This is a genomic window from Actinospica acidithermotolerans, assembly GCF_018139625.1.
Classification (GTDB): domain Bacteria; phylum Actinomycetota; class Actinomycetes; order Streptomycetales; family Catenulisporaceae; genus Actinospica; species Actinospica acidithermotolerans.
The window spans coordinates 1-42,961 of the sequence record NZ_JAGSOH010000062.1 but is presented as its reverse complement, the minus strand read 5'-3'; the positions used below and the strand labels follow the sequence as shown (position 1 = coordinate 42,961).

39 protein-coding genes and 1 tRNA gene are annotated in these 42,961 nt (G+C 70.7%); 19 read left to right on the top strand and 21 right to left on the bottom strand.

From position 1 onward, the window contains the following. The 3 genes from KDK95_RS20410 to KDK95_RS20400 all read left to right on the top strand — a co-directional run. Positions 1-952, top strand: a 952-nt coding sequence (locus tag KDK95_RS20410) for an ATP-binding protein (protein ID WP_212519817.1), incomplete at its 5' end; no start/stop codon positions are given. Positions 953-1,255: 303 nt separating this feature from the next. Next, entirely contained in the window at positions 1,256-1,522 is a 267-nt protein-coding gene (gene rpsT / locus KDK95_RS20405) for a 30S ribosomal protein S20 (RefSeq protein ID WP_212519816.1), read from the top strand. A gap of 145 nt (positions 1,523-1,667) precedes the next feature. Further along, entirely contained in the window at positions 1,668-2,591 is a 924-nt protein-coding gene (locus KDK95_RS20400; RefSeq protein WP_212519815.1) for an HNH endonuclease, read from the top strand. A 116-nt stretch (positions 2,592-2,707) separates the two neighbouring features. Here KDK95_RS20400 and holA read toward each other — a convergent pair whose 3' ends face one another. The 5 genes from holA to KDK95_RS20375 form a co-directional block, all read right to left on the bottom strand. Continuing rightward, positions 2,708-3,634 (bottom strand): DNA polymerase III subunit delta, encoded by a 927-nt coding sequence (gene holA / locus KDK95_RS20395; protein WP_307844502.1) that lies wholly within the window; start codon positions 3,632-3,634, stop codon positions 2,708-2,710. Further along, positions 3,631-5,868, bottom strand: coding sequence for a S9 family peptidase (locus KDK95_RS20390; protein ID WP_212519814.1), 2,238 nt, complete (start codon positions 5,866-5,868; stop codon positions 3,631-3,633). Before KDK95_RS20390 ends, holA begins: the two co-directional genes overlap by 4 nt. A 77-nt stretch (positions 5,869-5,945) precedes the next feature. Further along, complete coding sequence (locus KDK95_RS20385) at positions 5,946-7,133, bottom strand: ComEC/Rec2 family competence protein (RefSeq protein WP_212519813.1); 1,188 nt, start codon at positions 7,131-7,133, stop codon at positions 5,946-5,948. After that, positions 7,130-8,734, bottom strand: a complete 1,605-nt coding sequence (locus tag KDK95_RS20380; RefSeq protein WP_212519812.1) for a ComEC/Rec2 family competence protein — start codon at positions 8,732-8,734, stop codon at positions 7,130-7,132. The genes KDK95_RS20385 and KDK95_RS20380 overlap by 4 nt, the downstream gene beginning before the upstream one ends. Positions 8,735-8,749: 15 nt before the next feature. Beyond that, positions 8,750-9,625, bottom strand: a complete 876-nt coding sequence (locus KDK95_RS20375) for a ComEA family DNA-binding protein (protein ID WP_212519811.1) — start codon at positions 9,623-9,625, stop codon at positions 8,750-8,752. Positions 9,626-9,815: 190 nt separating this feature from the next. Here KDK95_RS20375 and KDK95_RS20370 point away from each other — a divergent pair, with 190 nt between their 5' ends. Then, positions 9,816-10,667, top strand: a complete 852-nt coding sequence (locus KDK95_RS20370; RefSeq protein ID WP_212519810.1) for a DegV family protein — start codon at positions 9,816-9,818, stop codon at positions 10,665-10,667. Between the two features lie 303 nt (positions 10,668-10,970). On the opposite strand, the gene KDK95_RS20365 is transcribed toward KDK95_RS20370, so the two are convergent. From KDK95_RS20365 to KDK95_RS20320, 10 genes are read right to left on the bottom strand one after another with little or no spacing between them, the layout of a single operon-like run. Then, positions 10,971-14,189, bottom strand: coding sequence for an AfsR/SARP family transcriptional regulator (locus tag KDK95_RS20365; protein ID WP_212519809.1), 3,219 nt, complete (start codon positions 14,187-14,189; stop codon positions 10,971-10,973). Positions 14,190-14,212: 23 nt separating this feature from the next. Continuing rightward, positions 14,213-14,698 (bottom strand): TadE/TadG family type IV pilus assembly protein, encoded by a 486-nt coding sequence (locus tag KDK95_RS20360; RefSeq protein ID WP_212519808.1) that lies wholly within the window; start codon positions 14,696-14,698, stop codon positions 14,213-14,215. Beyond that, a complete protein-coding gene (locus KDK95_RS20355) occupies positions 14,695-15,225 on the bottom strand; it encodes a TadE/TadG family type IV pilus assembly protein (protein WP_212519807.1) in 531 nt (176 codons plus the stop codon). Before KDK95_RS20355 ends, KDK95_RS20360 begins: the two co-directional genes overlap by 4 nt. Further along, a complete protein-coding gene (locus tag KDK95_RS20350) occupies positions 15,215-15,658 on the bottom strand; it encodes a TadE/TadG family type IV pilus assembly protein (protein WP_212519806.1) in 444 nt (147 codons plus the stop codon). The genes KDK95_RS20355 and KDK95_RS20350 overlap by 11 nt, the downstream gene beginning before the upstream one ends. 12 nt (positions 15,659-15,670) lie before the next feature. Next, positions 15,671-15,922, bottom strand: a complete 252-nt coding sequence (locus KDK95_RS20345) for a hypothetical protein (RefSeq protein ID WP_212519805.1) — start codon at positions 15,920-15,922, stop codon at positions 15,671-15,673. 15 nt (positions 15,923-15,937) lie between these two features. Then, positions 15,938-16,840 carry a type II secretion system F family protein gene (locus KDK95_RS20340; RefSeq protein WP_249161593.1) on the bottom strand — a complete coding sequence of 301 codons (903 nt, stop codon included), beginning with the start codon at positions 16,838-16,840 and terminating at the stop codon, positions 15,938-15,940. Between the two features lie 7 nt (positions 16,841-16,847). Next, entirely contained in the window at positions 16,848-17,714 is an 867-nt protein-coding gene (locus KDK95_RS20335) for a type II secretion system F family protein (protein ID WP_307844500.1), read from the bottom strand. A gap of 7 nt (positions 17,715-17,721) precedes the next feature. Beyond that, positions 17,722-19,020: a TadA family conjugal transfer-associated ATPase gene (locus KDK95_RS20330; RefSeq protein WP_212519804.1), complete on the bottom strand. Its 1,299-nt coding sequence runs from the start codon at positions 19,018-19,020 to the stop codon at positions 17,722-17,724. Position 19,021: 1 nt separating this feature from the next. After that, positions 19,022-20,110, bottom strand: a complete 1,089-nt coding sequence (locus tag KDK95_RS20325; protein ID WP_212519803.1) for a hypothetical protein — start codon at positions 20,108-20,110, stop codon at positions 19,022-19,024. A gap of 10 nt (positions 20,111-20,120) precedes the next feature. Next, positions 20,121-20,894 (bottom strand): hypothetical protein, encoded by a 774-nt coding sequence (locus tag KDK95_RS20320; RefSeq protein ID WP_212519802.1) that lies wholly within the window; start codon positions 20,892-20,894, stop codon positions 20,121-20,123. A 290-nt stretch (positions 20,895-21,184) separates the two neighbouring features. Between KDK95_RS20320 and KDK95_RS20315 the strand changes: the two genes are divergently transcribed. Beyond that, positions 21,185-21,844, top strand: a complete 660-nt coding sequence (locus KDK95_RS20315; protein WP_212519801.1) for a hypothetical protein — start codon at positions 21,185-21,187, stop codon at positions 21,842-21,844. Then, positions 21,841-22,947 carry a hypothetical protein gene (locus KDK95_RS20310; RefSeq protein WP_212519800.1) on the top strand — a complete coding sequence of 369 codons (1,107 nt, stop codon included), beginning with the start codon at positions 21,841-21,843 and terminating at the stop codon, positions 22,945-22,947. The genes KDK95_RS20315 and KDK95_RS20310 overlap by 4 nt, the downstream gene beginning before the upstream one ends. Positions 22,948-22,960: 13 nt before the next feature. On the opposite strand, the gene KDK95_RS20305 is transcribed toward KDK95_RS20310, so the two are convergent. Both KDK95_RS20305 and leuS read right to left on the bottom strand, forming a co-directional pair. Continuing rightward, on the bottom strand, positions 22,961-23,434 hold the full coding sequence (locus tag KDK95_RS20305) for a prepilin peptidase (RefSeq protein WP_212519799.1): 474 nt from the start codon (positions 23,432-23,434) through the stop codon (positions 22,961-22,963). A 69-nt stretch (positions 23,435-23,503) separates the two neighbouring features. Further along, positions 23,504-26,368: a leucine--tRNA ligase gene (gene leuS, locus KDK95_RS20300; protein WP_212519798.1), complete on the bottom strand. Its 2,865-nt coding sequence runs from the start codon at positions 26,366-26,368 to the stop codon at positions 23,504-23,506. Positions 26,369-26,656: 288 nt separating this feature from the next. On the opposite strand from leuS, the gene KDK95_RS20295 reads away from it, so the two are divergent. The 9 genes from KDK95_RS20295 to KDK95_RS20255 all read left to right on the top strand — a co-directional run bounded on the left by KDK95_RS20295 (position 26,657) and on the right by KDK95_RS20255 (position 35,180). Then, the gene (locus tag KDK95_RS20295) at positions 26,657-27,676 is read left to right on the top strand and encodes a peptidoglycan-binding protein (protein WP_212519797.1); all 1,020 of its coding nucleotides are present in this window, start codon (positions 26,657-26,659) and stop codon (positions 27,674-27,676) included. Positions 27,677-27,748: 72 nt separating this feature from the next. Then, entirely contained in the window at positions 27,749-28,492 is a 744-nt protein-coding gene (locus tag KDK95_RS20290) for a M50 family metallopeptidase (protein WP_212519796.1), read from the top strand. A gap of 166 nt (positions 28,493-28,658) precedes the next feature. Further along, the gene (locus KDK95_RS20285; RefSeq protein WP_212519795.1) at positions 28,659-30,071 is read left to right on the top strand and encodes a DUF6421 family protein; all 1,413 of its coding nucleotides are present in this window, start codon (positions 28,659-28,661) and stop codon (positions 30,069-30,071) included. Between the two features lie 35 nt (positions 30,072-30,106). Beyond that, positions 30,107-31,165 carry a threonine aldolase family protein gene (locus tag KDK95_RS20280; protein WP_212519794.1) on the top strand — a complete coding sequence of 353 codons (1,059 nt, stop codon included), beginning with the start codon at positions 30,107-30,109 and terminating at the stop codon, positions 31,163-31,165. An 83-nt stretch (positions 31,166-31,248) separates the two neighbouring features. Next, positions 31,249-31,324, top strand: a tRNA-Lys gene (locus KDK95_RS20275). Positions 31,325-31,448: 124 nt separating this feature from the next. Beyond that, positions 31,449-32,294, top strand: coding sequence for an MIP/aquaporin family protein (locus tag KDK95_RS20270; RefSeq protein ID WP_212519793.1), 846 nt, complete (start codon positions 31,449-31,451; stop codon positions 32,292-32,294). A 228-nt stretch (positions 32,295-32,522) separates the two neighbouring features. Beyond that, positions 32,523-33,137, top strand: coding sequence for an HdeD family acid-resistance protein (locus KDK95_RS20265; RefSeq protein ID WP_212519792.1), 615 nt, complete (start codon positions 32,523-32,525; stop codon positions 33,135-33,137). Between the two features lie 185 nt (positions 33,138-33,322). Next, positions 33,323-33,763 (top strand): hypothetical protein, encoded by a 441-nt coding sequence (locus KDK95_RS20260; RefSeq protein ID WP_212519791.1) that lies wholly within the window; start codon positions 33,323-33,325, stop codon positions 33,761-33,763. 34 nt (positions 33,764-33,797) lie between these two features. Next, positions 33,798-35,180 (top strand): diacylglycerol kinase family protein, encoded by a 1,383-nt coding sequence (locus KDK95_RS20255; protein ID WP_307844498.1) that lies wholly within the window; start codon positions 33,798-33,800, stop codon positions 35,178-35,180. Here the strand turns inward: KDK95_RS20255 and KDK95_RS20250 are convergent. After that, positions 35,128-35,625 carry a hypothetical protein gene (locus KDK95_RS20250; RefSeq protein ID WP_212519790.1) on the bottom strand — a complete coding sequence of 166 codons (498 nt, stop codon included), beginning with the start codon at positions 35,623-35,625 and terminating at the stop codon, positions 35,128-35,130. The two genes, KDK95_RS20255 and KDK95_RS20250, sit on opposite strands and share 53 nt — an antisense overlap. A gap of 93 nt (positions 35,626-35,718) precedes the next feature. Beyond that, complete coding sequence (locus tag KDK95_RS20245; RefSeq protein WP_212519789.1) at positions 35,719-36,870, bottom strand: LamG domain-containing protein; 1,152 nt, start codon at positions 36,868-36,870, stop codon at positions 35,719-35,721. A 2-nt stretch (positions 36,871-36,872) separates the two neighbouring features. Here KDK95_RS20245 and KDK95_RS20240 point away from each other — a divergent pair, with 2 nt between their 5' ends. After that, positions 36,873-37,397 (top strand): tetratricopeptide repeat protein, encoded by a 525-nt coding sequence (locus KDK95_RS20240; protein WP_212519818.1) that lies wholly within the window; start codon positions 36,873-36,875, stop codon positions 37,395-37,397. A 21-nt stretch (positions 37,398-37,418) separates the two neighbouring features. Here the strand turns inward: KDK95_RS20240 and KDK95_RS20235 are convergent, their stop codons facing one another. After that, positions 37,419-39,023 carry an MFS transporter gene (locus KDK95_RS20235; protein WP_212519788.1) on the bottom strand — a complete coding sequence of 535 codons (1,605 nt, stop codon included), beginning with the start codon at positions 39,021-39,023 and terminating at the stop codon, positions 37,419-37,421. 123 nt (positions 39,024-39,146) lie between these two features. On the opposite strand from KDK95_RS20235, the gene KDK95_RS20230 reads away from it, so the two are divergent. Beyond that, positions 39,147-39,815 carry a TetR/AcrR family transcriptional regulator gene (locus KDK95_RS20230; RefSeq protein ID WP_212519787.1) on the top strand — a complete coding sequence of 223 codons (669 nt, stop codon included), beginning with the start codon at positions 39,147-39,149 and terminating at the stop codon, positions 39,813-39,815. Between the two features lie 82 nt (positions 39,816-39,897). After that, positions 39,898-41,079 carry a GGDEF domain-containing protein gene (locus tag KDK95_RS37440; protein ID WP_212519786.1) on the top strand — a complete coding sequence of 394 codons (1,182 nt, stop codon included), beginning with the start codon at positions 39,898-39,900 and terminating at the stop codon, positions 41,077-41,079. Positions 41,080-41,259: 180 nt separating this feature from the next. On the opposite strand, the gene KDK95_RS20220 is transcribed toward KDK95_RS37440, so the two are convergent. Further along, positions 41,260-42,300 carry an NAD(P)-dependent alcohol dehydrogenase gene (locus tag KDK95_RS20220; protein ID WP_212519785.1) on the bottom strand — a complete coding sequence of 347 codons (1,041 nt, stop codon included), beginning with the start codon at positions 42,298-42,300 and terminating at the stop codon, positions 41,260-41,262. A 133-nt stretch (positions 42,301-42,433) separates the two neighbouring features. Between KDK95_RS20220 and KDK95_RS20215 the strand changes: the two genes are divergently transcribed. Then, positions 42,434-42,961 (top strand): MmyB family transcriptional regulator (locus KDK95_RS20215; protein ID WP_212519784.1); only part of this gene is annotated, 528 nt, incomplete at its 3' end.

The window sequence follows — 42,961 nt, the reverse complement described above, 5'->3', positions numbered from 1 at the left end:
CGCTGACTCCGAGCCCACAGCCGACGTCACCGCCGCACTGACACGCGCACTGGCCGCCGACCAGTCCGCCCGCGCCGCCCTCGAAGTCGCCGAAGACCGCCTCCTCGCCGCCGACAAGGACGCCGGCCGGCTCGCAACCCGCGTCAGCACACTCCGCGCCTCGCTGAGCGCCGCGGCCCGCGCCGTGCAGGACGCGTCCGACGAGCTGGAACTCGCCCGCAAGCGCCTGAGCGACCTGGGCACCCCGCTCCTGGCCTCCGAGCTGGACCGCGCCCGCGCCGAACGCGACGCCGCCGCCGAGCGCGTGGCCCGGCTGGACCCGCAGCACCTGACCGCCCAGCTCAACAACCAGCGTCGCCTGCTCCCCGACCTGGAACGCGCGCAGAACGACCGCCGCACGAACCTCGAAGTGCTGGCCGACCGCCTCACCCGCCACGGCCGCTCCGCCCCCGAGGAGCAGGTGGCCCTGGCCGAGACCGAGCAGAAGCGCGCCCAACGGGCGTACGACGCCCTGGAGCGCCGCGCCCAGGCCGCAAAGCTGCTGTTCGAGACCCTCACCGCCCACCGCGACGCGGCCCGCGACCGCCACACCACCCCGTTCCGCCAGCGCGTGGAACGCTACGCCCAGCGCCTGTTCAGCCCCGGCGTGCACGTGGAGATCGGCCCCGACCTGACGATCCTCTCCAAGACAGTCGCCGGAGTGACCGTCCCCTTCGACTCCCTCTCCGCAGGTGCCCGCGAGCAACTGAGCCTGCTGGCCCGCATCGCCTGCGCCGACCTCGTAGGCTCCGTCCCGCTGATCCTGGACGACGTCCTAGGCCACTCCGACCGCGACCGCCTCGGCGACATCGCCGTGATCCTCGGCCAGGTAGCCGACCGAACCCAGATCATCCTGCTCAGCCACGAGCCCAGCCGCTTCCCCATCGCCGGCCTCCACCGCGTAGAGCTCTAAGCCCCCGGGGCGAGGCGGTCAGCATGGCAGGGGGACGGTCAGGGGCGAGGCGGTGAGGGCGAGGCGGCCAGCGAGGCGGTCGGGAACGACGCGGTGAGGACGACGCAGCCAGCAGGGCGGTCGGGGGGCGAGGCGGTCAGGACCGCCCTCCCCCGCTGGTAGACTGGTCGATCGCGTGGCCTCGTAGTGCGGTGTTGCCAGCCTGAACTCAGCAGTGGTGACCAAGACACCGCACGGTCGGCCCCAGGGCCAGACTCGCCGCGCTAACCACGAAGATATGACCTAGAAGAGGCTGTTTCCTACATGGCGAACATCAAGTCGCAGATCAAGCGCATCAAGACCAACGAGAAGGCCCGCCTGCGCAACAAGGCCTACAAGTCGGAGCTGAAGACGGCCATCCGCCGCACCCGCGAGGCCATCGCCGCCGGCGACGCCGCCAAGGCCCAGGAGGCCGCCGCCTACGCCTCCCGCAAGCTGGACAAGGCCGTCTCGAAGGGCGTCATCCACGCCAACCAGGCCGCCAACAAGAAGTCCGCCCTGGCCAAGGCCGTCAACACCCTGAACGCCTGATCTTCTCCGCGCTCACCGCGCAAGCAGGGTCCCACATCACCGAAACGTGACGCGGGGCCCTGCTGCCGTTACTAAGCCTCTTGTTTACGGCTAGCAGCAAGGGACGCCCTAGCGGCGCGCCGGCGACATCGTGTATTGATGTACTATGCGTAGTGCGCTTGAGGACGAAATCGACCGCCGTCTGCGCGCCGAGGCGATGGCCTGGCTCGACGACAAGACCAGCAATGGGGCCGCCTCCGTCACGCGCACCGAATTGTCGAACTTCATGTTCGACGGCGAGCGCCTTCCCCTCATTGATCCTCAACAGGGTATTCGAAAGCCACGGCAACTGAGCGCAGCGCTGTCGATTCTCACCACTTTCACGCGACCCGGTCGCTCAGCGCCGTACAACGACGTGCCCGGTGAAGACGGAATGATGCGCTATAAGTGGCGAGGCGAGGACCCCAACCACTCCGACAATCGCGCGCTTCGCGAAGTTTGTGCGCGTGGCCTGCCGCTGATCTGGTTTGTGGGCGCCGCCCCCGGAGTCTTCCACGCGATCTATCCGGTGATCCTGGTCGCCGAGGAGCCTGAGCAGCACCAGTTTGTCGTGAGTCTGGAACAGGGATCATCGGGCGAGCCGACGACGTTCCACGCCCCTCCAAGAAGCGCGCCCGAACGCGCATACGCAGATCGCATGACCAGGCAGCGTCTTCACCAACCAGTGTTCCGGGCACGAGTTCTCGAGGCATACCGGACAAGTTGCGCTATCTGCCACCTGCGCCACTCTGAACTGCTCGACGCCGCGCACATCACCGCCGATGCACAAGGCGGCATTCCCCAAGTGTCCAATGGTCTGGCTCTGTGCAAGATTCATCATGCCGCGTACGACGCCAACATCCTCGGCATCCGCCCCGATCTGGTAGTCGAGATTCGCAGAGACATCCTTCACGAGAAGGACGGCCCGATGCTTCTGCACGGGCTCCAGGAGATGGCCGGCGTAACGCTGAGGGTCCCCAGCGCTCGAGTGGATCGACCGCATCCCGAAGCACTGGAAGATCGCTACGCGCAGTTTGTAGCCGCCGCATAGGTGCACGCAGGACGCCGACGATTCGGGGGCACGCTAACCGCCGGGCGGGGCGGGCGGCTGTGATCTCACGAGGGCCAGCGCTACGGACCGCAGCGACGGCTTCTTAGAGCGCGTTATTAGAGCGAGAGGACCAGCTTCTCCAGGGCGTAGTAGGGGTCGGCGGCGGCGCCCTTGACGGCGGCGTCGGCGTCGGCGACGGCGCGAAGGGCAGCGGCTAGGCGGGGTGGGGACCAGGAGCGGGATTGCTTGCGGAGCTTGTCCAGTTGCCAGGGGGGTAGGCCGAGGTCCTTGGCGGTGCCGCCGCCGGAGGCGGCTACCTTGCCTAGGCGGCGTAGGCCGGTGGCCAGGGCGCTGACGATGAGGACGGGTGCTACGCCGGTGTCCAGGGCGAAGCGGAGCTGTTCCAGGGCCTCGAAGCGCCTGCCTTCGATGGCCAGGTCGGCGATGGTGAAACCGGAGACTTCGGCTCTGCCCTGGTAGTACTTGGCGACGGTGGTCTCGTCTACGGTGCCTTCGGTGTCGTCGACCAGTTGGCTGACGGCGGCGGCTAGTTCGCGGAGGTCGGAGCCTACGGCGTCGGAGAGGGCTCTGGCGGCGTCGTCGGTGATGGCGCGCTTGGCGCGCCTGACCTCGGACTTGATGAAGCCGATGCGGTCGCCGGGCTTGCTGAGTTTGGGGCAGTCGACGAGGTTGGGCTTGCGCTTCTTGACGGCGTCTAGGAAGGCCTTGCCTTTTACGCCGCCGGCGTGGACGAGGACGAGGACTGTCGTGTCGGCCGGGTCGGCTAGGTAGCGGGTTACCTCGGTGGTCTGCTCCGCTGTCAGGTCTTGGACGCCGCGGACGATGACCACCTTCGCCTCGCCGAACAGGGACGGGGAGACGAGCTCGGCGAAGCCGCCTGCCGAGAGCTGGCCGGGAATGACGTCGCAGATCTCGACGGCCGGGTCCTGCTTCTTGGCGGCGGCCACCACCTCGGCCACGGCCCGGTCGGCTAGCAGCTCCTCCGGGCCGGTGACCAAGGTGAGGGGTGGGACGTCCGTCACTGCGATGCCTCGGCGGCCTCGGCCTCGCCCCCGGCAGCCGCGCCCCCGACCTCTGCCGCGCCCTCGACCTCTACTTCGGGCTTGGTGGCCTTGGCGGCGGGGGCGCTGCTCTCGGCTTCGGCGACCTTGGCTGCCGCGCAGATCCAGGCCAGGGCGAAGGCTTCCTCGTGCCACGCGTCGTAGCGGCCGGACTTGCCGCCGTGGCCGGCCGACTCGATCTCGGTCTTGAGCAGGATGTCGCTGCTCTGGCCGTTGAGGGCGGTGGCGCGCAGGCGGGCGATCCACTTGGCGGGCTCGTGGTAGCCGACCCGCGTGTCGTTGACGCTGGTGCGCGCGAGGATCGGGGGGTAGGTCACCGCGGCGACGTTCTCGTAGGGGCTGTACTCCTTCATGTACTGATACACCTCGGCGGACTCGAGCGGGTTGCCCCACTCGTCCCACTCCATGACGGTGAGCGGCAGGCTCGGGTCGAGGATGGTGTTCAGCGCGTCCACGAAGGGGACCTCGGCGAGGACGCCGGCCCACAGGTCGGGGGCGAGGTTGGCGATGGCGCCCATGAGCAGGCCGCCGGCGGAGCCGCCGCGGGCGATGATGCGGTCGGAGGCGGACCAGCCCTCGGCGATCATCGCGCGGCCGCAGGCCACGAAGTCGGTGAAGGTGTTCTTCTTGTGCAGCAGCTTGCCCTGCTCGTACCAGTACCGGCCCATCTCGCCGCCGCCGCGGACGTGCGCGATGGCGAAGACGAAGCCGCGGTCGAGGAGGCTGAGCCTTGCGACCGAGAAGTACGGGTCCATGGATGCTTCATAGGAGCCGTAGCCATAGAGGAGGCACGGGGCCGTGCCGTCGGGCTGCACGTTCTTGCGGTGGACCACGGAGATGGGGACACGGGTGCCGTCATCGGCGGTGGCCCAGACGCGGCGCTGCACGTACTGCTCGGGGTCGAAGTCGCCGAGGACGGGCTGGCGCTTGAGCAGTTCGAGGCTGCCGGTGGCGATGTCGTAGTCGTACACCGAGGACGGGGTGACCATCGAGCCGTAGCCGATGCGCACGCGGTCGGTGGTGTACTCGGGGTTGCTGCCGGTACCGACGCTGTAGATCGGCTCATCGAAGGTGATCGGCGTGCCTGTCGCGCTGGGTACGCCGTCCACGATCTTGTGGACCGCCACGCCGGTCAGGCCGTCCTTGCGGTATTCGAGCACGAAGTGGTCGGCGAAGGCCTCGGCCTCGAGGATGCGGACCGCGGGGTCGTGCGCGAGCAGCGGGGTCCAGGTGCCAGGGTCGGCGATCGGGGCCGTGGCGAGCTCGAAGTTCTCTTTGCCGTCGGCGTTGTGGACGACGAGCAGCACGTCCTTGGCCGGGTCGGTCGGGTGTGCCCAGTGGTCGACGGCGTACTCGACGCCGGTCTGCCGCTCCTTGACCGGGCGGAACTCGCCGGTCGGGTCGTCGGCGCGCAGCAGCCTGGACTCGCTGGTGATCTTCGAGCCGAGGGAGATCTCCAGGTACTTCTCGCTGCGGCTGAGGCCGACGCCGAGCCAGAAGCGCTCGTCCGGCTCCTCGTAGACCAGCACATCCTGCTCGGCGGGGGTGCCGATCGCGTGCCGGTGCACGCGGTAGGGGCGCCAAGCGTCGTCCACCGTCGTGTAGAAGATCACCGAGTTGTCGGCGGACCACGCGGTGGAGTAGTGCGTGTTCGGGATCTCGTCGGCCAGGTCCTGGCCGCTCTCCAGGTCCCGGAAGCGCATGGTGTACCGCTCGTCGCCGTCGAAGTCGGTGGAGTAGGCGAGCAGCCGGTCGTCCGGGGAGAGGTCGAAGGCGCCGAGAGAGAAGAAGTCGTGGCCCTCGGCGAGCACGTTGCCGTCCAGCAGGACCTGCTCGCCGGGCAGCGCGGAGCCGTCCTCCGGCAGTTCTGGCGGGTTCGGGCCGGTCGCGGCGAGGCGGCAGTGGATCGGGTACTGCTTGCCCTCCTCGGTGCGCGCGTAGTGCCACCAGTCGCCCTTGCGGGTGGGCACCGACAGGTCCGTCTCCTTGGTGCGCCCCTTGATCTCCTGGAAGATCCGCTCGCGGAGCGCGGCCTGGCCCTCCGTGGCCGCGGCGGTGAACGCGTTCTCGGCCTCGAGGTACGCCGTGACGTCCTTGTCGTCCTTGTCGAGGAACCAGTAGTACGGGTCCTGGACGTGGTCGCCGTGCTGGACGCGCTCGTGCGGCTGGATTTTCGCGACGGGTGGCTGCTTCATGGTCCGATCCTAAGTCCACGATCCGACACGCGGGCGGCTGACGCGGCCTTTTCGTTGGCGGGACAGGTGATGGAGAGTCACGCGGGGTCGGCGAAACTATAGGTGGCCCGGCGCGCGCTGAAGCGGGCGCTCATCAAAGAGGGAAGGCTGGAGTACCGATGACGTCGGCTGCGGCCGCCGCCGTGATGTCCGCGTGACGTCGCGCCGGAGCTCGGCGGGGCGGTGGGCACGGTGCCATCGCCGCGGTCGGCCTGCACCGGGATGGCCGCGTCGGGCGTCGCTGGGGCGCTGATCAGGACCATGCCGTCGAGGTCGGTTCGGTAGACGCGGGCGCCGTCGGCGCCGGCGAGATAGACGGTCTTGGGATTGGGGTGGCCGTACGGGTTGCCCTGGCCGACGGAGATGACGCTGAGGCTCGGCGCGACGGCGGCGAGGAAATCCGGGTCCTGCTTCGCGCTGCCGTGGTGCGGAACCTTGAGTACGTCGGCTTTGAGGTACTGCCTGCGGTCCTGCAGCAGGGACTGCTGGACCGGCGTTTCGATGTCGCCTGTCAACAGGATGTGGAAAGGCGCGCCGCGCACGTTCACGGTGACGGCCATGACGATGGAGTCGTCGTTGGGGCCGGAGTTCTCGGCGGGACCGTCCTCGGCCATGCTGCCGCCGCCGTCGCCCATTGCGGCGGAGGCCTGGAGCGGATGCTCGGCCTGCGGCCACAGGACGCGCCAGGTCAGGTCGCCGAGGGCGCGCTGCTCGTCCGGACGCACCCGGACGACGGGGATTCCGGCGGCCGCGGCGAGGCGGTTGACCTGGGCGGCTCCGGCGGGCGGGTCATCGACGGTCGTCGTCTCGATTTGGCCGACCCTGCGGCCTTGGAGCAGGCCGGATAGTCCGTCGACGTGGTCGGCATGGAAGTGGGTGAGGATCGCGAGGGGAACGTCGGTGATATCGAGTCGCCGGGCACATGTGTCCTCCTTGGCCGGGTCGGGGCCGGTGTCGACGGCGATGGCGGTGTGCGGGGAGAGATTGAGGAACATGCCGTCGCCCTGGCCGATGTCGCAGACGGCCAGGGTCCACGGCGACGACGAGGTGGCGGGCGGCCCGGTGAGCTGGCGGATCAGCGGGATCGCGGAGGCGGTTACGAGGAGCAGGCAGACGAGGATGATCACGCGGCGCCTCGTCAGGTGTTCTGTCAGGTGCTTGGCCGGGCGGCTGATCGGGCGGCTAGACGGGCCGTTGGACGGGCCGTTGGACGGACTGTTGGTCATACGGGGCTCCGGCGGTCGTGGATGCGGTGCAGCGAGCGGGTGAGCCTGCGGCCGATGACGTAGGCGCCGAGCAGCGCGGACATGCCGACCAGGCCGTTCGGCCACGGGACTTTGGCGCCGGGGACCTGCGCGACGCCGTGCGCGACCAGGCAGATCCAGCGCGTCGGCCACTGGGCGAACCAGGCGGCGGCGTGACCTGCGGGAGGCCAGATCGCGTAGCCGGCCATCGCTGCGATGCCGAGCACGGTGGCGGGCGGCGCGGCCGGGACGGCGAGCACGTTCGAGATCACTGAGTACAGCGGGAGCGAGCCGGTGAAGGTCACGAGCAGCGGTTCACAGTAGAGCTCTGCGGCCGCGGTGTACGCGGCGGTCGTGGCGATCCAACTCGGCACGCGGTGGACGACGATCAGCTTGTCCCGCCAGCCGGGGGCGCTGATCAGCAGTCCGGCGGTCGCGGCCACGGACAGGACGAAGCCGTATTGGTGAGCGAGCCACGGATCGATCAGCATCAGGATGAGGGCGGCTCCCGCGGTCGCGGTCAGGCCGCGGAATCGGCGGCCGGTCGAGAGGGCGACGCTCGCGAGCAGCGCGGTCACGGTCGCGCGGACCATCGGCGGCCCGGGTCGGGCGAGGGCGGTGAAGCCGAGGGCGAGGAGCGCGGCGAAGACCGGGAGCGCGTGGGCGCGCAGCCCGGCGTAGCGGGCTAGCGGGAGGATGGCGGCTGAGAGGAAGACCAGGTTTTCACCCGAGACCACGACGAGGTAGCTGAGGCCGGCGGTCTTCAGGTCGGCGGTCGTGTCGGCCGGAACGGCGCTGGTGTCGCCGAGCGTGAGGGCGGGCAGGACGGCGGCGGGCTCGGTCGGCAGCCCGGCGACGGCGCGGCGGAGGTCGGAGCGCAGGGCGCCGGCGATGCTCTGGATGACGCTCGGACCGCCGATGACCCGGGGCGGCTGATTGACCGTCAGGGTGGCGGCGTCGCCGTCGGCGGGGTCCTTCGGCGGGAGGAGACGGCCGGTGAGCTCGACGTGCATGGAGGGCAAAAGTGCCGACCACGCGCTGGACGCATCGGATGCACGGGATGCGGAGGACACACCAGACGCGGAGGACGTACCGGATGCACCGGACAGGCCGGATGCGGCGGAAGCACCCGCGGAGGAGGCGGCGGACCTGTCGGAGCGGGCCAGGACGGTGGCGCGCGAGTGGACGCGCAGGGCGGTGCCGTGCGCGGTGACCGTGTCGATGCTGATCGGGAGCAGGATGATGCCTTTGACCGGCTTGGGGTCGCCGGTCACGGCGGCGGTCACGGTGACGCGGGCGCGGGATGCGGCGAGTTCGGAGACGGGGCCGAGCTGGAGCGCGTAGACGTGCAGGGCGGCGGAGGTCGCGAGCGAGGCGGCGACGAGGAACGTCGCGCCGACGGGGACGAGCGGCTTGCAGCGGCCTGAGAAGCAGAGCATTGGCACGGAGACGGCGGCGGCCGCCGCGGAGAGCGCGAGCGTCGTGGCGGGCGCGTGAGTCAGGCCGAGTCGGACGGCCAGCCAGCCCGCGAGCACCGGCGGGAGCAGGCGCAGGTCGGGGACTGTGGGATGCGAACGGCCCATGGTCGCGCTCCCCGCCTACAGCGCGACCATGGGCGCGAGGTTCGCGAACCGCTGGCCGCCGAAGCCGCTGACCTGCCGGAGGTCGTCCACGCTGTGGAACGGGCCGTGCTCGGTGCGGAAGTCGACGATGCGCTGGGCGAGCGCCGGACCGACGCCGGGGAGCTGTTCGAGGTCTTCGACGCCTGCGGTGTTCAGGTGGACGGGCTGGGCTCCGCCGACGCCGGCCCGGCCGCGGGACTTCTTGCCGCGGCCGGACGGGGCGCCGGTCTCGGCCTGCGGCGGCGGGGTGACGCCGACCAGCACCTGCTGCCCGTCGACGAGGACCTGGGCCTGGTTGAGCGCGGTCAGGTCGGTGCCGGGAAGCGCGCCGCCGGCGGCGTTGAGGGCGTCGAGGACGCGCGAGCCGGTCGGCAGCGTGCGGACACCGGGCTTGGCGACCTTGCCTTCGACGTCGACGATCACCCCGGGGGAGGAAGTGGAGGTGGATGCTGGACCGACCGCGGTTCCATAGCCGGGGAGCATGCCGGAGGCGGCACCGGCGCCGTCGGTGGCCACTGGGACGCCGGGGAGTGTCGGGCCCGTCTCCATGTCGGGCGATCCGGGGGCGGCGCCCAGGGGGCGTTCGCGGGCTACGGACATCTCATGCGGCCTGGCGCGCAGCACGGCCCAGCCGCCGATCAGCAGCGCGCCGAGCAGAACACTGACGGCCAGCACGATGCCCGTCGTGCGGTCCAGCCCCCAGCGGCCGCGAAGCGTGGCGGGCAGCCGGTCGGCGACCGCGGACTTGAGGCGATCGCGCCTGGTCACCACGGGTGGCAGCAGAGATGGATCGGCGGCCGCGCCCTCGGTCTGCGGCGTGGCCCAACGCCAGTGCCTGTCGTTCTGATTCATGATCCGGACGCTAGGCGGCGCGCCGGGCGGCCGTCTCTCCCGGCGGCCGGATCTGTGGACGAAACCCCGGGTGTGGATAACCTCGGCACACATTCGGCCCAGCGATGAATCACACCATGGCGCCGAAATGGTGAGCCTCTTCGGGGCGAGGCCGCTGTCGGCTGAGCGATCTTCGGCTATCGTGCGATTTATGACTGGCCCGACGGTGGTGGTGACGGACTCGACGGCGTGCCTCTCGGCGGAGCGGGCGAACGCGGCGGGCATCGTCGTAGTGCCGCTCCAGGTGGTGATCGGCACCGAGTCGTACACCGAAGGGACGCACGAGGCGCAGGCCGCGCTGATGGCCGCGCTGCGCCGACGGCAGCCCGCGACCACCTCGCGCCCCTCCCCCGAGCAGTTCGCCGCGTGCTATCGGGAGCTCGTCGAGCAGGGTGCGGGCGGCATCGTGTCCGTCCACCTGTCCGAGCAGCTCTCCGCCACCGGCGAGGCGGCGCGGCTGGCCGCGAAGAGTGCGCAGGTGCCGGTCGAGGTGGTCGACTCGCGCAGCCTGGGGATGGGCCTCGGCTACGCCGCGCTGGCCGCCGCCGAGGCCGCGAACGCGGGGGCCGGTCCGCTGGTCTGCGCGGACATCGCCGCGAAGCGCTCGACGATGACGTCGATCCTGTTCTACGTCGACACGCTGGAGTACCTGCGGCGCGGCGGCCGGATCGGCAAGGCGCAGGCTTTCGTCGGATCGGCCCTCGCGGTCAAGCCGCTGCTGCATCTGGTGGACGGTCAGGTCGCGCCGCTGGAGAAGGTCAGGACCGCCGCCCGCGCGCTGGCCCGGATCGAGCAGGTCGCCCTGGAGCGGGCGGGCGACGGGCCGGTGGACGTGGCCGTGCACCATCTCAACTCACTGCCGCGCGCGGAGCTGCTCGCGGAGCAGCTGCGGCACCGGCTGCCCGGGCTCGGCGAGCTGACGATCAGCGAGGTCGGAGCGGTCATCGGCGCGCACGCGGGACCAGGCGTGATCGGCGTCGTGATCTCGCCCCGGCTGGACTGACTAGCTAGTCGGTGGCAAGGGTGCAAGCCGGGCGCTCCGGCGTCGGCGGGCGCCGCGCTCGATCGTCCGGATTAGTCGGCAAGGGCGCAAACCGGCCGCTCAGACACTGGCGGGCGTCGTGATCTCGCCCCGGCTGGACTTAGCTGGACTCGTCGGCGCGGTCGCGAACCGGCCGCTCAAGCGCTGGCGGGCGCCGCGCTCGACGGGGACAGCTCGTCGGCACGGCCGCGAACCGGCCGCACAGGCCTCGACGGACGCCCGCTCGACGGGACAGCTCGGCGATCAGGGCCTCGAACCGGCCGCTCAGGCCTCGACGGGCGCGGCGCTCGACGGGGACAGCTCGGCGATCAGGGCCTCGGTGAGCGGGTGCAGTTCGCGCATGCCGTGGACGCGCCACGTCCGGTCCCGCAGTGAGGCGATCGTCTGGGTCAGCCGCGGCACGTCGCCGGTCGCGAAGACGGCGCGCAGCAGGCCGCGCCACAGCTCCTCGTCCTCCGGGCTCGCCTTCAGGCCCGCCTCGACGGCCGCGATGGCCTTCTCCGCGGCGCCGTTCGCGATGCGGGCGTCGGCCAGCCGCAGCGCGGTGTCGGCGATCTGCGCCGGGATCTGCGCCTCGACGATCTCGTACGCCAGCCAGCCGTACCGGCCCTTGGTCCTGTTCGCCAGGAACCGGCCGCGGACCAGGTCGAGGGCGGCGCTCAGCAGGTTGTCGAGCGGGACCGGGGACTGCAGGCTCGCGTCGTAGAGCGCGCGGGACTGCAAGGACTCGAACATGTCCCAGTCCGACCATACCCAGGGGCCGAGGCGGAGCCGGCCGTCCGTCTCCCTGATCAGGTTCGGATTCCCGTCCGGGTCGGTGCCCAGCCACTCGCCGAGCCGCTCCACCGTCGCGCGGGCCACGTCCGCCGTCGTGCCGCGCGGCCAGAGCGCTGCGGCCAGCACGCTCGGGTGCACGCCGTCGCGGTGGTGCAGCAGGAAGACGAGCGCCTCGTTGAGCAGCGGGGCGCGCTCCGGCTCCGCGATGCCGGTGCCGGTCGTCTCCAGCTCGCCGAGTACCCGCACGAAGACCGACGGCTGCTCGTCCGGCAGCGGACCCGTGTAGCCGACCCCGGCCACCCGCGCCACGCCGCCCGCGCCGCCGCTGAGCGGCACGCCTTCGACGTCGCCGACGGCCCGGAACAGGCCGAGGATCGCCGCGTACTGATCCTCCGGGAGCAGTTGGGCGCGCACGTCGAGTCCGGCGAAATTGGACTCGCGCACCGAGCCGTCGTCGCCGACCTCGAGTCGACCGGCCGCGTCCGGCACGTCGCCCGCCACGACGAAGCCCATGCCGACGCGCGTGGTCTGCGGCGCGATCTCGATCAGCCTGCTGAGTATCGCCGGATGCGGCTCCTCGGCGACGAGCACGAAGTGCGGCGCGAGGGATCCGGCCTGGCCGGCCCGGATCCGCGAGTCGAGCACGGAGTCGAGGCCCGCGCCGGAGAGCGCCTCGGTGCGCTCGGCGGCCTCTGCCTCCAGCACCGGAATGATCTCGTCGAGCACCTTCACGTGCCGCACCCGCGCCGGGGCGAGCGGCGTGAGGTCGCCGGGGAATCCAACGAGGGTGATCGACATCCGGTCCGACCAGGCGTTCGTCGCCAGTTCGACGGCCATCGCCGAGATCAGCGCCTTCGCCTGCTCGCGCGGCCCGGACACGGCGAGCACTCCGGGGGTGTCTTCCAGGTCGACGAGGATGCGGTCCTCGCCGGCGGTGCCGATCGTGACGAGGCCGGGGTACGGCGCGAAGCGCTGGTGTGCGGCGTCCGAGTCGATCTGGCCGATGGCCGTGCGCGGGAAGTTCCAGGAGCGGCCGTCCGACGCGGTGAACCACGGCAGCGGCGCCTGCTCGGGACTCTTCGTGTTCGCGGTCTCGGTCAGCATCAGCTCGATGCCCTGCGAACGCAGCCGCAACGCGCTCGCGCGAGGCAGGACCCGGCCACGCTTGTGCAGTTCGGCGGACAGGCCGCGCAGCGCCAGGTCGAGGAACCAGACCTCGACCTCGCCCGCGCCGACCCTGATCGACTCCTCGGCCACCGCCGCGTCCCCGGTCGGCGTGGTCGGGCGACGTCCGCCGACGCGGTTCCACAGCTGGCGGCGGCGATGCCGGCCGAGCGCGAGCAGCAGGCCCGCGGCCATCAGCGGGGAGCCCGCGATGCCGTAGAGCACGCGCTCCTCGACCGGGCCGAGCTGCCGCTCGTCGGCCGACGTCGAGCCGCGATGCGAGTTGCGCGGCAGGCCGGCGCTGGTGATCACCCCGCCACCGGGCTCCGTGCTCGAGCCGTTCTGCTGCGCGTTCTCCATCGCGGCGGCGGCCCGCGCGGCCGCGGCGACGGCCTGCGCGATGTCGGTGGCCTCCTGGCTGACCTTCACGCCCTGCGGATTGGCCGGGGTCAGCTTGGACGGCGCGGTCGCGGCGCTGCCGAAGACGAAGCCGGCCTCCTGCGCGACGCCCTTCTGCTGATCCGAGGCGCCGTTCGCCGAACCGCCGTTGACCGAACCGCCGCCCTTGCTCTGATCGGCGGTGTTCGCCGAGACGGTCTGCGCATTGGCGTCGGTGCGCGAGCTCTGCGTCTGTGCCGAAGCGCCGTTCGCCGAACTGCTCGACGAGGTTTCGGGCACGGTCGTCGAGGCGGCGGCGGCCGGCATCTCGGCGATCAGGTCGCCGCCGGTCGCGTCGGCGGGCATCTCCAGGATCCAGCCGGGCCGGATGAGCGAGGCGTCCGTCAGCTGCTGGCCGTCCGGCTGGATGCGGTCCTTGTTGAGCTCGTAGATCTCCTTGTAGCGGCGGCCGTCGCCGAGGTGCCGTTCGGCGATCTCCCAGAGCGAGTCGTAGTTGCGGCCGTGCGGCGGCTGAACGCGGTAGAGCTTCGTGCCCGCCACGGTCTGCGTCGAGACCTGGGTCAGCGACGTGCTCGCCGCGCGCGCCACCTGATGTCCGTTGCGCACGCTCGGCAGGTTGCCGGTGGTCCTGCCGCCGGAGCCGGTGGTCGCCACCGTCCCGCCGCCGGACTTGGCCGGCGTCCCGGCCGCGTCGAGCTGCAGCGAGATCGCCGTGTGCGGCCTGGGGATCGCGGCCGGGGTCTGCGCGAGATGCGTGATGTCCGGCGCGAACGAGGCGGCCGTGGCGGTCAGCATCAGCAGCGCCGCCACGAGCTGGCGCGCCAGGAACTGGCTCGGCGCGGCGGCCGGAACCTTCGCGGGGATTCCCACTCCGCGCCGCGCGTTCGACAACTCGACGATGACGCACGCGGTGAACTGGGCCCACGCCAGCCAGACGACGACCGCGAGCGCCTTGATCAGCACGTCGCCGCTGAGCGGACTGCGCAGCTGGTCCATCGTCGGCATCTGATGCGGCAGCGGCCAGCCGATGAAGCGCACGAGGGCGAACGGAACGGCGCCGAGCAGCACGACGAGCACCAGCATCGCGCCGAACGCCCGGAGCACGTCAGCGAACGTTCGCCGGTAGGTCCTGATCTCGCTCATGGTCCGTCCATCCCTCCCTCGGACTAATTGCCCGTCGCTGCCGTAGCCGTACCCGTTTCGGTGACCGTGACAGTCCCCGAAAACAGATCGAAGACGAACGGCGAGTAAGTGACGTTCACCGAGACCGTCACGGAGTTGCCCGGCGTGCCCGGATCGTTCACCAGACACCCCCCGTTGCCGTAGCCCGTGTTCAGGCTCGCGCTTCCGTAGTGCACGCTGGCCGCGGCGGCCGCGAGGTAGTCCGTGGCCCGCCGGCAGCCGTCGTCCTGGATCACCGCGCCGCCGCTCTGCCGCAGCGAGACGATGCTGAGGTTCTGCGCCTCCGCGCGCGCCGCCTGGTCCGCGATGTCGGCGGCGCGTTCGCGTTGCGAGATGGCCAGTCCGACGTCGATCACGAGGGCCGCGACCATGACGATGACGAGCGACCACAGGACGACGAACACCGTCATCGAGCCGCGCTCGTCGCGCTTCCGCTTCCCGAGCCGTCGTCGCAGAGAACGGGGATTCACGGCTGCCCACCCCGATACGTGTCGACCGGAGCGTATGAGGATTCGTCGATCGTGTAGGTGATGCCGAGCTCGGTCACCTTGCACTCGACCGTGATCGTGAGCAGCGTGACGCCGTCCGTGCCGCTCGACGTCGTGGGAACGGTGACGGTGGGCAGGCCTCCGGCGCCGTCGTTGCACGTGCCGCCGAGGTCGTCCTTGGCGACGTCGTACGCGAAGTTGTACGCGTCGCTCGTCGTCCGCTGCAGCGAGCTCATCCGGGCCGCGTCCTGCGCCGCGTCCTGGACCTGGCCGACGTTCTGCGCGTAGAGCCCGAGCCCGACCATCGTGACGACGAACAGGAACAGGATCGGCGTGCCGATGACGACCTCGACGGTCGATATCCCCGCCTCGTCCCGCTTCCGGCGCTGGCGACCCGGACGGCCCTGACAGTCCTGCCGGCCCTGACGACGCGGACAGCCCGGACGACCCGGACCGCTTTCACGACCTTCGAGGACCCGCCGGCCGAGCCGGGCCGCCCTAGTAGCCATTGCAGTGCCCGTCGGTCTGGTAGAAGCACTCGACCGGGCCGACGCTGCTCGAACTCACCGAGAACGTCCAGCCGGGCACGACCGAGACGACGTCGAACTGCACGCTCACCCCGACCTCGGGGTACGCGTTGCCGAGCGGCACCGGTTCGAGGGGCTGCGCGGTCGGCGTGCCCTGGACCATCGTGCCGAGCAGCTGCGTCACCCAGTTCGTCGCCGCGGACGTCGAGGCGGTCTGCCAGTTCGTCGTCGTGCTCACGGCCGTCTCCCGGGCCTCGCGCGCGCCCTCCTGCGCGGCCGAGACCGCGACGTGCCGCGCGAACAGGGCCAGGCCGATCTGCACCGAACCGAACATGAGCAGGAAAAGGAGCGGGGTGAACACGACGAACTCGATCGCCGTGGCCCCGGACTCCTTGTCCCGCTGCCGCCGCCTCATGTCCGCGGCCGCCTAGTTGCCGCAGCCGCTGGTGCCGCCGGCCGAGTTGATGCAGTTCTGGATCGTGGTGGCCTTCTGGTTCAGCGCGTTGGTGATGATCACGCCGATGGTGACGGCGAGTACGACCACGATCGTCGTGATGACCACCCACTCCACGACGGAGGCGCCCTCCTCCGGGTCGCGGGAGCGGGCCGCAGCGAGCCGGGCCGAGAGCGTCGTCCGGAGGAAGTCCACCGCCGACGCGAAGGGCGAGTAACCGAACATCGTCAGACCCCTTGCTCAGATGGCGGCGATCTGGGTGATCGCCGGATAGATGAGGAACACCAGGAAACCGGCGCAGAGCAGGACCTGCGCCACGAGCATGGACTGGGACTTCTGGCCCGCCTTGCCCTCGATCTCGGACAGCTCGCGGCGGCGCATGGTCTCCGCGCGCGAGGCGAGCGAGGTGCGGATCTTCGCGCCGTCGTCGGCGGTCAGCGCGAGCGCGCTGCCGAGGTCGACGAGCTCCTCGACGCCGACGGCCTGGCCGAGGGACGCGAGCGCGGCCCACTGGGTCTGGCCGGACAGGCGGGCGTCGGAGAGCGTGTTGCGGATCCGGCGCACGGCCCAGCCGTCGCTGATCTCCGCGGCCGCCATCAGCGCCTCCGGCAGGCCACGGCCGCCGGCGAGGTTCATGGCGACCAGGTCCAGGTAGGCGGAGACGACGCGCCGGAAGTCCTCGCGCCGCTCCCGCGCCTTCTGCCGCACCTCGAGGTCGGGCAGCACGAAGAACCCGGCCGCGACGATCAGCGTGAGCCAGAGCGGCACCAGGAAGCTCAGGTGCGCGCCGAGGACCCAGAGCATCGCGTAGAGCAGCGGCACGAAGACGAAGCCGTAGGCGGCCAGCCCGATCTTCGTGGTCAGGAACGACTCCCAGCCGCGGTCCAGGATCGCGAGGTCGGCGCGCAGCGAGCGCTGCTGCCAGCCCTGCCGGACGTAGAACTCGGCCATCCGGCGGCCGACGTTCTCCTTGAAGGACGACCTGCCGCCGCCGGCCTCGGCCGAGTACGGGCCGAGCTCGCGCAGCGCGTCGATCTGCGCCACGGTCGCGGTCGCGCTGCGCCTGGCCGGTATCAGGGCACGGATCAGCAGGTAGACGCCGAGGCCGACGACGGCGCCGAGGAGTACGTATTCGAGCAGCATCCCGGCCTCACCGCACCCGCATGAGGAAGCGCTCGGGCGTCTTGACCTCGGAGAGCTTGCGCAGCCAGAAGAATCCGCCGGCGAACAGCAGCATCACGAGGGCGAGCACGAGCTGGCCGACCGGCGTGCCGTACGGCGCGACGTACTTGCGGTCGAGCACCGCCATACCGACCACGACGACGGTGACCGCGACCACGATGATCTGCACGGCACGCCGCATGCCGGCGCGCTGGGCCATCACGCGGTTGCGCATGTCGACCTCCTCGCGGGCCGACTTGGCGAGTGCGCCGAGCACCTCGCGCAGGCCGGGACCGCGCAGCCGCGAGTTGAGGATCAGCGCGGCGATGATGATGTCCGCGCTCGGGTCGTCGATGTCGTCCGCGAGCAGGTGCAGCGCCTCGGAGAGCGGCATGCGGCCGCGCAGCCGGTCCATCAGCGCGTCCAGGTGCGGCCGCAGCAGCGGGCCGGCGGTGCGCGCCGAGGCGGGGATCGCCTGCTCCAGGCCGACCGCGCCCGCGATCGTGTCGCGCAGCGACTCGGTCCACATCGCGAGGGCCTCGACGCGCTGCATACCCAGCCGCTCGTGCGAGAGGCCGCCGAACAGCTGGCTCCAGAAGAACACGAGGACCGCCACGCCGACGCCGGCCACCGGCCAGCCGGTGATCAGGCCGACGACGACGGCGACGAGGATCGCGATGGCCAGCCGCTGGCCAGCCTTTCGCAGCCATTCGCCCGCCTGCGCCTGCCGGAGCGAGGGCTCCTTCGGCTTGAAGCCGATCAGCGACGCGATCAGCAGCGCCAGGCCGCCTCCGCCGCAGACGCCGGCGAGCAGCGCCTCGAGCGTCGGCACCTGGAAGAGCTCCTGCGGATTCACCGCGCCATCACCTCCACACCCCCGTCGGCTGGTAGCCGTACGCGATCAGCTCGTCGATGCAGCTGATCGGCGAGCGCGGCATCGCGCGCCCGTCCGGCCCCGCCGCGAACACCTCGGAGGACAGCACCCGGCCGTCCACGCCGTTCACCTCGCGGACCGAGGTCACCAGGCGGCGCATCGTGCCGCCGCGGTGGTAGTCGTTGCGCCGTTCGAGGAAGACCACGAAGTTGACCGCGCCCGCGATCAGCATGTGGCTGGCCTCGACCGGCAGCCGCTCCTGCGCCTGCAGCGCGTACGTCCCGATGCGGTTGAACACCTCGAGCGAGGAGTTCGCGTGGATCGTGGAGAGCGAGCCGTCGTTGCCCTGCGACATCGCGTTGAGCATGGTGACGATCTCGTCGCCGAGGACCTCGCCGACGATGACCCGGCTGGGGTTCATCCGCAGCGAGCGGCGGACGAGCTCGGCCATCGAGATCGCGCCGAGCCCCTCCGAGTTCGGCAGCCGCTCCTCCATCGCCACCACGTTCGGATGCAGCTCGGGGAACTGCTCGAGGCCGAGTTCGAGGGCGCGCTCGACGGTGACCAGGCGCTCGTGCGGCGGGATCTCGTTGGCCAGCGCGCGCAGCAGCGTCGTCTTCCCGGCGTTCGTCGAGCCCGCGATCATGATGTTCTTGCGGGCCAGCACGGCGGCCGAGAGGAACGAGCCGAGCTCGGCCAGCAGCGTCCCGTTGCCGACCAGGTCGCTCAGGAAGACCTTGCCCATCCGGGCGCGGCGGATCGAGAGGGCCGGGCGCCGGGTCACGTCCATCACGGCGCTCAGCCGCGAGCCGTCCGGCAGCCGCAGGTCCAGCTGCGGGTTCGCCGAGTCGAAGGGCCGCGAGCTCAGTCCGGAGTAGGCGCCGAGCACCTGGATGAGCTCGACCATCTCCTCGTCGGTCTCGGCGATCGGCTCGGCCATCGCCTCGCGGCCGTCCGAGTACTGCACGAAGACCCGGTCGCAGCCGTTGACGTCGATGTTCTCGATCTCCGGGTCGTCCAGCAGCGGCTGCAGCCGGCCGACGCCGAACAGCGCGGCGTGGATGCCGCCGGCCAGCGCCTCCTCCTCTTCGGCGCTCGGCGGGCGCCGGCCCGAGGTCATCTCGGTGTGCGCGTGCTCCGAGAGCACCTGGCCGATCACGGCGCGGGCGAACTGCCGCTCGTCCTGGGGGGTCATCGCCGGCAGGCCGCTGAGCTGGTCGACGCGGCGCTGCTCCGCGACCCGGTCGCCCACCTCCTGCCTCAGCCGCTTGACGAGTGCGTGGTCCATCTCAGGCCACCCCGCTCACCGTCGGCGGATGAGGATGCTGCGGGTACTGCGCGGATTGCGGCTGCTGCGGGTACTGCGCGGATTGCGGCTGCTGCGGATACTGCGCGGATTGCGGCTGCTGCGGATACTGCGCGGGTTGCGGCTGCTGCACGTACGGGTTCGGATGCGGGACGCTCGTCAGGTTCGGCGGCATCACGGGTATCTCGCCGGTCCCGGCCGGGTGCACCGCGCTCGGCGCGATCGGCACGGCCTGGGTCTCGGCCATCGGCGAGACGTAGGCGGCCCGGTCCGCCGGCCGGTTCAGGCCGTAGCGGTGGCTCAGGTTCGCGGCCAGCTCGCGCGCCGACCGGGTCAGCATCGCCTTGTCCACGCGCGCCCGCGAGCGCCCGCTGAGCGCGTCGGCGCCCGCCGGGTCCTGCGCGATGACGCCGAGCACCTCGGCGCCGGCGGTGGTCGAGGCGAGCAGGTCGCCGACCTGCTTGGCGACCTGGCGCGCCTTGCCCGGCGGCGTGATCAGCACGATGCCGATCGGCGGCCGGGCGATGGAGACGGACGTGCCCTGAGTCGCGTGCAGCCGCGCGGAGAGGCTGTTGGCGCGGTCTCTGACGTGCGCGATGTTCTCCGCCTCGGTGCGCGCGATCAACAGCACGAGGGCCGATTGCGCGAGCAGTTCGACGGTCGGCGAGTCGGGGCCGACGCGTCCGCAGTCCGCGATGACGTCGGCGCCGTAGGGCAGTTCGGCGTACCGGTCGAAGGCGCGGCCGAGCGGCGTCCACAGCCCGGCCATGCCGTGTACCTGGTCCGCGTTGCCCAGGCCCACCATGATTTCCAGGCCGCCGTGCAGCCGCTGCGTGTGCCGCGGCAGGACGGCCGCGTCGAACCCGCGGCGCGCCTCGACGGCGAGCGAGACGAGGCCGCGGTTCGGGTCGAGCGGGCCGCCGTGCTCGGCGGCCATGCGGTAGACGAGGTCGCCGCCGTGCGGATCGCACTCCGCGTAGAGCGCGCGCCGGGGCCAGACCGCGGCCAATGCCACCGCCGACGTCGTGACGCCGGGCGAGCCCTTGTCGGCCGCGAGTGCTATCAGTGCCATGATCCGTTGCCTAGCTGCCCGCGCCGCTGGTGAAGACCAGGTCGCCCTCGGCCGAGGCGGTCAGCAGGGCACTGACGACGGATTTGTCCACGGTGACGGCGAACACGTTGCTGGAGGAGGCCGCCGAGCCGAGCGAGCCCCCGCTGCTCTGCGGCAGCTCAACGACCTTCACACCGCCGGCCAGCAGGGTCGAGACGTCGTTGTTACTGCTCGACGAGCTGCCCGAGCCGGTGGACGTCGACGTGCTCTGCGCCGGGCCGACGTAGTACGCGTTGACCGTGTCGCCGGCCTCGATGGTCGGCGGATACTGCCCGGCTTTCAGCGTGACGGCGATGGTCGAGGTCGAACCGTCGGCCGCGGGCGCGGTGGTCAGCATCTGGCCGATCAGGATCGTGCCGGAGACCAGGTCGGTCTGCGTCGTGTACTTCGAGAGCAGGTCGCGCTGCGCCCAGGTCACGTAGTTGACGTTGCCGTCCTGGGCGACCATGACCTCGGTGATCTCGCCGGCGGTGATCTGCTGGCCCTGCGGCACCCGCTGCGTCAGCTCGATCACCCCCACTCGGTTGCCCGCCTGCATCTGCAGGTAGACCGAGGCCAGCACGCCCACGGCGATCAGCAGCAGCGCGAGCGCGGCCAGCGCGGGCTTGCGCTCCCGGGCGGCCGTGGGCGGACGCACCGGCCCGCCGGGCGCGCCGACCGGTACCGCGTTGCGGTTGGGCGACGGCGAGCCAGAGGGCTTCCATCCGGTCATCCCGGCGACGCTGTTCTCTGTGTTGCTGCTCACCGTTTTTCCCAACCCCCGAAAGTGGCCGACTGGCTCCCGATAGTAGCGGCACGGAGGCGAAACTCAACAGACCCGGAAGCCGAACTACAGGGAACACCTGAACTGTCGCGTGCTGCGTGAACGATGGTGTGAACAAGGAAATCCGGATCGTTATCAGCGCACCGGTTCGAATACCGCCCCACCGGGTACCGAACGGGCGCCGACGCGGGTACGATCCGGGTCGGCTCAGTTGTCGAATAGTGCCGAACAGCGTCTTCCGGTGAGAGTCGGAGACCACCGCAGGGGGAACCGTGCGCCCGCGTTCCATCGCAGCCCTCGCGATAGTGCTCGCCGCACTATCTCTGAATAGTTGTTCTAGTTCCGTTCAGCACAACGGGGCAATCGCGGGGGCGGGCAGCGCGGCCGCGTCGGCGACGGACAGCACGGCCGGCGCCACCGCCGCCTCCACCGCGGTCGCCGGGCTGAACCTGACGTTCAAGATCCCGGCGGACCTGGACATCGAGGTGCAGACCTCCGCGCAGAGTTCGGCCGTCGCCGAGCAGATCCAGACCATCCTCGTCGACCAGTACAAGGCCTATATCGAAGCGCTGAGCTCGAGCGGGGCAGCCGAGGCGAATTACCGGTCGCTGACCGTGGGCGACGCGCTGAAAACCGAGAACGCGGAACTCGCCTGGTGGAAACAGCAGGACGAACGCGTGACCGGCGCCGACCGGGTCTACGACTTCACCATCGGCAAGCCGGGGTCCCGGCTGACAACTTTCTCGTACTGCGAGGACTCGACGGCCCTGTCCTACCGGAACCTCTCCTCGGGTAAGAGGATCCCGAACACCATGAGCGCCGCCGCCAACCACACCTTGCGCGAGGGCCAGCTCGTCAAGGGTGCCGGGCAGTTGTGGGCGGTGTACACGCTTCTGACCCAGAACGGGGCGAAACAGTGCATGGACGGATGATGGGACGCGCCGCGCTGGCGGCGTGCCTCGTGCTGGCGTCGGGCTGGTTCACCGTGTTCGCCTCGGCTCCGTCCGCGCTCGCGGACTCCGGGTCCGGCTGCGGTACGTCGAGCGGCGGAACCAGCGGCGGTGGGTCTGTCTCCGGCAGCCAGGTCACCATGTGGGCTTCGCTGACCAAGACCGAGCACCTGTGCGGCTCGGGCAGCTCCTCGATCACCGGGGGTACGAGCTGGACGCCGCCGGCGTGCTGGTGGGCGCCCGAGTACACGCCCGAAGAGCTCTACTCGACCGTCGGGCAGCTCGATCAGAGCTCTTCCCAGCTCACCTACTCGGCGTTCCAGCAGGAGTACGACGTCAACGGCGACAACGGGCACGGCGGCCTCGCCCCGCTCAAGCCCGGCTACCTCTCTACGGACGGCCCGAAGTGGCAGAGCTACAACGTCGGAGCGGGCCCGGCCGGTACGTGGTGGGGCCTGATCTGGAACGACGATGACACCCTGGCCCAGATGCAGCAGTGCTCCGACATCGACACCAAGCACTTCCCCGAGGACTGGTACTGGGTGCCCACCGGCGGAGCGGCGCCCACGACCGGCGACGCTCCGACCGTGACCGCCGAGCAGTTGGCGCTCTACGTGGCAAGCAAGGTCCAATTGCCCCAGCTCCAAGTGCAGGCCAGTCCGGCGCTGGGATCGAAGTCGACGGTGAACCTGCCGACGTGGGTGTGGGCGAACGCGGCCGACACCTCGTTCAGCGTCAACGACATCTGCCTCACCGAGGACCCGGCCATCTGCGTGAACCTCAACGCCCAGGCGGAGTCGTTCACGCTCGGCACCGACCCCGCCGATTCGGTGCTCTACAACAGCGGCTGCACCTTGGACCAGGCCACCGGGACGATCGGTACGCCGTACGCCGGCTCGAAAGGCGATCCGCCGTGCGGGGTGACGTTCACGAACCCGGAGAATTACAACCTCAAGGTGCTCACCTCATGGCTCATCACGGTGACCTGGAACGGCGGTCAATGGCAGTCGCCGCAGCCGCTGCCGACGACGGAGACCGACGAGGCCGTCACCGCCCAGGAAGTACAGACCATCAACAACGGCTGACGTGCCGCCGGCCCTACCTGGCCAGCAGCACGGCCTCCAGCGCCAGCGCCGCCCAGGCCCCGCCGATCAGGTAGGGGCCGAAGGCGAGCTCTGATTTGCGCGAGGCCTTGCCCAGCAGCAGCTTGCCGATGTGGTAGACCGAGGCCACCAGCGTGCCCAGCAGCACGCCGGCCTCGACCGCCGAGATCCCGATCCAGCCGAGGTAGAGGCCGATCACGCCGATCAGGCGCACGTCGCCGAAGCCCATGCCGCCGAAGAACCACAGCAGCCAGAAGAGCCCGAAGCACAGCGCTGCCGCGGCCGCGGCCACGATCAGGCGCCACCACTCGTGGCCGAGCCAGGAGGCGAGCGTCAGCCCGACGACGCCGAAGGCGAAGAGCGGGTACACGATGCGGTTCGGCAGCAGCCTGGTGCGCACGTCGATGACCGCGAGCGCCCCGGTCCCGGCTAGGAAGCCCGCGTAAACAAGACTGACGACCCACTCCATGACCCCGAAGATACAACGGGGTCGCGGAGCGGGTCGTCTGTCATTCGGCGTATATCGGCGTATACGCACTTACGCCGGTACGATGTTCACCAGTTTCGGCGCACGCACGATCACCGTGCGCACGGCCCGGCCGTCCAGGGCGCGCTGCGCGCCGTCGGTGGCCAGCGCCAGCTCCTTCAGCGCGTCCTCGCTGATGTCCGGAGCGACCTGGATCTTGTCGCGCACCTTGCCCTGCACCTGGACGACGCAGGTCACCTCGTCGGCGACCAGGTAGCGCGGGTCGGCCACCGGGTACGGCTCGAAGGTCAGCGTGCCGCTGTGGCCCAGCTTGGCCCACAGCTCCTCGGCCAGGTGCGGCGCGAACGGCGCCAGCGCCAGGACCAGCGTCTCAGCGGTCTGCCGCGGTACGGCGTCCAGCTTGGTCAGGTGGTTGTTCAGCACGATCAGCTTGGCGATGGCCGTGTTGAAGCGCAGGCCGGCGATGTCCTCGGCGACGCCCGCGACCGCCTGGTGCGCCGCGCGCAGCGTCTCGGCGTCCGGCTCGGACTCGGTCACCCGCGGCAGGCCGGTCTCCTCGTCCACGACATTGCGCCAGACGCGCTGCAGGAAACGCACCGCGCCGGAGACCGCCTTGGTGTCCCAGGGCTTGGATACCTCCAGGGGGCCCATCGACATCTCGTACACGCGCAGCGTGTCGGCGCCGTAGGTGTCGCAGAAGTCGTCCGGGGAGACGGAGTTCTTCAGCGACTTGCCCATCTTGCCGGCCTCGCGGAAGACCTCGGCGCCGTCCCAGTAGTATTTGCCGCCGCGCTCCTCGACCTCGGCCGCCGGGACCGGGAAGCCGCGGGCGTCCCGGTAGACGTCGGCCGTGATCATGCCCTGGTTGAACAGCTTGTGGAACGGCTCCTTCGAGGAGACGTAGCCCAGGTCGAACAGCACTTTGTGCCAGAAGCGGGAGTACAGCAGGTGCAGCACCGCGTGCTCGGCGCCGCCGATGTACAGGTCCACGCCGCCGTTCGGCTTGCCGCTGTCCGGGCCCATCCAGTAGCGCTCGTTGACCGGGTCCACGACGGCGTTCTCGTCGTCCGGGTCGATGTAGCGCAGCTCGTACCAGCAGGAGCCGGCCCAGTTGGGCATGGTGTTGGTCTCGCGGCGGTAGCGCTGGGGGCCGCGGCCGTCGCCCAGGTCCAGGGTGACGTTGACCCAGTCGGCGTTCCGGGACAGCGGGGTCTCCGGCTCGGTCTTCGCGTCGTCCGGGTCGAAGGTGCGCGGCGAGAAGTCCTCGACCTCGGGCAGCTCGACCGGCAGCATCGACTCGGGCAGCGCGTGCAGCACGCCCTCCTCGTCGTAGACGACCGGGAACGGCTCGCCCCAGTAGCGCTGCCGGCTGAACAGCCAGTCGCGCAGCCGGAAGTTGACCGTGCCCTCGCCGATCCCCTTCTCAGTCAGCCACTGCGTGATCCGGGCCTTCGCCTCGACGACGCCCAGGCCGTTCAGCGAGACCTCGGCGTTGGCCGAGTTGACGATCAGCGCGTCGTACGAGGCGAACGCGTCGTCCCACGTCGCGACGTCCTCGCCGCGGCCGTCGGTCGGCTCCACGACGCAGCGCATCGGCAGGCCGAAGGCGCGCGCGAAGGCGAAGTCGCGGGTGTCGTGCGCCGGAACGGCCATGATCGCGCCGGTGCCGTAGCCCATCAGCACGTAGTCGGCGATGAAGACCGGGACCTGCTCGCCGCTGACCGGGTTCGTCGCGTAGGCGCCGGTGAACACGCCGGTCTTGGTCTTGGCGTCGGCCTGCCGGTCCACGTCCGACTTGGCCGCGGCCATCGCGCGGTACGCGGTGACCGCCTCGCCCGGGGTCGCCGCGCCGCCGCGCCACGCCTCCGGGGTGCCCTCGGGCCACGCGGCCGGGACGACGGCGTCGACCAGGTCGTGCTCCGGAGCCAGCACCATGTACGTCGCGCCGAACAGCGTGTCCGGGCGCGTCGTGAAGACGGTGATCGCGTGCCCGTCGACCGGGAAGTCGACGCGGGCGCCCTCGGAGCGGCCGATCCAGTTGCGCTGCTGCAGCTTGATCGCCTCGGGCCAGTCCAGCGGCTCCAGGTCGGAGATCAGCCGGTCGCCGTACGCGGTGATCCGCATCATCCACTGCTTCAGCTTGGACTTGAAAACGGGGAAGTTCCCGCGCTCGGAGCGCCCGTCCGCGGTCACCTCCTCGTTGGCCAGCACGGTGCCCAGGCCCGGGCACCAGTTGACCGAGACCTCCTTGGCGTACGCCAGCCGGTACTCGCCCAGCAGCTCGTCGCGCTCGATGCCGGACAGCTCGGCCCAGCCGCGGCCGTCCGGGGTCGGGCGCGCGCCGGATTCGAACTCGGCGATCAGCTCGCTGATGGGCCGGGCGCTCTCGCGGCGGGTGTCGTACCAGGAGTTGAAGATCTGCAGGAAGATCCACTGCGTCCAGCGGTAGTACGCCGGGTCGATCGTGGTGATCGAGCGGCGCGGGTCGTGGCCGAAGCCGATCCGGCCCAGCTGCCGCCGGTAGTTGGCGATCGCGGCCTCGGTCGAGGTGCGCGGGTGCTCGCCGGTGGCCACCGCGTGCTGCTCGGCGGGCAGGCCGAAGGCGTCGAAGCCCAGCGTGTGCAGCACCGTGAAGCCGTTCATCCGCTGGTAGCGGGCGAAGACGTCGGTGGCGATGTAGCCCAGCGGGTGCCCGACGTGCACGCCGGAGCCGGACGGGTACGGGAACATGTCCATGATGAAGCTGTGCTTCGCCTCGGACACGTGGCCCTTGAGCGTGCCGGTGGGGTTGGGCGCCTCGAAGGTGCCGTTCTCGGCCCAGTAGGCCTGCCAGCGCGCCTCGATCCCGCGGGCCAGCGCCGCGCCGTAGCGGTGCGCCGGCTCGTCCCCGGCCGCCGCGGCCGTGCTCTGCTCCATCGCTCTTCCCTCACGTCGAGTAGGTCTGCGGACGCCGCCCGCCAATGAAAAAACCCCTCGCACAGGAGGGGTCGCCACGCTGAGAGGACTTCCGTCAGCGCGGCCGGCTAAGGAGCAGGCGTACAGCTCGCATGGCAGCAGGATACCACCCGTTTCGGGCACTCCGTCCGGGCAATACCATCTGTGAGAAGCGCCGCGCCAGCATCCGCCGGTCTTATATTTGCCTTCGTAATGCGGTACCGTCCGGTTGGCCCACGGCTGCTCTACCCACTCTCCCTACGAGGACCCTTGGACCGAACCCAGACCTCTGAGCCGACCGAAGCAGGACCCGGATTCCCGGGGCAGGCCGCGGCGGCCCGGCGGGCGCTGGACGAGACGGCGGCGACGGAAGGCCCTCTGGACCTCACCGTCCCGCTGAACATCGCCGAGATCCGCGCGGCACTGGCCACCACCGGGCCGCGCGCCAGGGCGACGTCCGCCGCTTCCGCCGCGCCCGCGTTCGCGAGCACTTCGGCCGCTTCCGCGCGCCCGCAGGAGTCCCGCGCCGGGGGGCGGCACAGCGGGCCGAGAAGGCTGGGCAGGATCGCCGCGTTCGTCGCGGTGGCCGCCGCTCTCTCGGTCGGCACCGCGGGCGCGCTGGTCCTGTCCTCCGACGGCTCCGCGAGCCAATCCGTCTCGCTGCCCGCGAGCGGCGCGATACCCGTGGCCCCCAGCACCAACTCCGCCCACGGAGGGGCGCATCCCCTGGGCACGGGCTCGACGTCGGCCAGCGCCGCGCCGAGCCTTTCGCGTTCCACGGCGGATGTGGACCCGGTCGCGGTGAGCCGGACGACGGGCCCGGCCGGGGCGTCGAGCACCGCCGGCACGACAGGCTCCTCGGCCTCGGCCACCGCGAGCGGCACGGACCCGGCGGCCTCCATATCCCCGCCCGACGCGCCGATCGCCTCCAGCGCGGACTGGCAGACCCTCTACCAGGGAGAGTACGGCACCACTGCGCGGAAGCAGGAGACCACCGACGTCCAAAGCCTGCTGGACACCATCGGCTATCTGCAGCCGTGGCGGCGCAGGATGTACGTGCTCCCGGAGTACTCCCTCTACGCGGCGGCACCGGACCCGACCGGTTACTACGGCTCGGCCACCGCGGACGCGATCGCCGAGTTCCAGCAGAACTACAGCGTCGGCTACACCACGCTCGGCCAGTGCGACCTGGCGACGTACGACGCCCTCGTCCAGGTCACCGACGCCACGGCGACGAGCTCGGGCTCGAACGCGAGCACCCAAGCGGTCGCGAATCAGACGGCTCAATAACGGACCGGATTCAACGCGCGTCACACGGTTGCGCACCGCCTCTTCTCATTCGACTGCCCTAGGGTGTCCCGCATGGCTGTGACGAGCTTGACCGAACTCTGGCACGAGATCACGGGTACGCAGACGGATCCGACGCACACGCTGCTGCTCGCATCCGCCGGCGCGGCGCTCGTCGCCGTCGTCCCGCAGCCGGTCTGGCGGCTGACCCGCAACGCCGTGACGATCGCGCACGAGGGGGGCCACGCGCTGATCGCCGTGTGCACCGGCCGCCGGTTGAGCGGCATCAAACTGCACGCGGACACCTCCGGCGTAACCGTCTCGTACGGCAAGCCGCACGGCCCAGGCATGGTCTTCACGGCCTTGGCGGGCTACGTCGCGCCCGCGCTGCTCGGCCTCGCCGGCGCCGCGCTGCTCGGCACCGGCCATATAACAGCACTGCTGTGGGCGTGCGTCGCGCTGCTCGGGCTGATGCTGCTGATGATCCGCAACTGGTACGGCGTGCTCGCGCTGGTGGCCACCGGCGCGCTCGTGTTCGGCGTGACCTGGTACGCGACCGCTCAGGTGCAGGCCGCGTTCGCCTACTTCGCCGTCTGGTTCCTGCTGTTCGGCGGGGTCCGGCCGGTCTTCGAGCTGCAGTGGCAGCGCGGCCGGGGCCGGGCGCCGCAGTCGGACGCGGACCAGCTCGCCAGGCTCACCGGCGTGCCCGGCCTGCTCTGGGTCCTCTTCTTCGGCGTCGTCGCGCTCGGCGCCGCCCTGCTCGGCGCGCACTGGCTCATCCCCGGCTGGACCGCCCACCTCGCGCTGCCGCACAGCTGACCGGCCGCCGCCGCACGGCCGGCCCACCGACAACCTCCTGACCTGCGTCTCCGCGCGGCGCCGACCCCGGTGCCATGCCCGCACCTTGCCGTCTTACTCTTGATCGGCGACAATTCTTACCGAAGACATACGCCTAAGACGTAAATTCTATGGAAGGAGCCGGGTCATGGCGAAGATTGCAGAAGCCGTCCTGGACCGCGACGATTCCGCCGTCGCGATCGAATTCCCCGCATGGCCGCGGCTGGCCGAGGCCGTCGAGCAGCTGCGCACGGTCCAGGCCAAGGACGGCTCCGTCGAACCCGGCGAGGGCAACGTGGAGACCGCCCGCGCGGCCGTGGACGCGATCGCCGACGCGGTGAGCGAGCTCTCCCCCGCCTTCCCGCACGACGCCGAGTACCACCGGGCACTGCTCGCCGACCTGCGCCGCTGGGCCGACGAGGGCTTCGGCACGCCGGACTTCCTGGACTCGCTGCTCGCCTTCCGCCCCGACACGCAGCGGGTGGACGGCCTGCGCCACCTCGTCGTGTTCCCGATGTACACCCAGAACGGCAACCCGAACCGCAACTTCGAGGCCGTGGTGCTGCGCGTGTTCTGGCCGGACTGGCTCGCCGAGCTCGAGGCCACCCGCTACGACAACCCGCAGTTCCTCTCGATCTCCTTCGAGGCCTTCACCGCCGGCTACGACACCAACTCCGCCGTGCTGTTCCCGGAGACCGTGGCGGTTGGCTCCGCCACGTCTTCGACGAAGCGCGAGGTGCCCAAGTTCACCTGGGGCGCCATCTTCAGCGACCGCGAGGCGGCCCGCTTCCGTACCGTGATCACCGCGGCGGCCGAGATCACCCGGCTCGAGCTGCCCGAGGAGGTCGCCGAGCTGCTGCGCGACCAGGGCAAGGCGCAGGACGCCTTCGCCGCCTGGGACATGATCCACGACCGCACGCACAGCCACGGCGACCTGCCGTTCGACCCGTTCATGATCAAGCAGCGGATGCCGTACTGGCTCTACTCCCTCGAGGAGCTGCGCTGCGACCTGAACACCTTCCGCGAGGCGGTCCGGCTGGAGGGCGAGGGGCTGGCGCAGGCCCGCGCCGTGCAGCAGGCGATTCTGTTCGACCGGATCTTCCGCTTCCCCATCAGCGGCGATCGGGTCCGCAACTACGACGGCCTCGGCGGCCAGCTGCTGTTCGCCTACCTGCACAAGAACGACGTGCTGCGCTGGACGGACAACCGGCTGACGATCGACTGGCAGGCCGTGGCCCCCGCCGTGATCGACCTGTGCGCCAAGGTCGAGAAGCTCTACCGGGACGGCATCGACCGGCCGAAGACCGCGCACTGGATCGCCGCGTACGAGCTCGTCGCCGAGTACGTCACCCCGCACCCGGCCTCCACCTGGGCGCGCGGGCTCGCCGGCCACCCGGGCACCGAGCCGTGGGCGCAGGTGCTCCCGCTCGACGGGCCGAACAAGGGGCTGGTCGACCTGGTGCTCTCGGACGAGTTCCCGCTCTCCATGTTCTACGAGGCCCTGGAGAAGAAGATGCGCCCGGTGATCGCCTCCACCCGCGGCATCACCGCCGCCGCCTGATCAGCCGACCCCCACCGAACGGACAGCAGACTCCCGTGGCCATCTCCCGCCTGCACTCCCCCGACTCCCGCGGCTTCGCCAGCGACAACTACGCCGGCGTGCACCCCGAGGTGCTCGAAGCCATCGCCCTCGCCAACGGCGGCCACCAGACCTCCTACGGCGAGGACGTGTACACCGAGCACCTCCAGGAGGTGTTCCGCGAGCACTTCGGCGAGCGCGCCGAGGCGTTCCCGGTGTTCAACGGCACCGGCGCCAACGTCGTCGCGCTGCAGGCGATGACGGACCGCTGGCAGGCCGTGATCTGCGCCGAGTCGGCCCACATCCACGTGGACGAGTGCGGCGCGCCGGAGAAGGTCGCGGGCCTGAAGCTGCTCACCGTGCCGACGCCCGACGGCAAGCTCACGCCCGAGCTGATCGACCGTCAGGCGTACGGCTTCGACGACGAGCACCGCGCCCAGCCCGCCGTCGTCGCCATCACCCAGACGACCGAGCTCGGCACGTGCTACACGCCGGACGAGATCCGGGCCATCGCCGACCACGCGCACGGCCTCGGCATGAAGCTGTACGTGGACGGCGCCCGCCTGGCCAACGCCGCCGCGACCCTCGGCGTGCCGCTGCGCGAGTTCACCACCGACGCGGGCGTCGACGTGCTCTCCTTCGGCGGCACCAAGAACGGCCTGATGCTCGGCGAGTGCATCGTCGTGCTCAACCCCGAGGCCGTGCACACAGTCAAGTACCTGCGCAAGGCCGGGATGCAGCTCGCCTCGAAGATGCGCTTCATCTCGGTCCAGTTCGCCGCCCTGCTCGGCACCGACCTGTGGCTGCGCAACGCCCGGCACGCGAACGACATGGCCCAGCGCCTCTACCGCGAGGTCGCGGGCGTCGAGGGCCTGGAGATCGCCCGCCCGGTCGAGGCCAACCAGGTGTTCGCCGTGCTGCCCAAGCACGTCACCGAGCGGCTGCAGAAGCGCTTCCGCTTCTACACCTGGAACGAGCACACCGGCGAGGTCCGCTGGATGACCTGCTTCGACACCACCGAGGCCGACATCGACGCCTTCGCCGCCGCGATCGCCGAGGAACTCGCCGCCGGCTGAGCGGGCGGCCGGTACTGATTGGCCCCGCTCCCCCCGGATCGGGTATGTTGTTCCAAGCACCGGCCGCGCAGCGGACCGGCTGCGCGCCGTTAGCTCAATCGGCAGAGCAGCTGACTCTTAATCAGCGGGTTCGGGGTTCAAGTCCCTGACGGCGCACCAGCTAGGACACCTCAGCGGTACCCATCGAATGGGTGCCGCTGATTTGCTGTCCGGCCGCACCCGCCGGGTAATGGAGGGATCGCGCAAAGGACCCGCGCATCCGTCGCCCCGCGAGGAAGGCACCATGACCGAGCAGCGCCCGCCCGAGCCGCGCCCACCCGAGCCGCGGATCCAGCCGCCGGGCCTGATCGCGCGCTACGAGCAGAGCGTCGTCCAGCGCATCGAGGACTTCGCGGACCCGCGCCAGGAATGGCGCCGCCTGGTCTCGGAGCTGCTGGGCACGTTCTTCCTCGTCCTCGTCGCCGCCGGCGGCGGGATGATGGGCAAGGCCTTCCCCGGCGCCATCAGCAACGCCGCGGCCGTGGTGGCCCCCGGCATCATGGTCATGGCCATCATCCTGTTCATGGGCAAGGTCTCCGGCGCCCACCTGAACCCGGCCGTCAGCATCGCCTTCGCGCTGCGCCGCGACTTCCCCTGGCGGCGCGTGCCGGGCTACGTGGTGACGCAGCTCGCCGGCGCCACGCTCGCGGCGCTGTTCCTGCGCGGCGTGGTCAAGGTCTCGGCCCGGTACGGCTCCAACTACCCCGCCCACGGCTACTCGGCCGTCAACGCGTTCTGGATGGAACTCGTGCTGACCGGAGTCCTGGTCAGCGTCATCCTGGGCACCGCCTCCGGCGCCCAGAACGTCGGCATCATCGGCGCCTTCGGCGTAGGCGGCTACATCGCCGTAGCCGGCCTCTGGGGCGCCCCCATCTCCGGCGCCTCGATGAACCCCGCCCGGACCTTCGGCCCGGACCTGGTCGCCACCAACTTCACCGACTACTGGGTCTACGTCGCGGGCCCGGTGGCCGGCGCCGTCATCGCGGTCGGCCTGGCCTACGTCCTGCGCGGCCGAGGCGGCGGCACGGCCGGCTCCGCCGCCGCCCAGGGTGGCCTGTTCACCGAGGTCAACGAGCCCGGCACGCCGTGACCTCCGATGGAAAAACCCTGATCCTCATTCAGAATTCGCAGCCCTGGGACGGTCGCCGACGCGGCCCCTACCGCGCCCCCTGCCTGCTGCCGGGCGGGCCGCCCCCGGATCACCCGTGCGGGGTGACGCGGCCGCTCAGCGGGCGGACCAGACTGGCGACGTTCGACGATGTCCGGCGCGAGCGGGTGGCGCGACGGCCGTCGCAAGCGCTCGACCAGGGGAGTCGTCGTGAGTGTGAACGCAGGTGGATCCAGTGGTGCCGATGCCGAAGAGGTCCTGTCCGCGGTCGGCCGCAGCTGGATCTGGGCGCTCGCCGGCTCCCTGGTGACGCTGGCCGCCGGGATCATCGTGCTGGCCTGGCCGGAGGAGACCGCGCGGGTCTTCGCGATCGTCATCGGCGTGCAGTTCATCGCGGTCGGCGTCGTGCGCTTGGTCATGGCGGTCGGGTCCGAGCACTCGCGGCACGGCGCGGGCGTGCTGCCGGCGCTCTTCGCGCTCCTGTCGATCCTGGCCGGCGTCCTGTGCCTGCGGCACCAGCTGCAGACGGTCACGGTCCTCGCCCTGATCGTCGGCGCGCTGTGGCTGATCGGCGGCGTGCTGATGATCTACACGTCGATCTCCGACCGCAGCACCCCGCATCGGGGAGCGCGCGTCGCCATCGGCGGGCTCACGCTCGTGGCCGGGATCCTCGTGCTGGGGTATCCGACGGAGTCGGTGATCGCGCTCGCGCGGCTGATCGGGCTCTGGCTGATCCTGCTCGGCCTGTTCGACCTCGGCGTCGCCATCGCCGTCCGCGTGGTCGGGCACCGCACTTCGGAGGTGCTGCGGGAGTCGACCGCGTGACCCTCACCCGGCTGGACGCTCCGCCTCGTGACCGCACTCGGGGTACCAGAAACTGGCGACTACGGCCGCGAATCGGCCGTGATCCGACATCCGGAGGCTGCGCAATGCATCGGGAGCCCGTAGGTCCGCGCCGTTCCCCGGCCACCAGACTCACCCGGAACCTGGGAGCCGCTGTGCTCGCGTGCGTGCTGGCGACCAGCGCGGCGTGCAGTAGTACTTCCTCGTCGACTTCCACGCCGACCGGCTCGGCCACCACCAGCGCGGCCACGAACGGGACCGCGAGCGCGGCGTACTGCGACGACATCCAGGCGCTGCGCAACAACGTCACCCAGCTCAAGTCCCTGGACCTGAGCAACGTGACCTCCAACGAGGTGCAGTCGATCATCACCGATGCGCAGAACAACCTGACCAAGGCCGCCCAGGACGCCAAGGGCGCCGCGTCCGTCAAGATCACGGCTATCAAGGCGGCTTACTCCGCCCTCGTCGCCGCCCTGAGCAGTCTGCCAAGCGGCGTGTCGGCCACTCAGGCGTTCTCCCAGGTGAAGCCCCAGATCGCCGCACTGGCGACAGCGGTCGCCACGGCCGGAGCCGGCTCCGGCTGCCCGTCCGCCGCCGAGTCGTCGTGATCGGCGCGCGGGCAAGGGGCCGAAAGGTGGCGTCGTGGTCGTCCCAGACAGCAGGGAGCCGTCGCGCCGACCCGTGGACCGGCGGCAGCGGCTCCTAGCGCGCTGCGCGCTGCTCGCGCTGGCTGCGATCGTCGCGATCATCGTTGCGGCCGGGGCGGTGCACAGTCTCGCGGCGCTCGTCGTCGGACTCATCGGGATAGCGCTGCTGCCAGGCGGCGTGTGGATGTTCTTGGCGCATCGGGGCTGGCGGCGTTGGCTGGCCGCGCTGGTACTGATCGCGGTGCCCATCGCTGTGACGATCGCCTACATCGTGACCGGACTGCTGCTCGAGGTCATCGTCTGCGTCGTGCTGGCCGCCTTCGCATGGTGGGCCTCACAGGGTGCCGGGCAGCCGTCTTCGGAGGCCGCACAACCGCAGACCCGGCCGGCCGTTCCGCCGCGGCACGCGTACTTGATCATGAACCCGCGCTCGGGTGGCGGAAAGGTCGTGCGGTTCAAGCTCGCCGAGAAGGCCAGCGAGCTCGGCGCGAACGTGGAACTGCTCCCGGCCACCGGGCACGCGGACGTGACCGAACTGGCCGAGCACGCGGTCGACAACGGCGCCGATCTCCTCGGCGTCGCAGGCGGTGACGGCACTCAGGCGCTGGTCGCGGCGGTCGCGGCACGGCGCGGCGTGCCGATGCTGGTCATCGCGGCCGGCACCCGCAATCACTTCGCCATGGACCTCGGACTCGACCGCGAAGACCCCTCGCACTGCCTCGACGCCCTGCACGACGGCGTCGAGATGCGCATCGACCTCGGCTTCGTCAACGACCGCCCGTTCGTCAACAACGCCTCGTTCGGCGCGTACGCCGAGGTGGTCCGCAGTCCCGCCTACCGCGACGACAAGGCCGGGACGGCCCTGCGCACGCTGCCCGACCTCATCTCCGGCCACAGCGGCCCGCGCCTGGAGCTGCACGACGGCGACCGGTCCGTGCTCAGCGCGCCGCAGGCTGTACTGGTCAGCAACAATCCGTACGAGGGCGGGGACATCGCCGGGCTCAGCCGCCGGGCCAGGCTCGACCAGGGCGTACTCGGCGTGATCGGTGTGAAGGTCGACTCCCAGGCGCAGGCGGCCGCGCTGCTCACCCGGCGTGGCCAGAGTCGTTCGCTGACCCGGCTCACCGCCCGCGAGGTGGTGATCGACGCCGACGCCCCGAGCATCGCGGTCGGCATCGACGGCGAGTCCGTGGTGCTGCCCACGCCCGTGCGGTGCGAGATCCGTGCGCTGGCCCTGCGCGTCGTGGTGCCGCGGGACCGGCCGGGCGTGCACGTGCCCGCGGAGCGAGTGCCGTGGCGGGTGCTGGTCCGGGAGGCGCTGGGCCTCAGGGATTCCGGAACAGCGGGCGCTCCAGCGGACGGCCCAGCGCGCGCATGAGCCGCGGGCCGCGCGGCAGCTCGAGGCCGCCCGGGTTGTAGTACACGAAGGTGAACCCCAGACGCCAGGCCAGAACGCCGTCCGTCGCGATCTGGTCGCCCACGACCACCCCCGGCCCGGCCAGCTTGAGGAACCGCGCGACGGTCAGCGGCTTGCGGGCGTCCGCGACGTAGCCGATGCGCCGACCGGGCCGGGTCGGGCCCGAGGACGGCCGGCGCAGGGCGTTGGTGGCGAACACGATGTCGCACCGCGGCGGAACCCGGCCTGCCGCGGCGTCCAGGAAATCGCGCAGCCCCGCGTCGAGTGTCGCCTGGTCCGTGTCCCAGTAGGCGATCATCGGCTCGACGTCGACGATCGCGGTCTTCGGCCCGATCGCGACAAGGGCGTCGACCACCGCGTCCACGCTGTGGCACGGAACGCAGAGCACGCGCGAGTAGCGGGTCACCACTCCAGCATGCGGAGCTCGGCGCACGCGCGCCGCGTGGGATGCCATCCGGGTGACGCCCAGCGGCCGGAAGGCGGGGCGCTGGCTGATGGCTTACTTGATCGCCGCGATTTCGGAGGCGGACAGAGCCGCATTGAAGACCTGAACGTCCTTGATGGCGCCGGTGAAAGCGTCCGAGGCCTTCTTGTCGTAGCGGGCGCGGCCGATGATGAGTGGACCGGAGGAGGCGACGGGCGTGGTGTCCTTGGCCGTGCCTTCCAGGGTGCCGTTGACGTACAGGTAGAGAGCGCTCGTCGATGCGCTGTAGACGCCGACGAGGTGCGTCCACGTGTTGTACTGCGGCGTGCTGATGGACTCGGCGCGGCTGCCGTTGGACAGGACCGTGTCGGTGTCCATGCGCGTGAAGGACCAGCAGTTGGCCGTGCCGCCGAAGTACTGGAGGTAGAAGGCGCTGTTGATGTTCGCATCCTGGCTGACGGCTGTCGACGCCAGCGAGGCGGAGGTGGGAGCGGCCGTGAGGTCGACCCAGGCGGAGACGGTGAAGCTGTCGCCGGTGCCGGTGTTCAGCACGGTCGAGGACGTCGCGATGTAGCTGCTGATCGAGCCGCTGAGCACGGCGGCGCCGTTGGAGAAGGAGACATCTGACGCAACGCCGTCGTGGCCGCCAGCGGAGTCGAGCGCGTTGCTGCCGAGAAGCCATTCGCCGAGCGGCTTCGGTCCGGAGGCCGTGGTCGCTGCCGACGTCGAGGGCGACGGTGCAACGGTTGCTTCCTGCGCCGCCTGTGTCGAGGACGCGGCGACAGTGGGGCTCTTCGACGGACTCGGCGATCGCGTCGAGGCGGTCGGACTCACCGGGAGCGTGGCGGGGGCCGTCGGGCTAGCAAGTCCGGAGACGTGCCCGGACGACGCCGGATCGCCCGCCGCCTCTGCCTTGCTCCCGGAACTCTGCGAGCTGATTTCGACGATGCCCAGCGTGCCGCCGGCCAACAGCAGCACGGCCGCGGTGGCGATGAAGACGCGAGCAGGCGACACCGCCAGACGGCCGCCCTTGTCGGCGGGCGTCTTCGGCGTCGGCGCCTTCGGCTTTGGCGTCTTGGGCCTGCTCTCCCGCTCGGCCTTCGCTTTCGGCTTGGCCATCGCCTTCGCCGAAGCGTCAGCGGCCGGCGCCTGCGCGACCTCGCCGCCATCCCAGACGAAGCGGGTTTGGTCGTCGCCTTCCGGGCGCTTCTCAGGAGCCATATTCATGAATACGGGCAGTCCCGGGAGACCGTTCACGAGAGTCTCCGCCTCGCCCGGACGCGGATGGCCGGCACGGGAACCTTGACGACCCAGACATCTACCGGGAGCTCGGCGACCGCTTCGGCGAGGCCAACTCGCTCACCTACCTCGCCGACGTACGCGCCGCGACCGGAGACGGCCCGGGCGCGTTGCGGGACGTCGATCGGGCGGTTGAGGTCTTCCGCGACCTCGGTTCGCGCTCGAACAAGGCGTGGGCGCTCGGCCATCAGGCCGCGATCCTGGCACACACGGGAGATCACGCACGGGCACTGCCCCTCTTTCGCAGAGCGCTGTCGATGGCCCGAGAGGTCACCCAGCCGGACGACGAGGCGCTGGCCCTGGGGGGCATCGGCGAGTGCCTGGTGCTGGAGGGCAAGGCCGGCGACGCCGTCAGGCATCTCGACGACGCGCTGGAGATCTTTCGGAGGCTGGGCATGCGGCGGGAGATCGAGCGGGTGACGAGGCGCCTCGCCGGGCTCCGGCCGTCAGCTTGAACGGATGACACGGCCAACGCCTCAGTGCAGTGAGACGGCGCCCTCGGTCGAGTTCCCGCCGGACTTCGCCAGCAGCGCGATCAGCGCTCCGCCGACGGCCACGAAACTCGCGACGAGGAACGACGCGGACATGCCGCTGATGAACGTCGAGTGCGTGACCTCGGTGATGCCGGCCGCGACCTGAGCCGAGGTGCTCGACGTCACCGGTGCCACGCCGACCGTCGCGGCGCTCTTGACCTCTGCCAGCTGGGCCGACGTGAGCGAAGGCAGGTGCGCGGCGGTCCAGCGCTGCGGCAGCAGGTTGTCGACCTTCGCCGACATGACGGCGCCGAGCACGGCGGTCCCGATCGTGCCGCCGACCTGCATCGCGGTGGACTGCAGTCCGCTTGCCACGCCCGCGAGCTCGACCTCGGCGTTGCCGACGATGACCTCGGTGGCGCCCACGATCACCGGGCTCAGCCCAAGGCCGAGCATCGCGAAGAAGACGATCGTCTCGTTCAGGCCGGAGGTCGTCGTGATCCGGGAGAGCCCGAACAGCGCTCCCGCCGCGAGCAGCATGCCGATGACCATCGGTATGCGCGCGCCGAACCTGGTGATGGCGAACCCGGACAGCGGCGAGCCGACGATCAGCATGCCGGTCAGCGGCAGCAGCCTGACACCGGTGTCGATCGCGTCGAGGCCGTGCACGTTCTCCAGGTAGAAGGTCATGAAGAACATCGCGCCGAACATCGCGAACATCAGGCACAGCACCAGCACGGTCCCGGCCGAGAGCGAGACCGAGCGGAACAGGCGCAGCGGGAGCAGCGGCTCGCGGGCCGTCGACTCGCGGACGATGAAAAGCACCAGGGCGGCGACCGCACCGGCGAAGAACCCGATCGACTTCCCGTCGCCCCAGCCGTAGTCCGGAGCCTTGATCAGGCCCCAGACGAGCAGGAACAGAAAACCGCTGAGCAGCGCGATGCCGGGTACGTCGAAGGAGCGAGCGTGCGACGGCGGGGTCTCGCGCAGCGCGGCCAGGCCCATCAGGAGCGCGACGACGCCGACCGGGACGTTGATGTAGAAGCAGGCTTCCCAGTTGATGTGCTGCACGAGCAGTCCGCCGACGATCGGGCCGGCCGCGGTCGACGCGCCGATCACCGCGCCCCAGATGCCGATGGCGCCGTTGAGCTTCTCGGCCGGGAAGGTGTTGCGCAGCAGGGCGAGCGCGGTCGGCTGGAGCATCGCGCCGAACAGGCCCTGGAGGATGCGGAAGGCGATGATCAGCGAGATGCTCTTGCCGATCGAGCCGGACAGGCCGACGCCGGCCGAGGTCGCCGCGAAGCCGACGATGCCGGTCAGGAACACCTTGCGGTGGCCGAAGCGGTCGCCGATCTTGCCGATCGTGATCAGCGTGACGGCCAGGGCCAGCAGATAGCCGTTGGTGATCCACTGGATGTCGGCGAGCGAGGCGCCGAGCTTGGCCTGGATGTCCGGGTTGGCCACGGCCACGATCGTGCCGTCCAGGCCGACCATCATCACGCCGAGGGCGGCGGCCAGCAGCGTCCACTTCGGGCTGCCGCGCAGGCCGCGCGGCGGCGCGCCCGCCTGCCGGCCCGCGATCTCGGCGGCTTCCACCTCTTGGCTCACGATGCTTCCCCTCGGGACGTCCGGCTGACGGCTGACGGCTGACCTCCGCCAAATTATGGCACTCGATGACACTTGTCAATGAAGGACAATTGACACCAGGCGACGTCAAGGTAACCTGTGGCCATGCGCGAGCCGTCGTCCGAATCCCCGCCCCGGGCCGCGGGCCCCGACCGGCGCGAGCGCAAGAAGCAGCAGACCCGCGAGGCGCTCATCCGCGCCGCGCTGGAGCTGTTCGACGCCAAGGGCTACGAGCAGACGACGGTCCGCGAGATCGCCGACGCCGTGGACGTCGCCGCCCGCACCTTCTTCCGCTACTTCGCGAGCAAGGAGGAGCTGGTCGTCCGGCTCGGCGAGGAGTTCTCGGAGAGCTTCCTCGACGAGGTGCGCGCCCGGCCCGCCGGGGAGCCGCCCTTCGCGGCGCTGCACAACGCGTTCACCGCCGTGCTCAGCACGTACCGCGAGGACCAGGCCGCCTCGGACGCCGCGTCGATCTACCTGCGCGTCGTCAAGCTCATCGAGAACACCCCGCCGCTGCTCGCCGCGTACCTGCGGAACATCCGCGAGCAGCAGGACGTGCTCGCGCGCACGCTCGCCGAGCGCGAGGGGGTCGATCCGGCGACGGACCTGCGCCCGCAGCTCGCTGCGTCGGTCCACCTGACCCTGGTCGGCAACGCGGTCAAGCGCGCGCTGGCGGACGAAGAGGCCGGGATCGACGCGATCCTGCGCGAATTCGGCGCCGCGCGGAGCCAGCTGGAATCCGCGCTGTCCGGACGCTGGGCTACGCAGCAGTAGTAACCCGCGGTACTCGAATCCGAGGGTAGAGTGACCACACCCAACCAATGCGTACAGCTGTGGGTGAAGGGAGCTCGGTGCGGTGGACGAAGGCGCGGGCGCGGATGTGCGGATGCCGTTGTCGGCACTCGGACCCGTCCAGCGTGCGCTGATGACCGTGCACACGGCGATCGGACTGCAGGCCACTCTGTACGCGATCGCCGAAGGAGTGACCTCGTCGACCCCTTATCAGGAGGTCGCGGTCACGGTAGCGCGGCAGGCGTACGCAGCCGAACTGGACACCATCGCCGTCGTCGGCTCGGACGAGGTCGTCTCAGGGCTACTCAACACAAGCTGCGGACGCAAGGCGCTCGAAGAGCATCTCAAGGGCGGCGAGGCGTGGGGCAGCCTCCGTTTTCGATCCGGGCCGGAGACGACCGCCGGCATCACGACCGTCTGGCCCGAGTTCGTGCCGCTCGACGTCCCGGACGCCTGGCTGCCGCACTACGAGCTCAACGCGCCGCTCTACGCACCGGACGGCGAGCTCGTGGGCATGCTGTCGATGGACCAGCCGCTCGGCGGCCGAATCCCGGCGCCCTGGGTCAACGAGATCGTCGAGGTCTTCGCCGAGCAGGCGGTGATCGCGATCCTCAACGCCCGGCGGCACGAAGAGTCGTTGCAGGCCATGGAAACGCTGGAGCGGGAGAAGGCCGCGCTGCACGCCGCGTTCACCGAGCAGTGCGCGCGGGAGACGCACCTGCGCTCGGAGACCCGCCGAGATCCGCTGACGGGCCTGGCCAACCGGGTGCAACTGCGGGAGCGGCTGGAGGAGCTGCTCGCCGCGCACACGCCCGTCGCCGTCGTGTTCTGCGACCTGGACCACTTCAAGCAGATCAACGACACCTACGGCCACAGTGTCGGGGACGAGGTGCTGCGGGTGACGGCGCGTCGGCTGGCCGAGAACCTGGCGGACCTGGCGTGCGTGGCGAGGAACAGCGGCGACGAGTTCGTCATGATCGCCGCCGGTGTCGGGGAGCCGGACGCGCCGAAACTGATGCAGCGCATCGACGAGGCCTTCTCGGCCGAACCGGTGGAGACGATGGGCCTGCGGCTCGAGGTGTCGGCCTCGCTCGGCCTCGTGTGCGATTCGGGCGATCCGGAGGGCGCGGCTTCGCCGGCCGGCCGGGCCGAGGAACTGCTCGACCAGGCCGACCGGGAGATGTACGCGCACAAGCGCTCGCGGGCCAGCGTCGACCACCTGCTGACACTCGCGGACATCCCGTAGACGTCCTGGAGCGTCCTGGGGACGTCCGGGGATGTCCGGTAGAAGTCGTAACGACGTGCGTAACGGCGTCCGTGACGACCGTAACGGCGTCCGTGACGACGCGCATCAATGTCCGTCGACGTCCCGTAGTTGCCGTCGGCCCCGTCAACCGCCGCGACGGCCGACCGATCCGCCGCTCGGTCAGCCGATCGTCGAGGCGTCGATCACGAAGCGGTAGCGCACGTCCGAGGCCAGGACCCGCTCGAAGGCCTCGTTGATCCGCTCCGCCGGGATGACCTCGATGTCGGCGCCGATCCCGTGCTCGGCGCAGAAGTCGAGCATCTCCTGCGTCTCCGGGATGCCGCCGATCATCGAGCCGGCGAACGAGCGGCGGCGCGGGATCAGCGAGAACGCGGCGACGGGCAGCGGCTGCGGCGGGGCGCCGACGTTGACCAGGGTGCCGTTCACGTCGAGCAGGCCCAGGTAGGCGTTCACGTCGACCGACGCGCTGACCGTGTTGATGATCAGGTCGAAGCTCTCGGCGAGCTGCTCGAACGTGGCCGGGTCGCCGGTCGCGTAGTAGTGGTCGGCGCCGAGCCTGCGGCCGTCGCTCTCCTTCTTGAGCGACTGCGAGAGCACGGTCACCTCGGCGCCGAGCGCGTGCGCGAGCTTGACGCCCATGTGGCCGAGGCCGCCGAGACCGACGATGGCGACGCGCCTGCCGGGGCCCGCGTTCCAGTGCCGCAGCGGCGAGTAGAGCGTGATCCCGGCGCACAGCAGCGGCGCGGCGGCGTCCAGGGAGATGCCGTCCGGGATGCGCAGGACGAAGTCCTCGGTGACGACGACCTGTGTCGAGTAGCCGCCCTGGGTGATCGTGCCGTCGCGGTCGACGCTGCCGTAGGTCTGGATGCCGCGCGAGCAGTACTGCTCGAGGCCGGCCTTGCAGTTGGCGCACTCCCGGCAGGAGTCGACGAGGCATCCGACGCCGACCCGGTCACCGACGGCGTGCTTCGTGACGGCCGCACCGACCGCGCTGACGACGCCGGCGATCTCGTGGCCCGGCGCCAGCGGCCAGGGACGATCGCCCCACTCGCCGCGGACGGTGTGGATGTCGGAGTGACAAATGCCACAGAACTGGATGTCGATCTTGACGTCGTGCGGGCCGAGGTCGCGGCGCTCGATGGTGACGGGTCCGAGCGGTCCGGTCGCCGAGGTCGCGGCGTACGCGTTGACGGTAGGCATGCTGCTCCTAGGCAGTGGGCTGAACGGGTGTGGCGCCCTCCATTCTTCCAGCGGCCCCGCGGCGGGCAGCGCGTTCAGCCAGGTAAAACTGTTACCCCCTTATCGAGGAATGCTCCGACGTACCGTGGGAGGCATGGACGCACGCACCGAGTTCCACGACTTCCTCAGCTCCCGGCGGGCCCGGCTCAACCCGGAGCAGGCCGGACTGCCGCTGTACGGCGGGAACCGGCGCGTGCCCGGGCTGCGCCGCGAGGAGGTCGCGCTGCTGGCGGGGATGTCAGTCGACTACTACGTGCGGCTGGAGCGCGGGAACGCGAAGGGCGTCTCCGACAGCGTCCTGGAGGCGCTGGCCAGGGCCCTGCAGCTCGACGAGGCCGAGCGCGCGCACCTGTTCGACCTGGCGAACGCCGTCAACGCGGGCTCCGGCGGCCACGCCCGGGCGGCGACCCGCGGCGGCGGCTCCCGCAACGCGGTCCGGCCCAGGGTCCGCCCGAGCGTCCAGCGCGTCATCGACGCCATGGCGACCGTCCCGGCCTACGCCCGCAACCGCCGTCTCGACATCCTCGGCTGCAACCGCCTGGGCCGCGCGCTGATGTCCCCCGTCTTCGCGGACCCCTCCTCCGGCCGCCCCCCGAACCTGGCCAGGTTCCTCTTCCTCGAC

Coding starts and splice junctions, on each gene's coding strand:
- KDK95_RS20390 (WP_212519814.1), bottom strand. CDS start 5,868: ATGAAGCAGCCACCCGTCGCGAAAATCCAGCCGCACGAGCGCGTCCAG.
- KDK95_RS20345 (WP_212519805.1), bottom strand. CDS start 15,922: ATGTTCGGTTACTCGCCCTTCGCGTCGGCGGTGGACTTCCTCCGGACG.
- KDK95_RS20290 (WP_212519796.1), top strand. CDS start 27,749: ATGGCTGTGACGAGCTTGACCGAACTCTGGCACGAGATCACGGGTACG.
- KDK95_RS20230 (WP_212519787.1), top strand. CDS start 39,147: ATGCGCGAGCCGTCGTCCGAATCCCCGCCCCGGGCCGCGGGCCCCGAC.
- KDK95_RS20355 (WP_212519807.1), bottom strand. CDS start 15,225: ATGGCTACTAGGGCGGCCCGGCTCGGCCGGCGGGTCCTCGAAGGTCGT.
- KDK95_RS20380 (WP_212519812.1), bottom strand. CDS start 8,734: ATGGGCCGTTCGCATCCCACAGTCCCCGACCTGCGCCTGCTCCCGCCG.
- rpsT (WP_212519816.1), top strand. CDS start 1,256: ATGGCGAACATCAAGTCGCAGATCAAGCGCATCAAGACCAACGAGAAG.
- KDK95_RS20325 (WP_212519803.1), bottom strand. CDS start 20,110: ATGGCACTGATAGCACTCGCGGCCGACAAGGGCTCGCCCGGCGTCACG.
- KDK95_RS20245 (WP_212519789.1), bottom strand. CDS start 36,870: ATGAATATGGCTCCTGAGAAGCGCCCGGAAGGCGACGACCAAACCCGC.
- KDK95_RS20305 (WP_212519799.1), bottom strand. CDS start 23,434: ATGGAGTGGGTCGTCAGTCTTGTTTACGCGGGCTTCCTAGCCGGGACC.
- KDK95_RS20270 (WP_212519793.1), top strand. CDS start 31,449: ATGACCGAGCAGCGCCCGCCCGAGCCGCGCCCACCCGAGCCGCGGATC.
- leuS (WP_212519798.1), bottom strand. CDS start 26,368: ATGGAGCAGAGCACGGCCGCGGCGGCCGGGGACGAGCCGGCGCACCGC.
- KDK95_RS20400 (WP_212519815.1), top strand. CDS start 1,668: ATGCGTAGTGCGCTTGAGGACGAAATCGACCGCCGTCTGCGCGCCGAG.
- KDK95_RS20285 (WP_212519795.1), top strand. CDS start 28,659: ATGGCGAAGATTGCAGAAGCCGTCCTGGACCGCGACGATTCCGCCGTC.
- KDK95_RS20375 (WP_212519811.1), bottom strand. CDS start 9,625: ATGAATCAGAACGACAGGCACTGGCGTTGGGCCACGCCGCAGACCGAG.
- KDK95_RS20220 (WP_212519785.1), bottom strand. CDS start 42,300: ATGCCTACCGTCAACGCGTACGCCGCGACCTCGGCGACCGGACCGCTC.
- KDK95_RS20340 (WP_249161593.1), bottom strand. CDS start 16,840: ATGCTGCTCGAATACGTACTCCTCGGCGCCGTCGTCGGCCTCGGCGTC.
- KDK95_RS20370 (WP_212519810.1), top strand. CDS start 9,816: ATGACTGGCCCGACGGTGGTGGTGACGGACTCGACGGCGTGCCTCTCG.
- KDK95_RS20350 (WP_212519806.1), bottom strand. CDS start 15,658: ATGAGGCGGCGGCAGCGGGACAAGGAGTCCGGGGCCACGGCGATCGAG.
- KDK95_RS20310 (WP_212519800.1), top strand. CDS start 21,841: ATGATGGGACGCGCCGCGCTGGCGGCGTGCCTCGTGCTGGCGTCGGGC.
- KDK95_RS20385 (WP_212519813.1), bottom strand. CDS start 7,133: ATGACCAACAGTCCGTCCAACGGCCCGTCCAACGGCCCGTCTAGCCGC.
- KDK95_RS20365 (WP_212519809.1), bottom strand. CDS start 14,189: ATGAGCGAGATCAGGACCTACCGGCGAACGTTCGCTGACGTGCTCCGG.
- KDK95_RS20330 (WP_212519804.1), bottom strand. CDS start 19,020: ATGGACCACGCACTCGTCAAGCGGCTGAGGCAGGAGGTGGGCGACCGG.